This window comes from Lentzea sp. NBC_00516 (genome assembly GCF_036346835.1).
Taxonomy (GTDB): Bacteria; Actinomycetota; Actinomycetes; order Mycobacteriales; family Pseudonocardiaceae; genus Lentzea; species Lentzea sokolovensis.
The window spans coordinates 7365253-7420815 of record NZ_CP107840.1 but is presented as its reverse complement, the minus strand read 5'-3'; the positions used below and the strand labels follow the sequence as shown (position 1 = coordinate 7420815).

Annotated in this window: 61 protein-coding genes (1 of these 61 only partly in view); 26 read left to right on the top strand and 35 right to left on the bottom strand. The window is 68.5% G+C overall.

The window, feature by feature from the left end; all coding sequences use genetic code 11:
- The 4 genes from purD to OG205_RS33950 form a co-directional block, all read right to left on the bottom strand.
- On the bottom strand, positions 1-108 hold the 5' end (the start) of the coding sequence (purD, locus tag OG205_RS33965; RefSeq protein WP_330272007.1) for a phosphoribosylamine--glycine ligase. The gene continues 1149 nt to the left of window position 1, outside the view; only the first 108 of its 1257 coding nucleotides appear in the window; its start codon is at positions 106-108; its stop codon lies beyond the left edge, outside the window.
- Positions 109-124: 16 nt separating this feature from the next.
- Entirely contained in the window at positions 125-1102 is a 978-nt protein-coding gene (locus OG205_RS33960) for a TAXI family TRAP transporter solute-binding subunit (RefSeq protein ID WP_330272006.1), read from the bottom strand.
- Positions 1092-2981, bottom strand: a complete 1890-nt coding sequence (locus OG205_RS33955) for a TRAP transporter permease (protein ID WP_330278287.1) — start codon at positions 2979-2981, stop codon at positions 1092-1094. The genes OG205_RS33960 and OG205_RS33955 overlap by 11 nt, the downstream gene beginning before the upstream one ends.
- Before the next feature lie 124 nt (positions 2982-3105).
- Positions 3106-3366 carry a UBP-type zinc finger domain-containing protein gene (locus OG205_RS33950; RefSeq protein WP_330272005.1) on the bottom strand — a complete coding sequence of 87 codons (261 nt, stop codon included), beginning with the start codon at positions 3364-3366 and terminating at the stop codon, positions 3106-3108.
- 29 nt (positions 3367-3395) lie between these two features.
- On the opposite strand from OG205_RS33950, the gene OG205_RS33945 reads away from it, so the two are divergent.
- Both OG205_RS33945 and OG205_RS33940 read left to right on the top strand, forming a co-directional pair.
- The gene (locus tag OG205_RS33945; protein ID WP_330272004.1) at positions 3396-4958 is read left to right on the top strand and encodes a Na+/H+ antiporter; all 1563 of its coding nucleotides are present in this window, start codon (positions 3396-3398) and stop codon (positions 4956-4958) included.
- 67 nt (positions 4959-5025) lie between these two features.
- Positions 5026-6123, top strand: coding sequence for a glycerophosphodiester phosphodiesterase (locus OG205_RS33940; protein WP_330272003.1), 1098 nt, complete (start codon positions 5026-5028; stop codon positions 6121-6123).
- Here OG205_RS33940 and OG205_RS33935 read toward each other — a convergent pair.
- The 4 genes from OG205_RS33935 to OG205_RS33920 are packed head-to-tail and all read right to left on the bottom strand — an operon-like array spanning position 6113 to position 9699.
- On the bottom strand, positions 6113-7237 hold the full coding sequence (locus tag OG205_RS33935; protein WP_330272002.1) for an LLM class flavin-dependent oxidoreductase: 1125 nt from the start codon (positions 7235-7237) through the stop codon (positions 6113-6115). The genes OG205_RS33940 and OG205_RS33935 overlap by 11 nt on opposite strands.
- Entirely contained in the window at positions 7234-8208 is a 975-nt protein-coding gene (locus tag OG205_RS33930) for an ABC transporter substrate-binding protein (protein ID WP_442916615.1), read from the bottom strand. The genes OG205_RS33935 and OG205_RS33930 overlap by 4 nt, the downstream gene beginning before the upstream one ends.
- Positions 8192-8905 (bottom strand): ABC transporter ATP-binding protein, encoded by a 714-nt coding sequence (locus OG205_RS33925; RefSeq protein ID WP_330272001.1) that lies wholly within the window; start codon positions 8903-8905, stop codon positions 8192-8194. Before OG205_RS33925 ends, OG205_RS33930 begins: the two co-directional genes overlap by 17 nt.
- Positions 8890-9699, bottom strand: coding sequence for an ABC transporter permease (locus OG205_RS33920; protein WP_330272000.1), 810 nt, complete (start codon positions 9697-9699; stop codon positions 8890-8892). Before OG205_RS33920 ends, OG205_RS33925 begins: the two co-directional genes overlap by 16 nt.
- Positions 9700-9844: 145 nt before the next feature.
- Between OG205_RS33920 and OG205_RS33915 the strand changes: the two genes are divergently transcribed.
- Positions 9845-12265, top strand: coding sequence for a M48 family metalloprotease (locus tag OG205_RS33915; protein WP_330271999.1), 2421 nt, complete (start codon positions 9845-9847; stop codon positions 12263-12265).
- On the opposite strand, the gene OG205_RS33910 is transcribed toward OG205_RS33915, so the two are convergent.
- Positions 12258-13547 (bottom strand): adenylosuccinate synthase, encoded by a 1290-nt coding sequence (locus OG205_RS33910; protein WP_330271998.1) that lies wholly within the window; start codon positions 13545-13547, stop codon positions 12258-12260. The genes OG205_RS33915 and OG205_RS33910 overlap by 8 nt on opposite strands.
- A gap of 110 nt (positions 13548-13657) precedes the next feature.
- Here OG205_RS33910 and OG205_RS33905 point away from each other — a divergent pair, with 110 nt between their 5' ends.
- Together OG205_RS33905 and OG205_RS33900 are read left to right on the top strand one after the other, a co-directional pair.
- Positions 13658-14266: a hypothetical protein gene (locus OG205_RS33905; protein WP_330271997.1), complete on the top strand. Its 609-nt coding sequence runs from the start codon at positions 13658-13660 to the stop codon at positions 14264-14266.
- 105 nt (positions 14267-14371) lie between these two features.
- Complete coding sequence (locus OG205_RS33900) at positions 14372-15001, top strand: HNH endonuclease family protein (protein WP_330271996.1); 630 nt, start codon at positions 14372-14374, stop codon at positions 14999-15001.
- A 159-nt stretch (positions 15002-15160) separates the two neighbouring features.
- Here OG205_RS33900 and OG205_RS33895 read toward each other — a convergent pair whose 3' ends face one another.
- From OG205_RS33895 to OG205_RS33885, 3 genes are all read right to left on the bottom strand, one after another.
- On the bottom strand, positions 15161-16264 hold the full coding sequence (locus tag OG205_RS33895) for an FUSC family protein (protein WP_330271995.1): 1104 nt from the start codon (positions 16262-16264) through the stop codon (positions 15161-15163).
- Positions 16265-16724: 460 nt separating this feature from the next.
- The gene (locus tag OG205_RS33890) at positions 16725-17135 is read right to left on the bottom strand and encodes a DUF3151 domain-containing protein (RefSeq protein ID WP_330271994.1); all 411 of its coding nucleotides are present in this window, start codon (positions 17133-17135) and stop codon (positions 16725-16727) included.
- A gap of 32 nt (positions 17136-17167) precedes the next feature.
- On the bottom strand, positions 17168-17290 hold the full coding sequence (locus tag OG205_RS33885; protein ID WP_330271993.1) for a hypothetical protein: 123 nt from the start codon (positions 17288-17290) through the stop codon (positions 17168-17170).
- A 146-nt stretch (positions 17291-17436) separates the two neighbouring features.
- Between OG205_RS33885 and OG205_RS33880 the strand changes: the two genes are divergently transcribed.
- Positions 17437-18552 (top strand): hypothetical protein, encoded by a 1116-nt coding sequence (locus OG205_RS33880; protein WP_330271992.1) that lies wholly within the window; start codon positions 17437-17439, stop codon positions 18550-18552.
- Here OG205_RS33880 and OG205_RS33875 read toward each other — a convergent pair.
- The gene (locus tag OG205_RS33875) at positions 18545-18916 is read right to left on the bottom strand and encodes a winged helix-turn-helix transcriptional regulator (protein ID WP_330271991.1); all 372 of its coding nucleotides are present in this window, start codon (positions 18914-18916) and stop codon (positions 18545-18547) included. The two genes, OG205_RS33880 and OG205_RS33875, sit on opposite strands and share 8 nt — an antisense overlap.
- A gap of 85 nt (positions 18917-19001) precedes the next feature.
- Between OG205_RS33875 and OG205_RS33870 the strand changes: the two genes are divergently transcribed.
- A complete protein-coding gene (locus OG205_RS33870) occupies positions 19002-19841 on the top strand; it encodes an SDR family oxidoreductase (protein ID WP_330271990.1) in 840 nt (279 codons plus the stop codon).
- A 48-nt stretch (positions 19842-19889) separates the two neighbouring features.
- Here the strand turns inward: OG205_RS33870 and fbaA are convergent, their stop codons facing one another.
- Entirely contained in the window at positions 19890-20924 is a 1035-nt protein-coding gene (fbaA, locus tag OG205_RS33865; RefSeq protein ID WP_330271989.1) for a class II fructose-bisphosphate aldolase, read from the bottom strand.
- Between the two features lie 157 nt (positions 20925-21081).
- Between fbaA and OG205_RS33860 the strand changes: the two genes are divergently transcribed.
- Complete coding sequence (locus OG205_RS33860) at positions 21082-21366, top strand: DUF427 domain-containing protein (RefSeq protein WP_330271988.1); 285 nt, start codon at positions 21082-21084, stop codon at positions 21364-21366.
- Here the strand turns inward: OG205_RS33860 and OG205_RS33855 are convergent.
- Entirely contained in the window at positions 21356-22129 is a 774-nt protein-coding gene (locus OG205_RS33855; protein ID WP_330271987.1) for a TIGR03620 family F420-dependent LLM class oxidoreductase, read from the bottom strand. The genes OG205_RS33860 and OG205_RS33855 overlap by 11 nt on opposite strands.
- Positions 22130-22167: 38 nt before the next feature.
- Here OG205_RS33855 and OG205_RS33850 point away from each other — a divergent pair, with 38 nt between their 5' ends.
- Together OG205_RS33850 and OG205_RS33845 are read left to right on the top strand one after the other, a co-directional pair.
- A complete protein-coding gene (locus tag OG205_RS33850) occupies positions 22168-23094 on the top strand; it encodes an aldo/keto reductase (protein ID WP_330271986.1) in 927 nt (308 codons plus the stop codon).
- A 45-nt stretch (positions 23095-23139) separates the two neighbouring features.
- Positions 23140-23991, top strand: a complete 852-nt coding sequence (locus OG205_RS33845) for an SDR family oxidoreductase (protein ID WP_330271985.1) — start codon at positions 23140-23142, stop codon at positions 23989-23991.
- Here OG205_RS33845 and OG205_RS33840 read toward each other — a convergent pair.
- A complete protein-coding gene (locus OG205_RS33840; RefSeq protein WP_330271984.1) occupies positions 23981-24265 on the bottom strand; it encodes a YciI family protein in 285 nt (94 codons plus the stop codon). The genes OG205_RS33845 and OG205_RS33840 overlap by 11 nt on opposite strands.
- Before the next feature lie 40 nt (positions 24266-24305).
- On the opposite strand from OG205_RS33840, the gene OG205_RS33835 reads away from it, so the two are divergent.
- The 10 genes from OG205_RS33835 to OG205_RS33790 all read left to right on the top strand — a co-directional run bounded on the left by OG205_RS33835 (position 24306) and on the right by OG205_RS33790 (position 32746).
- Positions 24306-24869 (top strand): SigE family RNA polymerase sigma factor, encoded by a 564-nt coding sequence (locus OG205_RS33835; RefSeq protein ID WP_330271983.1) that lies wholly within the window; start codon positions 24306-24308, stop codon positions 24867-24869.
- A 150-nt stretch (positions 24870-25019) separates the two neighbouring features.
- A complete protein-coding gene (locus tag OG205_RS33830; RefSeq protein WP_330271982.1) occupies positions 25020-25928 on the top strand; it encodes an ROK family protein in 909 nt (302 codons plus the stop codon).
- Positions 25928-27079: an N-acetylglucosamine-6-phosphate deacetylase gene (nagA, locus tag OG205_RS33825; RefSeq protein WP_330271981.1), complete on the top strand. Its 1152-nt coding sequence runs from the start codon at positions 25928-25930 to the stop codon at positions 27077-27079. The genes OG205_RS33830 and nagA overlap by 1 nt, the downstream gene beginning before the upstream one ends.
- Before the next feature lie 4 nt (positions 27080-27083).
- Entirely contained in the window at positions 27084-27278 is a 195-nt protein-coding gene (locus OG205_RS33820) for a hypothetical protein (protein ID WP_319976567.1), read from the top strand.
- A 23-nt stretch (positions 27279-27301) separates the two neighbouring features.
- Positions 27302-28018, top strand: coding sequence for a DedA family protein (locus OG205_RS33815; protein WP_330278285.1), 717 nt, complete (start codon positions 27302-27304; stop codon positions 28016-28018).
- A gap of 79 nt (positions 28019-28097) precedes the next feature.
- Entirely contained in the window at positions 28098-29375 is a 1278-nt protein-coding gene (locus OG205_RS33810; RefSeq protein WP_330271980.1) for an FAD-dependent monooxygenase, read from the top strand.
- Positions 29318-29887: a TetR/AcrR family transcriptional regulator gene (locus OG205_RS33805; protein WP_330271979.1), complete on the top strand. Its 570-nt coding sequence runs from the start codon at positions 29318-29320 to the stop codon at positions 29885-29887. The genes OG205_RS33810 and OG205_RS33805 overlap by 58 nt, the downstream gene beginning before the upstream one ends.
- A gap of 38 nt (positions 29888-29925) precedes the next feature.
- A complete protein-coding gene (locus OG205_RS33800; RefSeq protein ID WP_330271978.1) occupies positions 29926-31071 on the top strand; it encodes a glycoside hydrolase family 18 protein in 1146 nt (381 codons plus the stop codon).
- Positions 31072-31074: 3 nt separating this feature from the next.
- Positions 31075-31275: a hypothetical protein gene (locus OG205_RS33795; protein WP_330271977.1), complete on the top strand. Its 201-nt coding sequence runs from the start codon at positions 31075-31077 to the stop codon at positions 31273-31275.
- A 34-nt stretch (positions 31276-31309) separates the two neighbouring features.
- Positions 31310-32746, top strand: a complete 1437-nt coding sequence (locus tag OG205_RS33790; RefSeq protein WP_330271976.1) for an amidohydrolase family protein — start codon at positions 31310-31312, stop codon at positions 32744-32746.
- Here the strand turns inward: OG205_RS33790 and OG205_RS33785 are convergent.
- Positions 32743-34119 carry an FAD-binding oxidoreductase gene (locus OG205_RS33785; protein ID WP_330271975.1) on the bottom strand — a complete coding sequence of 459 codons (1377 nt, stop codon included), beginning with the start codon at positions 34117-34119 and terminating at the stop codon, positions 32743-32745. The two genes, OG205_RS33790 and OG205_RS33785, sit on opposite strands and share 4 nt — an antisense overlap.
- 157 nt (positions 34120-34276) lie before the next feature.
- Here OG205_RS33785 and OG205_RS33780 point away from each other — a divergent pair, with 157 nt between their 5' ends.
- Positions 34277-34945, top strand: a complete 669-nt coding sequence (locus OG205_RS33780; RefSeq protein ID WP_330271974.1) for a DedA family protein — start codon at positions 34277-34279, stop codon at positions 34943-34945.
- 4 nt (positions 34946-34949) lie between these two features.
- On the opposite strand, the gene OG205_RS33775 is transcribed toward OG205_RS33780, so the two are convergent.
- The 4 genes from OG205_RS33775 to OG205_RS33760 are packed head-to-tail and all read right to left on the bottom strand — an operon-like array spanning position 34950 to position 39026.
- Positions 34950-35366, bottom strand: a complete 417-nt coding sequence (locus tag OG205_RS33775) for a peptidase inhibitor family I36 protein (protein WP_330271973.1) — start codon at positions 35364-35366, stop codon at positions 34950-34952.
- Between the two features lie 46 nt (positions 35367-35412).
- Positions 35413-37533: an ATP-binding protein gene (locus OG205_RS33770; RefSeq protein ID WP_330271972.1), complete on the bottom strand. Its 2121-nt coding sequence runs from the start codon at positions 37531-37533 to the stop codon at positions 35413-35415.
- Positions 37534-37581: 48 nt separating this feature from the next.
- On the bottom strand, positions 37582-38217 hold the full coding sequence (locus OG205_RS33765; protein ID WP_093595565.1) for a nucleoside/nucleotide kinase family protein: 636 nt from the start codon (positions 38215-38217) through the stop codon (positions 37582-37584).
- Positions 38181-39026 carry a PfkB family carbohydrate kinase gene (locus tag OG205_RS33760; protein ID WP_330271971.1) on the bottom strand — a complete coding sequence of 282 codons (846 nt, stop codon included), beginning with the start codon at positions 39024-39026 and terminating at the stop codon, positions 38181-38183. The genes OG205_RS33765 and OG205_RS33760 overlap by 37 nt, the downstream gene beginning before the upstream one ends.
- Positions 39027-39059: 33 nt before the next feature.
- Between OG205_RS33760 and OG205_RS33755 the strand changes: the two genes are divergently transcribed.
- Positions 39060-40037 (top strand): LacI family DNA-binding transcriptional regulator, encoded by a 978-nt coding sequence (locus tag OG205_RS33755; RefSeq protein WP_330271970.1) that lies wholly within the window; start codon positions 39060-39062, stop codon positions 40035-40037.
- Entirely contained in the window at positions 40031-40762 is a 732-nt protein-coding gene (locus OG205_RS33750) for a sugar phosphate isomerase/epimerase family protein (RefSeq protein WP_330271969.1), read from the top strand. The genes OG205_RS33755 and OG205_RS33750 overlap by 7 nt, the downstream gene beginning before the upstream one ends.
- Here OG205_RS33750 and OG205_RS33745 read toward each other — a convergent pair.
- Genes OG205_RS33745 through pyrE form a run of 4 tightly spaced genes read right to left on the bottom strand, consistent with a single transcriptional unit; the run spans position 40752 to position 43494 of the window.
- Positions 40752-41849 (bottom strand): glycoside hydrolase family 76 protein, encoded by a 1098-nt coding sequence (locus tag OG205_RS33745; protein ID WP_330271968.1) that lies wholly within the window; start codon positions 41847-41849, stop codon positions 40752-40754. The two genes, OG205_RS33750 and OG205_RS33745, sit on opposite strands and share 11 nt — an antisense overlap.
- A 25-nt stretch (positions 41850-41874) precedes the next feature.
- Positions 41875-42552 carry a TrmH family RNA methyltransferase gene (locus tag OG205_RS33740; protein WP_330271967.1) on the bottom strand — a complete coding sequence of 226 codons (678 nt, stop codon included), beginning with the start codon at positions 42550-42552 and terminating at the stop codon, positions 41875-41877.
- Positions 42512-42880, bottom strand: coding sequence for a DUF2784 domain-containing protein (locus tag OG205_RS33735; protein ID WP_330271966.1), 369 nt, complete (start codon positions 42878-42880; stop codon positions 42512-42514). The genes OG205_RS33740 and OG205_RS33735 overlap by 41 nt, the downstream gene beginning before the upstream one ends.
- A gap of 59 nt (positions 42881-42939) precedes the next feature.
- Positions 42940-43494 (bottom strand): orotate phosphoribosyltransferase, encoded by a 555-nt coding sequence (gene pyrE / locus OG205_RS33730; protein ID WP_442916847.1) that lies wholly within the window; start codon positions 43492-43494, stop codon positions 42940-42942.
- A gap of 65 nt (positions 43495-43559) precedes the next feature.
- On the opposite strand from pyrE, the gene OG205_RS33725 reads away from it, so the two are divergent.
- On the top strand, positions 43560-44111 hold the full coding sequence (locus OG205_RS33725) for a hypothetical protein (RefSeq protein WP_330271964.1): 552 nt from the start codon (positions 43560-43562) through the stop codon (positions 44109-44111).
- Here OG205_RS33725 and OG205_RS33720 read toward each other — a convergent pair whose 3' ends face one another.
- The 6 genes from OG205_RS33720 to OG205_RS33695 form a co-directional block, all read right to left on the bottom strand.
- Complete coding sequence (locus OG205_RS33720; RefSeq protein WP_330271963.1) at positions 44112-44564, bottom strand: hypothetical protein; 453 nt, start codon at positions 44562-44564, stop codon at positions 44112-44114.
- On the bottom strand, positions 44561-45454 hold the full coding sequence (locus OG205_RS33715; RefSeq protein WP_330271962.1) for a WXG100 family type VII secretion target: 894 nt from the start codon (positions 45452-45454) through the stop codon (positions 44561-44563). The genes OG205_RS33720 and OG205_RS33715 overlap by 4 nt, the downstream gene beginning before the upstream one ends.
- Positions 45451-45765: a hypothetical protein gene (locus OG205_RS33710; protein ID WP_330271961.1), complete on the bottom strand. Its 315-nt coding sequence runs from the start codon at positions 45763-45765 to the stop codon at positions 45451-45453. The genes OG205_RS33715 and OG205_RS33710 overlap by 4 nt, the downstream gene beginning before the upstream one ends.
- Before the next feature lie 37 nt (positions 45766-45802).
- Positions 45803-46576 carry an SDR family NAD(P)-dependent oxidoreductase gene (locus OG205_RS33705; RefSeq protein WP_330271960.1) on the bottom strand — a complete coding sequence of 258 codons (774 nt, stop codon included), beginning with the start codon at positions 46574-46576 and terminating at the stop codon, positions 45803-45805.
- Between the two features lie 55 nt (positions 46577-46631).
- A complete protein-coding gene (locus OG205_RS33700) occupies positions 46632-47363 on the bottom strand; it encodes a hypothetical protein (RefSeq protein WP_330271959.1) in 732 nt (243 codons plus the stop codon).
- An 82-nt stretch (positions 47364-47445) separates the two neighbouring features.
- A complete protein-coding gene (locus tag OG205_RS33695; RefSeq protein WP_330271958.1) occupies positions 47446-48264 on the bottom strand; it encodes a helix-turn-helix transcriptional regulator in 819 nt (272 codons plus the stop codon).
- 111 nt (positions 48265-48375) lie between these two features.
- Between OG205_RS33695 and OG205_RS33690 the strand changes: the two genes are divergently transcribed.
- Positions 48376-49410 (top strand): aldo/keto reductase, encoded by a 1035-nt coding sequence (locus tag OG205_RS33690; protein WP_330271957.1) that lies wholly within the window; start codon positions 48376-48378, stop codon positions 49408-49410.
- On the opposite strand, the gene OG205_RS33685 is transcribed toward OG205_RS33690, so the two are convergent.
- Positions 49381-49782: a hypothetical protein gene (locus tag OG205_RS33685; protein ID WP_330278284.1), complete on the bottom strand. Its 402-nt coding sequence runs from the start codon at positions 49780-49782 to the stop codon at positions 49381-49383. The genes OG205_RS33690 and OG205_RS33685 overlap by 30 nt on opposite strands.
- On the bottom strand, positions 49782-52364 hold the full coding sequence (clpB, locus tag OG205_RS33680; protein ID WP_330271956.1) for an ATP-dependent chaperone ClpB: 2583 nt from the start codon (positions 52362-52364) through the stop codon (positions 49782-49784). Before clpB ends, OG205_RS33685 begins: the two co-directional genes overlap by 1 nt.
- A gap of 125 nt (positions 52365-52489) precedes the next feature.
- Between clpB and OG205_RS33675 the strand changes: the two genes are divergently transcribed.
- Positions 52490-52873, top strand: a complete 384-nt coding sequence (locus OG205_RS33675) for a VOC family protein (protein WP_330271955.1) — start codon at positions 52490-52492, stop codon at positions 52871-52873.
- Here OG205_RS33675 and OG205_RS33670 read toward each other — a convergent pair.
- Together OG205_RS33670 and OG205_RS33665 are read right to left on the bottom strand one after the other, a co-directional pair.
- A complete protein-coding gene (locus OG205_RS33670) occupies positions 52771-54447 on the bottom strand; it encodes an MDR family MFS transporter (RefSeq protein ID WP_330271954.1) in 1677 nt (558 codons plus the stop codon). The two genes, OG205_RS33675 and OG205_RS33670, sit on opposite strands and share 103 nt — an antisense overlap.
- Positions 54448-54860: 413 nt before the next feature.
- On the bottom strand, positions 54861-55484 hold the full coding sequence (locus OG205_RS33665) for a pyridoxamine 5'-phosphate oxidase family protein (RefSeq protein ID WP_330271953.1): 624 nt from the start codon (positions 55482-55484) through the stop codon (positions 54861-54863).
- Between the last annotated feature and the right edge of the window lie 79 nt (positions 55485-55563).

The following is a 55563-nucleotide window of genomic DNA, read 5'->3' as shown; positions in this document are numbered from 1 at the left end:
GCCGGCGTTGCCCGGCGCGCACGCCAAGGCAGTCAGCTGCGGGTCGCGCGACAACGCGAGGACAAGGGCATGCTCACGGGCTCCAGACCCGATGACCAGGACGCGCACGAGGGCTCACAGTAGTTCAGCCGAGCGCCTGCTTCGCCCCAGGGTGCAGCGGGACCGGTTCGGACGCCGAGGCCTTGTCCTTCGAGATGTCCTTCACGGCCGGGTGGACCTTCTCCAGGTCAGCCTTCTTGTCGAAGATCAGCTTGGTGACGGCGCAGGCGTTGTTGGCCGCGAAGTCCTCGCGCACGAGCAGCAGGTTCGGCACCACGATCGTGGGAACCTCGGCCACCCCGTAGGTCGCCGCCGGGATCGGCGCCGTGTCGTACACCGGGCTGATCTTCTTCATCTCCGGCAGCAGCGGGGTGATGTCGATGAACTTCACCTTGTCCTTGAGGGACGTCGTGATGTCCGTGATCTGCGGCGTCGGCAACCCGCCCGACCAGATCAGGCCGTCGATGCTGCCGTCCTTCATGCCGTCCGCGGTCTTGGTGAGGTCGAGCCGCTGCGCCTGGACGTCGGAGTCGATGTTGAGCCCGGCCGTCTTGAGCAGGCGTCCGGCGATCACCTCGGTGCCGGACTTCGGCGAGCCGGTCGAGATCCGCTTGCCCTTCATGTCGGCCACGGAGTTGATCCCGGAGTCCGCCCGGACGAGCACCTGCGTGTAGTTCGGGTAGATCCGCGTCAGCGCCGCGATCTTCTCCTTCTTGCCGTTGAACGCCCCGGTGCCGTTGACGGCGTCCGCGGCGGTGTCGGCCAGTGAGAACGCGATGTCGTACGTGCCGGCGACGAGCTGCTGGATGTTCTGCACCGACGCGCCGGTCTCAGCGGACGAGGCCTTCAGCTTCGAGTTGTCGGAGATCAGCTTCGCCAGACCACCGCCGACCACGAAGTACACGCCACCGGAGTTGCCGGTCGCGATCGTGATCCGCCCGTCCGACGCCTCACAGGACGCGCCTCCACCCGACGCGTCCGGCGTCGTGGGTGTGCGCTTGCCGCCACACCCGGAAACCACGAGCGCCAATGCGATCGCACCGATCGCGTACCTACGCAGCATCACGAACCCTCCCACGGGAAACCAGGTGTACCGCCACGGCCACCACGAGGAACCCGGCCCCGATGGCGATCGTCAACGGCTGCAGATAGAGCAGGAACAACGCGGCCGGCACGCACAGCAGGCGTTCCGGCAGGCGGGCGGGACCGAACATCCAGCCGCCCGTCAGCACGGCGAGAGCGGCCACCCCCAGCGCGGACGCTCCGAACGCCCACACCGAGTCCAGCAACGGCCCGCGCAGCAGCAGAGCGGCACCGCCGTCGGTCAGCACGAACGCCAGCGGCACGAGGAACGCGGGCAGCGTGTACTTCCACGTCTGCCACATCGTCTTCATCACGTCGCCGCCGGTCAGCGCCGCGGCGGCGACGGCAGCGAGCGCTGTCGGCGGTGTCACCTCGGACAACACCGCGTAGTAGAAGATGAACATCGCGGTCTCGGCGGGCTCGACGCCCAGAGTGATCAACGCCGGCCCGATGACGACCCACGAGATGATGAACGACGCCGTCACCGGCACCGCCAGCCCGAGCACGGACACCGCCACGGCCGCGAGCACCGCCGTCAGCATCAGCACCACGACAGGTTCCGAACTGACAACGGACGCGAGATCCACCAAGGACCCCGCAAGCGCTTGCCCCAGCCCGGTCTTGGTGATCGTCGAGGTCACCACACCAGCGGCCGCGCACACCGCGATCACCGGGAACGCCGAGCGCACGCCCACCGAGAGCGCGTCGGCGATCAGCCGGAACCAGTCACGCCGGTGGTTGATCAACGCGAACAGCGCGGCCACGCCCGTCGCGTACACGACGGCCTTGTAGACCGGGATGTCCAGCGCCAGGAACACGATGATGATGAAGAGCGACAGGAAGTGGTACCAGCCGAGCTTCAGCACGTCCCAGAACCGCGGCGCGTCCACGTCGACCGGCCGCGCCCCGAACCGCCGCGCGTCCGCTTCCACGGCCAGCGCGATGCCCAGGTAGTAGAGCAGCGTCGGAATGATCGCCCAGATCAGCACCTCCAGGTACGAGACCTGCAGGTACTCGGCGATGATGAACGCCGCCGCGCCCAGCGTGGGCGGCGACAGGATCGCCCCGATGCCGGACGCCGCGAGCAGCCCGCCCGCGTTCTCCTTGGGATATCCGGCTTTCTGCAGCATCGGCCACGTCACGGCTCCTAGGGACACCGTCGTGGCGGTGCCGGAACCGGACACCGTGCCGAGCAGGAAGCCCGCGGTCGCCGCCGTACGTCCGGGAGCGGTCCTGGACTTCCTGAAAGCAGCGAAGCTGACGTCGACGAAGAACTTGCCCGCGCCGGAGGCGTTCAGCACGGCGCCGTAGATCGTGAACAGCACGATGTAGGTCGCCGCGACGTCCAGCGGCGTGCCGTAGAACCCGCTGGCGTCGTTGAAGAAACCGTTGATGATCTGCGGGAAGTCGACGCCGGAGTGCGAGATCGACCACGCCGGCGGCAGGAACCCGCCGTAGTAGGCGTAGGCGATGAACGCCAGGCACACCACCGGAAGCACCCAGCCGGTCGTGCGCCGGCAGGCCTCCAGGATCAGCACCAGCAGCACCGAGCCCGCGATCACGTCCAGGGTCGAGAGCTGGCCCTGCCGGTTCAGGAACTCGTCGAAGCCCCCGAACAGCGGGTACGCGCCCACCAGGAAGGCGAGCCCAGCCAAGATCCAGTCCCACCAGGGCGGTGTGTGCCCGCGGCCGTAGGCGAGGAACACCAGCGGCAGCGTCACCGCCAGGAAGATGATCAGGTAGTACTGGCTTCCCTTGGCGAACGGGAAGAACACCTGCTTGAGCACCAGAAGCGCGATCAGCAGGCCGGCGATCCACAGCGCCCGCTCCCACCGGGGTGAGAGCGAACGCGACGGCATCTCCTCGTCATGCTCCGCGACGATGCGGGCGAGGTCCGGGTTGGCCACGAACCGACCGTACTGTGGGGCCGATCACAGCCCCAGGGGATCAATCCAAAGGAACTGCAAAGACTTCAGAGCGAGATCACACGATGGCACTGTCCACATAGCACCAGCGCCAGTTCTCGCCCGGCTCGTACGAGCGCATGACCGGATGCTGGGACGAGCCGAAGTGCGCGGTCGCGTGCCTGTGGGGACTCGAGTCGCAGCACGCCACGTGCCCGCAGGAGAGGCACGTCCGCAGATGAGCCCAGTTGCGCTCGCCCAGGGCAAGGCAGTCGACGCAGTCCTCGGCCGACTCCGGTTCCACCAATTGAGGCAGAGCTGCCACGTGCGAACAGGTCATGGCGTCCAACATTACGCAGAATGAGCGGCATGCACGGGCCTGAGCTACTGCTGCTTCTCCTCGGGGCGTTGATCGTCACGTCCATCGCGCGCCGCCTGAACTGGTCGGCGCCACTGGTGCTGGTCGCCGTGGGCCTGGTGGTCTCGTTCATACCGGGCGTGCCGGAGTTCCAGCTCGATCCCCACCTGATCCTGGTGCTGGTGCTGCCGCCGCTGCTCTACAGCGCCGCGCTGGACAGCTCGTACCTCAACATCCGCGCGAACCTGCGGCCGATCGGGCTGCTCGCGGTCGGGCTGGTGCTGTTCACGACACTGCTGGTCGGGATCACGGCGAGCCTGGTCTTCCCGGACCTGCCGTTCGCCGCCGCGCTCGTGCTGGGCGCGGTCGTGGCGCCGCCGGACGCCGTCGCCGCGGTCGCGATCGGCCGCAAGCTGGGCCTGCAACGCCGCGCGATGACGCTGCTGGTCGGCGAGAGCCTGATCAACGACGCGACGGCGCTGACCGCGTTCAAGGTCGCGGTGGCGGCCGCGGCGGGCACGGCCATGCACCCGATCGCGAGCGTCTGGATGTTCATCTACATCACGGCCGGTGGCATCGCGGTCGGGCTGCTCGTCGGCGTGGTGGTGCGCTACCTGCGCAAACGGCTCTGCGAGGGCGTGCTGGAGAGCGCGCTCGGCCTGCTCGTGCCGTTCGGCGCCTACCTGCTCGCGGAAGAGGGCCTGCACGCGTTGGACATCCAGTTCTCCGGGGTGCTCGCGGTCGTCGTCGCCGGCCTCTACGTCGGCCACCACTCGCCGCGCGGCAAGTACTCGACGCGGCTGCAGGACGCGGCCGTGTGGCGGTCGGCGGACGTGCTGCTGGAGTCGTTCGTGTTCGCACTCATCGGCCTGCAGGTCTCGTCGATCATCAGCAACGTCGATCTGAACGTGAGCCTGCTCCTCGGTGCGGCCGCGGTGGTGTTCGCGGCGATCGCGGCGCGGTTCATCTGGATGTACCCGGCCTCCTACATCCCGATCTACACGTCCCAACGCAGGCGGGAACGCGAGGGCACGCCGCACCTGGGCCAGGTCACCGTGATCGCCTGGGCCGGCATGCGCGGTGTGGTCACGCTCGCGGCCGCGGCGGCGATCCCACCGGAGGTACCGGGGCGCGACATCATCGTGTTCTGCGCGTTCATCGTGACGATCAGCACGCTGCTGCTGCAGGGCATGACGTTGCCTTGGGTGATCAACAAGATCGGCTTCGAGGGCGACGACGCCCGCAAGGACGCGCTGGCGGAGGCTCAGGTGCAGCACCGGGCCGCGCAGGCGGCGGTGACGAGGCTCGACGAGGAGATCGAGGACGTCCCCGAGCACGTCCGCGACCAGCTGCGATCGCTCGCCGAGCACCGGGGCAACGCCGCGTGGGAACGGCTCGGGCGGCAGGAGGAGGAGAGCCCGGCGGCCGCCTACCGCAGGCTGCGCAGGGTGATGCTCAGCGCCGAGCGTGACGAGTTCGTCAAGGCCCGCGACGCCGGTGAGATCGACGACGAGGTGCTGTTCCGGGTCATGCGGGAACTGGACCTGGAGGAAGCGGCACTTTCTCGTGAGTAACCGTTCACCTGCTTTTCGTGTTGCGATGCTTGGGTTCCGCTCTCAACGCAAAACGGGAGGTCGAACGATGTTTCCCAAGAGGATTCGGACCCGCGGTCTAGCCACCGTTGTCCTCGTGTTCGCGGGCGCGGTGGTGGCGTCCCTGCCCTCCGCCTCCGCACACGACGACAAGGGTCCGATCGTCATCGGGCACCGCGGCGCGTCGGCGTACCGGCCTGAGCACACGCTCGCGGCGTACGAGCTCGCGGCCCGCATGGGTGCCGACTTCATCGAGCCGGACCTGGTGCCCACCAAGGACGGCAAGCTGGTCACCCGGCACGAGAACGAGATCGGCGGCACCACGAACGTCGGCACGTTGCCGGAGTTCGCCGACCGGAAGAAGACCAAGACCATCGACGGTGTCGCGATCACCGGCTGGTTCACCGAGGACTTCACGCTCGCCGAGCTGAAGACGTTGCGCGCCAAGGAACGCATCCCGGCGATCCGCCCGCGCAACACCCTCTACGACGGCCGGTTCGAGATTCCGACGCTGCAGGAGGTCATCGACCTCTCGAAGCGCCTGTCCCGCGAACTGCACCGCGAGATCGGCATCTACCCGGAGACCAAGCACCCGACGTACTTCAAGTCGATCGGTCTCGCGCTGGAGCCGAAGCTCGTCGACACGCTGAACCGCAACGGCCTGAACCGGAGCAGCGCCAAGGTCTACGTGCAGTCGTTCGAGGTCGCGAACCTCAAGGAGCTCAACAGGTCGCTGCGGGTGCCGATCGTGCAGCTGGTCAACGGTTCCGGCGCGCCGTACGACTTCATCGCGGCCGGTGACAAGCGCACCTACGCCGACCTGGTCACCCCGGCCGGGCTGCGCGAGGTGCGGAGCTACGCGGACGGCGTCGGCCTCACCAAGGACCTGATCATCCCGCGGGACGCCGGCGGGTTCCTCAAGGCGCCGACCACTGTCGTGAAGGACGCCCACAAGGCCGGTCTGATCGTGCACTCGTGGACGTTCCGCAACGAGAACTCGTTCCTGCCCGCGGACTTCCGGTCCTCGACCGACCCGGCCGCGTACGGCCGGGCCTTCGAGGAGTACGACCTGTTCTTCAAGCAGGGCATCGACGGCGTGTTCGCGGACAACCCCGACACGGCCGTAGAGGCCAAGGTCAAGCGCTAGCGAGTGCGAGCGTGCGGTCCCCGTCGAGCAACCCACGTTGCTTCAGCAGGGGCCGCACGCCTTCGCCGAACCAGTAGGCCTCTTCCAGGTGCGGGTAGCCGGACAGCACGAACTCGTCGATCCCGATGGAGTGGTACTCCTCGACGAGATCCGCGACCTCGGAATGCGACCCCACCAGCGCCGTTCCCGCGCCACCACGCACGAGTCCGACACCGGCCCACAGGTTCGGGTAGATCTCCAGCCCGCGAACACCACGGCTGAGATCTCCGCCGTGCAGCGCCAACATCCTTTGTTGGCCAACGGATTCCGACGCGCCCAGCTGTTCCTGCGCCTTCGCGACCACGGCCGGATCCAGCGCGTCGAGCAGCTTCGCGGCGGACGCCCAGGCTTCCGCCGAGGTGTCCCGGCTGATCGTGTGCAGCCGGATGCCGAACCGGATCGGGCGATCGGTCAGCGCCCGCACCCGTGCGATCTTCTCCGCCACGTCGGCAGGCGGTTCGCCCCAGGTCAGGTAGACGTCGGCGCGTGCGGCGGCGACCGGTAGGGCGGCATCGGACGAACCACCGAAGTAGATCGGCGGAACTGGGTCCGGCGCGGCCAGCAACGTGGCGTCCTGCACCTGGTAATGCCTGCCCTGGAACGTGTACGGCTTCCCGGTCCAGATCCCGCGCACGACCTGGAGGAACTCGTCGGTGCGCTCGTAGCGCTGGTCCTTGTCGAGCCAGTCGCCGAACCGCTGCTGCTCAACGGAATCGCCGCCGGTCACCACGTTCAGCAGCAACCGCCCGCGCGAGATCCGTTGGTACGTCGAGGCCATCTGCGCGGCCAGCGTCGGCGACAGCACGCCGGGCCGGAACGCCACCAGGAACTTCAGCGTCTTGGTCTGCGCGATCAACGCGGCCGTGGTCAGCCAGGCGTCCTCGCACCACGTGCCGGTCGGCGTGAGCACGCCGGTGAATCCGACCTGCTCGGCCGTGCGCGCGATCTGCGCCAGGTAGTCGATGTCCGGGTCACGACGTGCCCCGGCGGCCGGCGCGCGGTTGGCGTGGAAGTGCTCCACGACCGTGCGGCCGTCACCGGAGGTCGGCAGGAACCAGTGCAGCGTGATGCTCATGCGAGATCTCCCTGGAACCTCGCGTCGACGAACTTCGCGAAGTCGACCTTGCCCGGCAGCGTCTTGTCCTCGGTGAACGCGTCCGCGAGCTCCTGCTCGGACTTGATCACCGTGTCGTCCAGCTTCACGACCTGGTCGCCGTTGCGCTGCACCGCGGCGAGCGCCACCTCGTACTTGAGGCCCGTCTCGGCCGCCCACGCCTTCGCCCACTCCTCGCGGTGCGTGTCGGCCCACTTCTGCGCCTTGTAGTACCGGATCAGGTACTCCTTGAGCGCCGGGTTCTTCCCCTTGTCGTCCAACGCCTTCCTGCCGGCGACGTTGAAGCCGTAACCGTTCGACTTCCCCTCACCGGTGGTCAGCACGCGGGCCTTGGCCTCCTGCTGCGCCTGCGCGGTGTAGGGGTCCCAGATCGCCCACGCGTCGACCTTGCCCTGGGTGAACGCGCCGTACGCGTCGGCGGGCTGCAGGAAGTTCAGCGTGACGTCCTTGGTCGTGAGACCGGCCGAGCGCAACGTCAGCAGGATCTGGCCGTGCGCGGAACTTCCCTTGGCCACAGCGATGTTCTTGCCCTTGAGGTCGCTCACACTGCGAAGCGGCGAGTTCTCCGGAACGAGGATCGCGTCCGCCTCGACCTGGCCCTTGGACACGCCGACGGCGGCGATCTTGGCGTTCGCGGCGGCGGCGAAGATCGGCGGTGTGTTGCCGACCGCGCCGACGTCGATCGCGCCCGCCGAAGCGGCTTCGAGCAGGGGCGGGCCGGAGGTGAACGTCGCCCACTCGATCTTGTACGGGAAGTCGTTCAGCAGACCGGCCGCGGTCAGCACCGACTTGGCGCCGCCCTTCTGGTCGCCGACCTTGAGCACGACGTCGCCGGCCGGGGTGTCCTGGGACTGCGTGGCCGTCGAGCACCCGGTGGCGAAAAGGATCGCGGCGAGAAGGCCGAGCAGTTTTCTGTTAGGCAGCTTCTTCAACGTCCACTCCCAGATCGGCGAGCACGCGGGTGCGTTGCTCCACAACGGATGCCCGGCGACGCGGGCGGGGCAGGTCGACGTGGTGCGTGGCGACGATCCGGCCCTCGTCGAGCACGAGGATGCGGTCGGCCAGCAGCAACGCCTCGTCGACGTCGTGCGTCACGAGCAGCACGGCGGGCTTGTGCCTGGTCCACAGGTCTTCCACCAGGTGGTGCATGGCAAGCCGGGTCAACGCGTCCAGCGCGCCGAACGGTTCGTCCAGCAGCAGCACGTCCGGTTCGCGCACCAACGCCCGCGCGAGCGAGACCCGTTGCGCCTCACCGCCGGACAACGTCAGCGGCCACGCGTCGGCGTGGTCGGTCAGCCGCACTTCTTCCAGCGCCTTCAACGCGACCGCGCGGCCGTCCGGCTTGTGCAGGCCCAGCGAGATGTTCCGCCAGACCTTGCGCCACGGCAGCAGACGCGGCTGCTGGAAGGCGATCGACACGGTGCCGGGGACCTCTGCCTGGCCTTCGACCTCGCGGTCCAGGCCGGCGAGGATGCGCAGCAACGTCGACTTGCCGCAGCCACTGCGACCGAGCAACGCCACGAACTCGCCCGGCTGGACCTCCAGGTCGATGCCGTCCAGCACGGTTCGCGGACCGAAAGCCTTCCGCAGACCGCGAACGCTCACGGCCGACTTCACCGGGCTTGCCATCGCAGGATCCTCCTTTCCAGCAACCGCACCAGTGCGTCCGTCGTCAGGCCGAGCAGCGCGTAGACCACGAGGCCGACGACCACGACGTCGGTGCGGAGGAACTCACGGGCGTTGTTGATCAGGAAGCCGAGGCCGGCGTCGGCGTTGATCTGCTCGGCGACGATCAGCGACAGCCAGGCGGTGCCGAACGCGATCCGCAGCCCCACCAGGCTTTGCGGCACGGCGGACGGCAGCACGACGTGCACGATCCGTTCGATCCGGCTGTAGCCGAGCACGCGGGCGGCCTCGACCAGGCCGGGATCGGTCTGCCGGATCCCGGCGTGCAGGTTGAGGTACAGCGGGAACGCCACCCCGGCCGCGACCAGCGCGAGCTTGGGCTCCTCGCCGATGCCGAACCAGAGGATGAACAGCGGGATCAGGCCGAGGTGCGGCAGCGTCCGCAACATCTGCACCGGCGGGTCCAGCAATGTCTCGCCCCAGCGGGAAAGGCCCGAGGCGAGCCCCAGAACAACGCCGGCAAAGCCGCCTATCAGAAATCCGAAGAAAACGCGTCCGATCGACACCGCGAACGCTTCGCCCAATTGGCCGTCCGCGATCAGCTCACCGGCGGATTGGGCGACCGTGAGCGGAGAAGCGAGTTTGTCGGGCGACAGCACACCCGTTGAGCTGGCCAGTTGCCACAGCAGGACCAGCGAGACCGGGCTGATCCAGCGCAGCGGCAGCTTGAACTTCCGCGCCTGCGAAGGCGTCGCGGTTTTCGGCCGCGCGGCCACTCCCGCTATGGACAAGGTCATGGGCGGAAGTACAGGCGAGCCCACGAGATGAGTCAACGACGCCCAAATCGTGAAAATGCGTCGGACATGGAGATGTTCCCCGCACGGACATATTTCCCGCCAACGGCTTAGTGACAGCGCGGTCCGAGACGATCAACATGCAGGCATGGATTCGGTGGGGGACAGACCAGGGGTGCCTTCCGGCACCACGCTGAGGTTCGCGTCGTTGGTGCTGCTGGCGGTGGCGACCACGTTGCTGATCTTCGGCCAGTACGCGTCCGTGTGGCCGGCGCCGACCTCGCTCGATCACGCCCGTTGCCAGGTGAAGTCGGGCCTGTACCTCACCTCGACCTTGGAGGTGGATCCCGACGAGTCCAAATGGGACGGTTATCGGGCGTGCATGGCCGAATTCCTCGACGGCCGGGCGGCGTGGCTCGCCGGCGGACTGGTGTTGCTCTTCTCGTTGGCGCTGCTGATCTACGTGCTGCGCCCCGCGTGGGTGCGCTACCGGCGGAACCTGGTTCCCGTTCCGGAGGAACTGGTCGAGCCGCTCGCCGAACTGGTCGCGGAAGCGGGGCTGACCAGGGCGCCGACCTTCCTGCTGGACCGGGCGAAGTTGCGTGCGGGCGGTGTCGCGTTCGGCACGCACCGGCGCAAGTACGTCGCGCTCAACGTCGGCATGATGGCGTTGCGCCGCATCGAACCCGAGTCGTTTCGCACGATCGTGCTGCACGAACTCGCGCACGTCCGCAACGACGTCGGGATCACCTATGCGACGCTCGCGATCTGGCGCGCCTACGTCGTCGCGGTGCTGGCTCCGTACCTGCTCACGCTGGTCCAGCCGCTGTGGGCGGTCACCCCGTTCCGGGTGCCCCGGCTGCCGGACAGCTCGTACAAGTGGGCGGAGATGTGGCACCTGATCGTGCTGGTGGGCGTGGTGTTCGCAGCTCGTGTCGCCGTGCTGCGGGCGCGTGAGAAGCAGGCTGACGCACTGGTCGTGCACTGGACGGGTGATCCCGACCCGTATCAGCTGTTGCCGCACACCGGACGCCTGCGCCGCTGGCTCGGCCACCACCCTGCACCCGCGCGCCGCCGTGCCGTCATGCGGAACCCCAAGTCGTTGCTGCGGCCGGGTTTCTGGGAGACGCTCGGCAGCGCGGTGGCCGTGCAGGTCGCGTGGTGTCACACGGTGGCGGCGCTGCACGCGCTGACCTGGTATCACGAGGGCAACGGGTCACACCTGATCATGCGAATCGTCTGGGCGGTGCCGATGGCGGCGCTCATAGGTCTGATCGCCTGGCGCGGTGCGGCTTTCGGGCCACGCCGGGGCAGGTTCGCGGTGCCGGGGCTCGCCGTCGGTCTGGGCGTCGTGCTCGGCGACCGGCTGGACGCGCACAACTTCGTCCCGATCAGCCTCCACACCATCCTCGCCTCGCTCGCTCTGGCCGGCACCGCCACGCTCGTGACGGTCTGGGCCGGGTACTGCGCGACTCTCGGGCGAACCCGTTGGCACGGCTGGGTTCTCGGGCCGTCGATCGCTTTTGTCACTTTCACGCTGCTGTCGTGGTTCCCTGAGATCCGCGTGGCCGAAGCGGTCTGGCACAACAACGTCGTGCCGGTGATGGACCTGCTCGACGCCTCCGTGACGAAGGCCGTGACCCTTCCGTTCCTGCTGAACTTCAACCGGGTGCCGACGGTCGTCGCGCTGGCGTTGCTGTGGCTGGTGCCGCTGGTGCTGCGTCGCGAGTTCCCCCGGTTCGCCGCGCTGGCCGGTGTGCTCGGCGGGGTGCTCGCCGCCGCCGCGGTGGTGCTGCTCGGCTCGGCCGGAACGCCGCTGGACGCCACGGCCTGGCAGATCATCGCCGTCGTGGCCGTCCAACTGGTCGCGGTGGCGGTGGCGCGGGTGGACAGGGTGGGCGCGTTGCTCACGGCGTGGCTGATCGGGCTGGCGGGGACGGCGGCGATCTGGCTGACGCACCTGCACGGGTCCGAGGTCGACAGCGTCCTCGCGACGCGGCCGCACCAGGTCCTGCCGGTCCTGGGAACGCTCGCGGCGTTGATCGCGGGTGGTTACGGCCTCCAGCGCGGCTACGCCCGCTCAGGGCCGATCTGGGCGGCCGGAATCGCGGTCCTGGGTGTCGCGGTGGCGGCGTGGTGGCCCCACGCGGCACCGACGGCGACGCAGTTGCAACCGGCGCTTCCGGCCGAGACGAAGGTCGACACCGACGAGGCCGTGAACATCTGGATCTTCGGCGGCGGCTGGGACCGGATGATGGCCGTGGTGCAGGCCCAGGACAAGGTGTTCGCGGGCGTGCGGGCAGCGGACCCGGAGGCGATCGCGGCCGGGTGCGAGCAACTCGGGCCCGTGCTGCGCGAACCGTTCCCGCTGCCGCCGGACGCGAAGATCGCCACGACGTGGACGGAAGGGTTGCGGGCCATGGAGAACGGCACGCGGTCGTGCCTCGTCGTCTTCCGGGACGCCGGCAAGGACGACGGTTCGATGTCGAAGGAGTTCCTGAAGGGCCTCGACCAGCTGGAGGTCACGCAGACCGCGCTGATCGAGGCCCAGAAGCGAGCTCTCAGCTGAGCACGTCGTGGCGCACGATCGTCTGGTCGCGGCCGGGGCCGACGCCGATCGCCGAGACGCGGGCGCCGATGATGCTCTCCAGGTACTCGACGTACGCCTTGGCGTTGGCCGGCAGCTCGTCGAACGTGCGGCAGTGCGAGATGTCCTCGAACCAGCCCGGCAGCTCTTCGTAGACCGGGACGGCGTGGTGCACGTCGGTCTGCGTCATCGGCATCTCGTCGGTGCGGCGACCGTCCACTTCGTACGCGACGCAGACCGGCACCTTCTCGAGGCCCGACAGCACGTCGAGCTTGGTGAGGAAGTAGTCGGTGATGCCGTTGACGCGGGAGGCGTAGCGGGCGATCACGGCGTCGAACCAGCCGGTGCGGCGCGAGCGTCCGGTGGTGACACCGAACTCACCACCCTGCTTGCGCAGGTACTCGCCCTGGTCGTCGTTGAGCTCCGTCGGGAAAGGACCGGAGCCGACGCGGGTCGTGTACGCCTTCAGGATGCCGATCACGGTGCTGATGCGGGTCGGGCCGACACCGGAACCGACGGTCGCGCCGCCCGAGGTCGGGTTCGACGACGTGACGAACGGGTAGGTGCCGTGGTCGACGTCGAGCAGGGTGCCCTGCGAGCCCTCCAGCACCACGATCTCGTCACGGTCGAGCGCCTGGTTGAGCAGCAGGCGGGTGTCCGCGATGCGGTGCACGAAGTGCTGACCGTGCTCCAGCACCTGGTCGACGACCTGCTCGGGGTCGAGCGCCTTGCGGTTGTAGACCTTGACCAGCACCTGGTTCTTGAAGTCCAGGGCGGCCTCGACCTTCTGCCGGAGGATCTTCTCGTCCAGCAGGTCCTGCACGCGCACGCCGACGCGGGCGAGCTTGTCCTGGTAGGCGGGCCCGATGCCACGACCGGTCGTGCCGATCTTGGCCTTGCCCAGGTAGCGCTCGGTCACCTTGTCGATGGCCACGTGGTACGGCATGATCAAGTGCGCGTCCGACGAGATCAGCAGACCGCTGGTGTCGACGCCCTTCTCCTCCAGGCCCGCGAGCTCCGTGAGCAGCACGCCGGGGTCGACCACGACACCGTTGCCGATCACGTTCTTCACGCCGGGCGTGAGGATGCCGGACGGGATGAGGTGCAGGGCGAACTTCTGACCGTCCGGGAGGACGACGGTGTGACCCGCGTTGTTGCCGCCCTGGTAGCGAACGATCCACTGGACACGCTCACCGAGGATGTCGGTGGCCTTGCCCTTGCCCTCATCGCCCCACTGGGCACCGATCAGCACGACGGCCGGCATGTGAAACTCCAAGCACTTGGACTGGTTCAAGCGAATGCCGGTACGTGAGGGTAGACCAGGAGATGACCGTGCGCGGAATCGTGTTGGCCTGCGGAAACACGCAGTCGCCAATGATCGCTCAACGTGACGACGTGCGGGTCGTCCCCGCCCGCCCCGGCAAGGACCACGTCGACCAGCATCTGGACGCCGAACGGCTGGTCGTCGCAGGCACCGACGCCGACCTCGCCGCTGTCGCGTTGAGGTTGCTGCGCAAGGAGAAGCTCGGTTCGGTGGCACTGGGTTACGTGCCGATCGCCGATTCGTCCGTTGCCGCGCTTTGGGGGCTTTCGACCGATCCCGCACGTGCCCTCGACATCGCCCTGAATGGTGACGTAGATCCCGTCCCGCTCGTCCGCGACGACGTCGGCGGAGTGCTGATGGGTCTCGGCGTGTTGTCACCGGTTCGTGGCGTCGGTTACAGCGACGCGGACAACGTGCTGCGCGGCCAGGCCAGCCGGATCGAGTGCACGCCCGACCCGGAGGGTGGCCTCGGCCTGCAGATCCGAATCATCAACAAGCGCCTCTTCGGCTCCAAGGTCCGCGTGAGCCGCCCGCGCGCGTTCCAGCTCGCCTGCCTGCTCACGACCGCGGTCCTGGACGGCCACAAGCACCCGCGCCCGGTCGACAAGTGGACCTGGTACCGCCACACCGAGGACTTGAGGCTCGTGCGAGGCCTCTAGCCGTGCGGTTGTCATTCACTTGAGTGTCACCCGAAGGCATTGCCTAATTTCATAATGTGACTGAGGGTAGGTCCCGATCACTTTCCAACAAGGAAGGTCGGGACGATGTCAAAAGTTAACCGAACCATTGGTGTTTTAGTTGCCACCGCAGCTCTCACCATTGGTTTTGTTTCCCCTGCACTCGCGACACCGCCGAACATCCCCAGCGCCGCCACCGCGAAGTCCGAATTGGCCGGCCTCACAGTCGCCATCGAGGGCGACATGGCGGGCTATTCACGCGACCTGTTCCCGCACTGGATCACCCAGTCGGGCACCTGCAACACCCGAGAGGCCGTGCTGAAGCGCGACGGCACGAACGTGGTGACCAACTCGTCGTGCGCGGCCACCTCGGGCCGCTGGTTCTCGCCGTACGACGGCGCGACCTGGACCGCGGCCTCCGACGTGGACATCGACCACATCGTGCCGCTGGCGCAGGCCTGGAGGTCAGGAGCGAACGCCTGGACGACGCCGCAGCGCCAGGCGTTCGCCAACGACATGTCCGGCCCGCAGCTCATCGCGGTGACGGACAACGTCAACCAGTCCAAGGGCGACCAGGACCCCGGCAAGTGGAAGCCACCGCTGACGTCCTACTACTGCACTTACGCCAAAATGTGGGTACACACCAAGTACCGGTACAACTTGAAGACCGATTCGGCTGAGAAGGCGGCGTTGACGAGCATGCTGAGCACCTGCTGATGGCGACACTCTCCGCGCTTTTCGTAGCGGGCCCAGGCGGCGTGATGACCGACGAGGTCGGCGTCGTGACAGGCGACCTGGAACTGAGCACAGAACTCTCCGACGACGGAAAGTTCCGTGCGCTGGTCCGCTACGAGGGCGCGGAAGAGTGGTACGCGATCACGGGCGCTTCGTGCGTCCTGGCAGATCCCCGGGATCACGAACAGGTGCATTCTCTTCTGCTGGGCCTGTTGAACCGGCCGGAGGGCTGAGCGGCGGCAACGCCTCCATCGCCTCACTCCGGTTCAGCCCGGTCGCCTGCAGCAGGTCCACCGCGACACTGCGGATCTGCGCCAGCACGACCTTGGACGAGAACCCGTCCCCACCGAGACGCCGCGCGGTGAGATGCCGCGCGGCGTCCCGCACGGCCTCCCTGGTCAGCTTGGGCTCCGCACCCTTCTCAAGCTCACCTTTCAAACAGTCCACAGCGTCCGCATAGTCCTTGAGCACGTCCGGCACCCCGTCCGGAATGGGCTCATCGGCCTTCAACGCCGCCATCGCCCGCCGCGCCAGCACCCGAGTGTTCCGAATCGCGTAGTCCACGGGCCCAGCCGCCACCTGATACCGCTTGAGCTCGTCCTTGGACCGCCACCGAATGGGCGCGATCTTCGCGATCTCACTCCCGGTCTGCAACGCGGACTTGTAGTCGTCGATGGTCGTCTGACTGGTCCGCAACTCGGCAAGCACCCCAGCAGCCTTGACCGAGTCCTTCTCCTCCAGCGCCTCCGCAAGAGTCCGCAACGCCAAACTCAACGTGTTGGTGAGCGCCTTCAACTGCCGCTGAGCCACCGTGACCGGATTGGCCGGAATGAGCGCAGCCACAGCCAACCCGACCAGCCCACCGGTCAACGCGTCGATCATCCGATCGAACCCACCACCAGCGCTGGGCGGCAGCAACGTGGCCACAAGCACAGCACTACTACCAGCCTGCAACGCGATGACAGACCCGCCGTCCAACAACACAGCGGCCGACATCGCCAGCCCGACGACAAGCGCGATCTGCCAGGGCCCACTGCCAATCCAGCTGATCAGCGCGTCGCCAACCCCAACACCGACAGAAACACCGACAACGAGCTCACCAACCCGCCGAAGCCGCTGCCCCAGCGACACCCCAAGGGACACAACAGCGGCAATCGGCGCGAAGAACGGGTGCAGATGCCCGATGACAAGCGTCGCCACAAGCCAGGCAAGCCCAGCGGACAGGGCACTTTGGACGATCGGCAACGCGGCCCCACGCCACCGCGAAAACCCACGTCCGACCGCATCCCTGACCGCGCCCACAACTCACCCCGCCCGCTGTACCGCCACCATGCCGCCGCCAGTCTCATCGCCCGCGAAGCCGAAGGCGAGCCGTCCTACCGAGCGGGCCCGGCGGTGGGGTCCCGTCACGAGTCGCACCACAGCACTTGCTGCATGCGAGAAGGGGTGTCAAACGGACACGCTTTTCGTCCGTTTGACACCCCTTCTCGCATGTGGCCCGCTCTTGGTTCGGCTCGTGACGGGACCCCACCGCCAACGCACCCCTCAAAGCAACAGGCGGCCGCCCAACGCAACAGGCGTGCCATCTACCTACGCGTGGCGCCCTCCCCCGATCAGATTGCCGGGGGTCTGGGGGCAGAGCCCCCAGGGGAAGCAAGCAAGGTGACAGGCCGCAAGCAACCGGGGAACGCTACGCAAAGGAGCGTCAGACCAGCCCAAGCGCAGCCGGAGCCTCAGCATCGGAGTCAGCGAGGAACTTGGAGCACCTCTCCCACTCCTCGTCCTCCCCAATCTCCCGAGCAGCCAGCGCCAACGCCCCAAGCGCCCTCAAAAACCCCTGGTTGGGCCGGTGCGACCAAGGCACAGGCCCAAACCCCTTCCACCCGGACCGACGCAGCTGGTCAAGCCCACGGTGGTACCCGGTACGGGCATAGGCATAGGCAGCAACAGGGTCCCCAGCGTGCAACGAACGCTCAGCCAGCAACGCCCAAGCCTCGGAGAAATCCGGATAAGCCCGAACGATCTTGGCCGGGTCAGTGCCGCCATCTGCGGCAGCCTGCGCCTCAGGACGTTCGGGAAGACGAGTCGGCTCGGGCCCGAGGAGGTTCTCAACCATGCGCCCCATCGTGCCGCATCCCCGGAACCGGGCTAGATGAACATCCTCATGACGGCGGCCACAACGGCCAGCAGCAGCACGGTGACAAGCACCCCGGCGATGATCCGCTGCTTGGTGGTCGCCTTGTACCTGTCGTCGTAACTGTCAGAGCTCATGGCCGTGCACCTTGCCGATCCACCCCGTCGAAGTTCAACTTCGCGCACGCCCGTTCACTCCATCGTGCACACGAATTGGAAACATCAGGGTAAAACCAGGGCCGTTCGCCCTACCTGGACACCCGAGCTGCGCTCATGATGTTCGGATGATCCAGGGGGTTAGGCAGTTCCGGGAGCTGTACTGGGAGCGGGGCGCGCCCGGCAGGGAGACACCGGCGGCGCTCACGAAACAGCTCTACCAGCTGTGGCTCGTCGGTCTCCTGCTCAAGTTGATCGGGTCGTCGTGGGACGTCTCGTGGCACTTCAAGTGGTTGCGCGACGACCTCGCGCCGCCGCACCTGATCAACACGGTCGGCACGGTCATCGTGGTCGGGCTGACGTTGTTCCACACGTTCACCGGGTACGGCGGCGACAAGCTGACCATCCGGTTGATGCAGGTCGGAAGCGGGATCTTCCTCATCGCCCTGCCGATCGACATCATCAACCACCGGATCAACGGGCTCGACATCACGAGCTGGAGCGGGTCGCACGCGCTGCTCTACCTGGGCACGGCGGTGATGCTGGCCGGCGCGATCCGCGGGTGGATGAAGTACTTCCCCGAGGGCAACGCCCGGACGTTCGGGCTCGTCGCGCTGTGGTTCTTCTTCCTGGAGAACGTCTGGTTCCCCAACCAGCACCAGGAGTACGGCGTGCGCGCGTTGCAGGCCTGGGACAGCGGTAGGGCCGAGGCCGAGCCGATCCTGCTGCAGTTCGCCGCGGACCAGCTGGGCGTGCCGGTCGGACGTGAGGCGGTCGTGCACTTCGCACTGCCCATCGCGGACTGGGTCTACCCGGTGTGGGGGCTCGTCGCGGCGGCGATCGTGCTGGTCATCGCCCGGCGCACCATCAACACGCCCTGGGCGGCCACGGTGGTCGCCGGCGGTTACGTCGCGTACCGGTGCCTGATCTGGCCGTTGCTCGCCGGGATCGACTTCCCGAAGTCCGCGGTGCCGTTGTTCCTGATCCTGGTCGGGCTCGCCATCGACGCGGCGCACGCGATCAAGATGCCGACGCCGGCCGCGGCGGTGCTCGGGTCGGCGGCCGTCACGACGGTCGGGTACGTCGGCATCTGGTTCCAGCAGGAGTACCTGTGGGGGCCGCCGATCTCGTTCTCGTCGGCGGCGGTCACGGCCGTGCTGCTGGCGGTGCTGTGGACGGTCGGGGACATGGTGATCCATCGACCGGAGACACAGCTGATCGCCTCGAGACTGAAGCTCAGCTAGGAAGCTCGGCCGACAACCGGGTGGTGATCCGGCCGAACAGCTCGGCCAGAGGCTCGCCGACGTCCCGCCCGAACTCGGTCAACCCGTAGGTGACCTGGGGCGGGGTCGTCGGCTCGACCTTCCGCCAGATCAGGCCGTCCTCGACGAGCCCGCGCAGGGTCTGGGACAGCATCTTCTCGCTGATGCCCCGGATGCTCTCGCGCAGCTCGAAGAACCTCAGGTCGTTGGTCTGCAGGGAGATCAGCACCCAGATTCCCCACCTGCTGGTGACGTGGTCGACCATCTCGCGCGCGGGGCAGTCGGTGTGAAACACCTCATACCGCTCCGTCGACTCGGACCGCGTGAACTGAGTTCCGACCGCCATGTCCGGAGCTTACCTACAGGTACGTCCTTACAAAAAGTAAGCCCGGTTCCTAGCGTCGTCACCACAACGACGAAGGAGCTCCAAAATGATCGTGGTGACCGGCGCTACCGGCAACATCGGGCGACCGCTGACGAGGGCGCTGGCCGAGGCTGGCGAGCAGGTGACGGCGGTGTCGCGGCACGCGTCAGCCGTACCTGACGGCGTCCAGCACCTCGTAGCCGATCTGGCCGACCCGAAGACCCTCGAACCCGCCCTGGCCGGCGCGAAGGCGTTGTTCCTGCTGCTGTCCGGCGATCTGCACGCCGCCGGGGCCAACCCGGCCGACGTCATCGTCCAAGCCGCGGACAGCGGGGTCCGCCGAATCGTCCTGTTGTCCACGCTGGGTGTGGTGACCAGGCCGTTCGGGACGACGCGGATCGCCATGCTCGAACTGGAGGACGTGCTGCGGAACTCCGGCGTGGACTGGTCGATCCTGCGGCCGGGCGGCTTCGCGACCAACGCACTGTGGTGGGCCGAGTCCGTCCGCGCGCAGCGGACCGTCGCGGCACCGTTCGGCGACGTCGGCGTGCCGATCATCGACCCGGCGGACATCGCGGACGTCGCGGCCGCGTGCCTGCTGGACGACCGGCACGCGGGCGCTGCCTACGAGCTGACCGGCCCGGAGGTGATCACGCCGCGCGAACAGTCGGAGGCCATCGCCGCCGCGCTGGGCGAGCCGGTGCGGTTCCACGAGCTCACCCGCGCCGAGGCCAAGGCCGGCATGGAGCAGATGATGCCGGGCGAACTCGCCGACGACACCCTGGACATCCTCAGCTCGCCGACACAACACGAGCTGCGGGTCAGCCCGGACGTGCAAGAAGTCCTCGGCCGCGCGCCGCGCACGTTCGCCGAATGGGCCGAACGCAACGTCGAAGCCTTCCGCTGAAACAAGAAGGGCCCCGGCGCAAAGCCGGGGCCCTTCTCACAACCGGTGTCAGCCCGCGATCATGCGGCCCGACGACTTGAGGTGCTCGCACGCCTGCGCGATGCGCGCGCCCATGGCCGTCTCGGCGGCCTTGAGGTAGCTGCGCGGGTCGTAGACCTTCTTGTTGCCGACCTCGCCGTCGATCTTCAGCACACCGTCGTAGTTCGCGAACATGTGCGCCGCGATCGGACGGGTGAAGGCGTACTGCGTGTCCGTGTCGATGTTCATCTTGATGACGCCGTACGACACGGCCTCGTGGATCTCCTCCAGCAGCGAGCCGGAGCCGCCGTGGAAGACCAGGTCGAACGGCTTGGAGCCGGCCGGGAGACCCAGCTTCTCCGCCACGACGTCCTGGCCCTGCTTGAGGATCTCCGGACGCAGCTTCACGTTGCCCGGCTTGTAGACGCCGTGCACGTTGCCGAAGGTCGCGGCGAGCAGGTAGCGACCCTTCTCGCCGGCGCCGAGCGCCGCGAGGGTCTTCAGGTAGTCCTCGGCGGTCGTGTAGAGCTTGTCGTTGATCTCGTTGTCGACGCCGTCCTCCTCGCCACCGACGACACCGACCTCGATCTCGAGGACGATCTTCGCCTTGGCGGACAGGTCGAGCAGCTCGCTCGCGATCTGGAGGTTCTCGTCCAGCGCGACGGCCGAGCCGTCCCACATGTGCGACTGGAAGAGCGGGTTGCCGCCCTTGTCGACGCGCTCCTGGCTGATCGCGATCAGCGGACGCACGTACCCGTCGAGCTTGTCCTTCGGGCAGTGGTCGGTGTGCAGCGCGATGTTCACGGGGTACTTGGCCGCGACGACGTGCGCGAACTCCGCGAGCGCCACGGCGCCGGTCACCATGTCCTTGACCTTGGTGCCCGAGGCGAACTCGGCACCGCCGGTCGAGACCTGGATGATGCCGTCGCTCTCAGCCTCGGCGAAGCCGCGCAGAGCCGCGTTGAGCGTCTCCGACGACGTGACGTTGATGGCGGGGTAGGCGAACTCGTTCGCCTTGGCCCGGTCCAGCATCTCCGCGTAGACCTCGGGAGTTGCGATGGGCATCGGTGGTCCTCCTCAGGCGCCCTGAACGGGTGTCAGCTCGCATCCTACGAGGCCGAGTCACGGGGCCAACTCGGTGGCCGTCCTCACAGAGTGATCGATCAAGTACCAGTTGACCAGCCGGTCTGCGCTACCCGCCGGTAGGGGGATAGTGGATGACATGGCAACCGCTCAGTGGAACGGCAAGATCATCGCTTCGAGCGACGACACCGTCGTGGTCGAAGGCAACCACTACTTCCCGCTGGAGTCCGTCGATCCGGCCGTGTTGAAGGCGACCGAGTACACCACCCACTGCCCGTGGAAGGGCGACGCGAACTACTACTCGTTGCAGGTAGACGGCGCCGAGAACACCAACGCGGCCTGGTACTACGCCGAGCCGAAGGACGCGGCGAAGCAGATCAAGGGCCACGTGGCGTTCTGGAAGGGCGTCGAGATCAGCGCCTGAGTCCGAGGGCGTCGGCCAGTTCCGCGTGGTGGCCGTTCAGCGACTGGACGGCCACGTGGTCGGCACCCGCGTCGACGTGCGCACGCAGCTTCGCGGCCACCTGGTCCGCGCTGCCGTGCGCGACCAACGCGTCCACGAGGCGGTCCGACCCCTTGACGTCCTCTGCGGTGAATCCGTAGCGCTGCCAGTTGTTCGTGTAGTTGGTGAGCGAGAAGTAGAACGAGAGCTTCTCGCGCGCGATGGCCCGCGCGACTTCCGCGTCTTCTTCGACGACGACGGTCACCTCGGGCGCGAGGAGCTTGTCGCCGAGCACCTTGCGGGCCTCGGCGGTGTGCTCGACCGGCACGAGGTACGGGTGGGCGCCCGCGGTCCGGTCGGCGGCGAGCTTGAGGACCTTCGGACCGAGCGCGGCGAGCACCAGCCGGTCGGCGGGCACGTCGAGCCGGTCGAGGTAGGACACGAGCTTGTCGTAGGGCTTCTCGTAGGCCTGGTCGAGCTGTGGGTGACCCACGCCGACGCCGAGCAGGAACCTGTCGCTCGCGAGCCGGTGAAACTCGGCGGCGACCGCCTCCGGTTCGGACTGCCACACGTTGACGATGCCGGTCGCGATCGTGATCGACTCCGTGGTGTTCAGCGCGTCCTCGACCAGCGAGATGTCCGGCGAACCGCCGATCCAGAACGCCCCGTAGCCGAGCGCCTCGATCTCACCGATTCGTCCGGCCCACTCCTGGTGCGAGCCCCAGACTCCGAACGTTCCCAGCATGCGAACCCCAATCGTCGCGGCGTACTACCTTTCGCAGTATGCCGATCTTGAGCACCACAGACCTGGACGTGTCCCGCCTCTGCCTGGGCGGCAACGTGTTCGGCTGGACCGCTGACGAGGACCAGTCGTTCGCAGTGCTCGACGCCTACACCGAGGCGGGCGGGAACTTCGTCGACACCGCCGACGTGTACTCGGCCTGGGGCGAGGGCAACTCCGGCGGCGAGTCGGAGGCGATCATCGGCAGGTGGCTGGCCGGGCGAAGCGACCGCGACCAGATCGTGGTGGCGACGAAGGTCGGCATGCTCGCCGGTTTCAACAACCAGAAGCGCGACACCGTGCTGACGGCCGCCGAACGCTCGTTGAAGCGGCTCGGCGTCGACCACATCGACCTCTACTACAACCACCTGGACGACACCAGCACGCCGTTGGAAGAGACGCTGGCCGCCTACGACCAGCTCGTCCGCGACGGCAAGGTCCGGTACGTCGCCGCGTCCAACTTCTCCGCCGAGCGGCTGGCGAAGGCGCTGGAGATCCAGGAACGCGAGGGCTTCGCGAAGTTCGTGGCGCTGCAGCCCGAGTACAGCCTGGTCAGCCGCGACAAGTTCGAGGGAGAGCTCCAGGACACCGTGGCGAAACTAGGCCTCGCCACCCTGACGTACTCGTCGCTCGCCAAGGGCTTCCTGAGCGGCAAGTACCGGCCAGGCGTCGAGGTCCAGAGCGCACGGGCCGGCGCGGCCTCGAAGTACCTCGACGAGCACGGTCTGCAGATCCTCGAGGTGCTCGACGAGCTGGCCGAAACGCACGAGACCTCGGTCGCGGCGGTCGCGTTGGCATGGCTCGCCCAGCAGCCGACGGTGGCCGCGCCGATCGCCTCCGCCCGCACGTTGGAGCAGCTCGGCGACCTGCTCCCGGCGCTGACCCTGGAGCTCACCCAGGCCGAGGTGGATCGCCTCAGCGCAATTTAACTTGCCAGTAGCTTACCGGGAGTAGGTTGCGTTACCGTGGCGAGCATGGACGTCACGGGCAAGGTGGTACTGATCACCGGCGCGGCCAGGGGCATCGGCGCCGAGGTGGCGAGGCAACTGGCCGCGCGCGGGGCTCGTCTCGCGCTCGTAGGGCTGGAGAAGGCGCAGCTCGAAGAGGTCGCGCGGCAGACCGGCGGCAAGGCGTGGGAAGCCGATGTCACGGACTGGGACGTGCTCGACCGCGTCATGAACGAGGTCGCCGCCCACTTCGGCGGCATCGACGTCGTGGTGGCGAACGCGGGCATCGCGGCCACAGGGTTCGTGCGTTCGATGGACCCGAAGGCGTTCGAACGGGTCATCGAGGTCAATCTGCTCGGTGTGTGGCGCACGGTCCGCACGGCGCTGCCGCACCTGATCAAGAGCCGCGGCTACTGCCTGGTCGTGTCGTCGCTCGCGGCGATCGTCCACATCCCCGGCAACGCGGCCTACTCGGCGGCCAAGGCCGGTTGTGAAGCGTTTGCGGACAGCCTCCGCGCCGAGGTCAGGCACCTGGGCGTCGACGTCGGCACCGCGTACTTCTCGTGGATCTCCACGGACATGGTCAACAGCGCCGACGAGCACCCGGTCTTCGGCAAGCTGCGCCAGGGCATGCCGGGGGTGGCCGGCAAGAAGTACCCGGTCCGCAACGTCGGCAAAGCCGTGGTCAGGGGCATCGAGAAACGGGCGAAGGCGGTCCACGTCCCCGGCTGGGTCGGCGCTCTGAAGTACTTCCGCGCGTTCACGCCGATGGTCGTGGACCGCCAGGCGGTCGAGGAAGTGGCGGCGGCCGACGTCGAGATGGCCAAGTCGGACACCTCAGGACTGGTCGGGCCGGGCGGTCAAGCCGCTAGTCGGTGAGCCACGAACCGAGCAACGCGTTCCAGACGCGGATCTCCCACTTCGTGACGACGTTCGCCGGCGTGTAGGGATCGGCGGACAGGATCTCCTTCAGCGAGGCCTCGTCCGCCACCTCGTAAATGATCAACGCGCCGGTGTCGTCCGCGTACGGACCTGCGGCGAGGACCACGCCCTTCTCAGCGAGAGAGGCGATGTACTCGCGGTGCGCCGGGCGCACCGCGAGGCGCTTCTCGCTGTCGGGACCGAACACCAATTCGACTGCAAAGCGGGCCATGCGTCCACCGTAGCGACGGTGACCGGTACCGTCCTACCTTGTGGTTGGCGACGAAACACCGCGCACCGTGCAGGACACCCTGACCAACCTGCGAATCAAGGACGGCGTCGCAGGACCTCCCACAGGGCCCCTCACGCTCGAAGACCTGTACAAGCAGCACCGCATGCGCCTCGTGAGGCTCGCGCTGCTGCTCGTGGACGAGCCGTCCACGGCCGAGGACGTGGTGCAGGAGGCGTTCGCCGGTCTGCACCGCAACTGGAAGGGCCTTCGGGACGCCCAGGCGGCGGTCGGCTACCTCCGCACGGCCGTGGTCAACGGCTCGCGCAGCGTGCTGCGCCGGCGCAAGACGGCCCGCGACTACATCCCGCCGCACGTGGCGAACGCACGTTCGGCCGAGTCGCTGGCGATGCTGACCGCGGAGCACCAGGCCGTGGTCAAGGCGTTGCAGCAGCTGCCGCCACGCCAGCGCGAGGTGCTCGTGCTGCGCTACTACGGCGACCTGTCCGAGGCGGAGATCGCCGAGGCCACGGGCATCTCGAAGGGCACCGTGAAGTCGACGGCGTCCCGTGCGCTCGACGCCCTGCAGAAGATCATGGCGGGCTGACCGGCCCGTCCGGGACAGTAAGCAAACTTCACCGTATCCCCAGTTGAGACCGTTTTGCCCGTTGCGGGCGGTTTCAGCTCGTAAGACCACGCGCCCAAATCGGTACTTGGTATAGACCAATAGGCCTCCCATGCCGCAGGATCAGTTCCCGTGGCACGCAGACACGTGGTCGCCGTTGACATCGGTGGCACCGAAACCAAGGCGGCGCTGGTCTCCGGGACCCGGGAGTCGGTGGCGGCGCAGAAGCACGCGCGCCGGGCGACTCCCGGCGAGCTGGCGCCCCTCCTCGACGTCATCGCCGAGCTCGTAGCCGAGCTGGGCAACGCCTCGGAGCACGAGATCGACGCCGTGGGGATCGTGGCGCCGGGCATCGTGGACGAGGCCAACGGCGTCGGCGTGTACACGACGAACCTGCCGTGGAGCCAGTTCCCGTTCAGCGCCGTCCTCACCGAACGGCTGGGCCTGCCCGTCGCATTCGGCCACGACGTGCGTGCCGCGGGCCTGGCCGAATGCCGCATGGGGGCCGCCAGGGACCTGCGCAACGCGGTGATCATGCCCATCGGCACCGGTATCGCCGGCGCGCTGCTGCTGGACGGGAAGATCTACAGCGGCGAGGGCTTCGCGGGTGAGATCGGACATGTGAACGTCGGCCACGGCGTGCCCTGCGCCTGTGGCCAGATCGGCTGCGTGGAGACAGTGGCGTCCTCCGCGGCGATCGCCCGCCGGTACACCGCACGTACCGGCACCCCCGTCAAAGGCGCCGCTGAGGTCGCACTCAGGGTCCGGGACGGGGAGCAGGACGCAGTCGCCGTGTGGCACGAGGCCGTGGACGCGCTCGCCAGGGGGATCCTGGTGCTGGCGACGCTGCTCGGTCCGGAGGCCGTCGTGCTCGGCGGTGGGCTCGCACTCGCAGGAGACCTGCTGGTGGAGCCCCTGAGGGAACGGCTGGACGGCCTGATCGCCTTCCAGCGCCGACCGGAGCTTCGGCTCGCGGCGCTCGGCGACGAGGCGGGCTTCCTCGGCGCGGCGCTGCTGGCCATCGACACGCTGGAGGCGTGATGAGCACGTGGGGTGGACCTGTCGACGTGATCCTGACCGGGGGTCGGGTCGTCACGCCGGGCGGAGTGCTCGAGAACGGGTGGGTCAGCGTCAGGGACGGCCGGATCGCCGCGGTCGGAGAGGGCACGGCTCCTGAGGGCCCGACCCACGACGTGGGTGGCGGCACGATCGTGCCGGGGTTCGTCGACATCCACTGCCACGGCGGTGGCGGTGCCGCGTTCACCAGCGGCGACCCGGAGAAGATCCGCAAGGCCGCGGCGGCGCACCGCAAGCACGGCACCACGACGATGCTGGCCTCACTGGTCACGCGCCCCGTGCCGGAACTGGCCGACCAGGTGTCCGCGCTGGCAGAGCTCGTGCAGGAGGGCGTCGTCGCGGGCGTTCACCTCGAGGGCCCGTTCCTGTCCGCCGCCCGCTGCGGCGCGCACGACCCGGCGATCCTGTGCCCGCCGGAGCGGACCTCGGTGACGAAGCTGCTCGACGCGGGCAAGGGCACCATCCGCATGGTCACCATCGCGCCCGAGCTGGAGGGCGCCGTCAACGCCGTGCGTCAGCTCGTGGACACCAACGTCATCGCCGCGATCGGTCACACCGACGCGACCGAGGCGCAGGTCAGGCCCGCCGTCGACGCCGGCGCGTCGGTGGCGACGCACCTGTTCAACGGCATGCGCCCGCTGCACCACCGCGAACCGGGTCCGATCGGCGCGCTGCTGGACGACGAACGCGTGACCGTCGAGCTCATCTGCGACCTGGTGCACCTGCACCCGACCGCCGTCCGTCTCGCCGCACGCCACGCGGGTCTCAAGCGCACCGTCCTCATCACCGACGCCATCGCGGCGGCGAGCGTGGGCGACGGCGTGTACGACATCGGCGGCCTGGAAGTGCGCGTCGTCGACGGAGTGCCAACGTTGGCAGGAGGCGCTTCTCTGGCCGGCAGCACGCTCACGATGGACATGGCGTTCCGCAACGCCGTCAACTCGTGTGGGCTGTCGCTCGTGGAGGCCACGCACGCCGCCTCGACCCGTGGCGCCGAGCTGCTCGGCCTCGACACGGGCAAGCTCGAAGCCGGACTCGCTGCGGACATCGTCGTCCTAGATGCAGAATTGAAGCCGCAGGACGTGATGGTCAGGGGCGAGTGGGTCAAGGAATAGGTGGATGGCGGACGATCCGGAACGACTGGTGACCGACGCGTTGCGAGCGCAGGCGACCAGCACGAATGCCGGATTTGCCGTACCTGTCCCAATTGACGACGACCGTCCCGCACCCATGTCGGTGTGGTGGGTGCTGGGCCTCGCGCTCCTGTTGGGCCTGGCAGCGGGCACGGTGGCCGCAGTGATCACCCTGAGCTGACCTGTACCGTTGTCGCCGTGACGATTGCATTGGGCCCTGACTGGCTGGATCCCACCGCTCTGCTGAACAACCTCGGCCCGTACATGCTCATCGGGCTGTGCCTCATCATCTTCGCGGAGTGCGGGCTCCTCGTCGGCTTCTTCCTGCCCGGCGACTCGCTGCTGTTCACGGCAGGTCTCTTCGTCGCGGCGGGCACCATCGACACCCCGCTCTGGCTCGTCTGCGTGCTGCTGACCGTGTGCGCGTTCGCCGGCAACGTCGTCGGTTACTACATCGGCGTGAAGGCCGGCCCGGCGCTGTTCAGCAAGCCGGAGTCGAAGATCTTCAAGAAGGAATACGTCGACAAGACGCAGGAGTTCTTCGACAAGTACGGCGCGCGCGCCATCGTCCTCGCCCGGTTCGTGCCGATCGTCCGCACGTTCATCACGGCGATGGCCGGTGTCGGCAAGATGGACCCGAAGAAGTACTTCACGTACTCCGCGATCGGCGGCGTGGCGTGGGCCGCGGGTCTGACGATCCTGGGCTACTTCCTCGGCCAGGTCGCGTTCATCAAGAACAACCTCGAGATCACGCTGATCGCCATCGTGCTCCTGTCGGTCGTGCCGATCATCATCGAGGTGATCAAGGCGCGCAAGGAGAAGAAGTCGCTCCTGCAGGAAGAGGCGGACGACATCACCCAGGTCATGCAGGCTCAGCTCCAGGACGACTCGACGCAGATCATCCCCCGCGTCGAACGCTGACCAGCAGCTTGAGCCCGTCTGTTCCGGCAGGCGGGCTTTTCGCTGGCGCCGTTTGAATACAGGGCTGTACTGTATTCATATGGTCATCATTGCGGGGGCGGGTCCGACCGGCTTGGCGCTGGCGTGCGGACTCCGGAAGCACGGGGTGGAAGTGCGGGTCGTGGACGCGGCGGACGGGCCGGCCACGACGTCGCGAGCACTGGGGGTGCAGCCGCGCGGGGCGGAGGTGCTGGCGAGGCTGGGGGCGCTGGGCGACCTGCCGGCGAAGGCGATCCGGATGGAAGCGTTGCGGATCAACGGGCGCAAGCGGCTCGACCTGACGCCGATGCGCGACGCGGGGGCGTTGATCGCGTCACAGACGTGGGTGGAGCAACGGCTGCGGGACCGGCTGGCCGAACTGGGCGTGGCCGTCGAGTGGGGCACGCCGATCGCGTCGGTCCCGGTGCGCGGCGACGACTGGCTGGTCGGCTGCGACGGCGCGCACTCGGCGGTGCGCAAGATCGCGGGGATCTCGTTCGACGGCGAGGCGGTGATGGAGAACTTCCTGCTGCGCGACCTGCACGCCGACTGGGACCTGGACCGGTCCTCGCTGCACGTCTACGTCGAGGACGGGCACCTGACGGCTATCTTCCCGCTGCCCGGCAACGATCTCTGGCGGGTCATGTCGCCGGAGGGCGGGCGGTGGACGCCGGGGCCGATCGGCGCCGTGGACTGGGAGTCGACGTTCCGCATCCACCGGCGACTGGCCTCGGCCTACCGGCGCGGCAACGTGCTGCTGGCGGGCGACGCCGCGCACATCCACAGTCCGTTGGGCGGGCAGGGCATGAACACCGGTCTCGGTGACGCGGAGAACCTCGCCTGGAAGCTCGCGCTGGTGGTGCGGGGCAGGGCCGCCGCGTCGTTGCTCGACACCTACGAGGCCGAACGGCGGCCGGTCGCCGCGAAGGTGCTCGGGTCGACCACGCCGGCGACGCGGATCTCGATGGGCTCCGGACGCGCGACGCGGCTGGTGCGCGGCCTGCTGTTCCCGCTGCTGGGCCTTCCGCCGGTGCAGCGCGGTCTCCTCCGGTTCGCCTCGCAACTCGGCGTCCGCTACTCGGGGCCGGTGGGCGGGCCGCGGGTGCCGGCGTTCGCGCGGGTCGGCCGGTGGGTGCTGGCGGGGCCCTCGACGTGCCTGGAGGTGGCGCGGGAACGGCTCGGGGACGTCGTGCACCATGAACGCGCCGGCGACACGCTGCTGGTGCGTCCCGACGGACACCTGGCGTGGCGCGGTCCGTCTTCCCCGGAGAGGCTTTCTGCGTGGCTGAACGAAGTGCTGGGCGTCCCCGCGACCCCGAGGCTGACAACGCGATCCTGACGGCCGCCTTCGAGCTGTTCCTGGAACGCGGCCTCGACGGCACGTCGATCGAGCAGGTGGCCAAGCGCGCGGGCGTCACCCGCGCGACGGTCTACCGCCGGTTCGCCACCAAAGAGGAACTGCTGTTCAGCGTGATCGAGCTGCCGCGCGACGTCGTGGCGCTCGATCCCGCGCGCATGGCCGTCTCCTCGGAGGAGGAGATCATCAAGGGCTGGGCCGCACTGATGTCGACGGGCGAGGCGGTCCAACTGCTGCGCCGGATCATCGGCGCGTCCGCGGACAACTTCGGGTTGATGCAGCGGTACTGGGAGCTCTTCATCGCGCCGCGCCGGGCGGTGCTCAAAGACCTGGTGCGTCCCGGTTTTCCGCCCGGAACCGACATGGACGTCGTCGTGGACATGGCCGGAGGTGCGCTTTTCTACCGCGCACTGACCCGCCCGGAACACAACACACCGGACGAACTGGAGACCTATCTCCACAAGGTGTTGCACCAGGTCGGCTATCGGCCCTAGGTTGCTAGTGGTCTGGACCACCTGGGTGGAGGCCACCGATGTCGTTGTTCCGCAAGGGAGTGGCGGTCACACTGGCCGCGCTTTCCGTCTCAGTTGGCATCGGTGTCGCCGACGCCTCGCCCAAGAAGATCGTGGGCGCCTACTACGGAAACTGGTACAGCGACTCGAAGCCGATCTCGTCGATCCCCACGACCACGCCGATCACGCACCTGTTCTACGCGTTCTCCCTCATCGAGAACGGCAAGTGCGTGATGCCGGCGGAGACCGCGCCCAAGGACTTCGCGGACATCCGGGACCTGAAGAAGCGCAAGCCTTCGCTCAAAGCGCTGATCTCGCTGGGCGGCTGGGGTGCGGGCGGGTTCTCCGACGCCGCACTGACTCCCGCCTCGCGCAGGACGCTCGTTCAGTCCTGTGTGGACTTGTTCTTCCGCGACGGCACGTTCGACGGCATCGACATCGACTGGGAATTCCCGGTCTACGGCGGCCCGGTGGAGATCACGGACCGTCCCGCGGACAGGCGCAACATGACGCTGCTGACCCGCGACTTCCGCAAGGCGCTGGGCTCGCGCAAGCTCGTCACCGCAGCGCTACCCGCCGGCCGTCTGCAGACCGACGGGCCGTACGACGTGGCGAAGTCGTTCGAGCTGCGCGAACTGTCGCGGATCATGGACTTCATCAACGTCATGACCTACGACCTGGGCACCGGTTTCTCGCCCGTGTCCACGTTCAACGCCGGTTTCCGCGAGGTCGCCAACGACCCGATGCCCGCCGCCGACCGCAGGTGGAACAACGTCGTCGGCGCCATCGACTACTACCAGCGGCACGGCGTCTCGCCGCGCAAGATGGTGCTCGGCACCCCGTTCTACGGCCGTGGCTTCAACGTGAAGACCGAAGGCCCGCAGCACGGCCTCTACCAGGCCTATGACAGCGCGTTCTGGGTCGACGGCTACGACGAGGCGTTGAAGCTGAAGGCGACTCCTGGCTGGAAGGAGTACTGGCACCCGGTCGCGCAGTCGCCGTGGCTGTACAACGCGGCCGAGAAGAAGTTCGTGTCGTACGAGAACCCGCGGTCGATAGGGATCCGCGCGGACTTCGCTCGCGCACGTGGTCTGCTCGGCACGTTCATGTGGGAACTCGGGCACGACGACGCCCAGTACTCACTTCTGAAGGCCATGTCCCGCTAGGTGATGCGTCAGGAAGAGGACCGCGTCGCGTTGCTGCGCCAGGCTTTGCGGAGCCGGGACGCGTGGCAGGTGTCGGCCGCGCTGGACTACGTCGCCGAGAGGCTGGATCCCGAGCAGCGCGCGGCGCTGGTGCCCGAACTCGACGAACTGAGCACCACTCCGCTCTGGGCGTCGGCGGCACGGGAAGTGCTCGAAAGGATTTGAGCCTCCCGTAACGTCAAGGTGTTGGTTGAACGGCATGACCGACACCACTCGACGTGAAGTGCTGGGATGGCTGGCCGGACTCGGTGCGGCAGCGGGCGCGGGCCTGCTCCTGCCCGGTCAGGCCGGTGCGTCCACGAACGTCACCGCGTTGCGCGACGTCACCCTCATCGACTCGTCCGGCGTTCGACCCAAAGCGACGATCGTGCTGGCGGACAACAAGATTCTCGCCGTCGGCTCGTGCGACCTGCCGTTGCCGCGCGGCTCCACGGTGCTGAACCTCGCCGGCAAGTTCGTCATCCCCGGCCTGTGGGACATGCACGTGCACGGCGCGTACCTGGACCGGATCACGTTGCCGCTGTGCCTGGCGAACGGCGTGACGGGCATCCGCGAGATGTTCGGTTTTCCGCAGATCTACGAGCTGCGAGAACGGATCGAGCGAGGCGAGGTGTTCGGGCCGCGGCTGATCGTCGGCAGCACGATCATCGACGGACCGCACTCGCCGGTGACCGGCGCGTTGATCGTCACCACGCCCGACGAGGGCCGCCAGGCCGTGCGGGACGCGAAGAGGCAGGGCGCCGACCTCGTGAAGGTCTACTCGAACCTCGACCGTTCGTCGCTCGCCGCCATCGCGGACGAGTGCTCGAAACAGGCCATCACGTTCGCCGGACACTGCCCCACCCTGGTACCGCTGGGCGACGCGAGTGACCTGGGCCAGCGCACGTTCGAGCACATGTACGGCCTTCCGCTCGCCACCAGTGCGCGGGAAACCCAGCTGCGCCAGGCAATCGCGGACCTGCCGATCGATCCGGCGAACCCGTTCGGGCGGTTCATGAAGGTGCTGGAGTTCGAACGGCAGGCAACGCTGTCGCACAGCCGAAGCAAGGCCGCACAGCTGGCGAAACGCTTGCAGCGCAACAACTCCGCGCTGGTTCCGACGATGGTCACGATGCGAGTGTTCTCCAGCCCGGCCGACCGGTTCGCGAACGACCCGAGGATGAAGTACGCGCCGGTGTTCTACCGGGACTTCTGGCGTGAGGCGGTGAAGGGCTGGGCTCCGGTGACCGACCAGGAGATCAGGCAGCAGGCCGAGTTCCTGCGGCGCCGCATGGACCAGGTCGCCGAGATGCACGCCCACGGCGTCGAGGTCCTGGCCGGCACGGACGCGGGCAACCCGTACACGTTCCCCGGCTTCTCGCTGCACGACGAGCTGGAACTGCTGGTCGACGCGGGCCTGTCCCCGAAGGCGGCGCTCAGGGCCGGCACGCGAGGCGGCACGGTGAAGCCCGGCGAGGCCGCGAACCTCGTCGTGCTCGACGGCGACCCGCTCAAGGACATCCGCAACACGCAACGGATCCACACCGTGCTGACCCGAGGCAAGGTCCTCGGGCCTGCCGAACGGCGGCAGATGCTCGCGGACGTGGAGAAGGCCGCTCAGGAGCCGATCGCCACGGCCGCGCGCACCTGTTGCTAGAGACTGAACATCGAACCGGGGTTGAACAGGTTCTCCGGGTCCAGCGCGCGTTTGATCTCGCGGTGGACCCGGAGGCCGACCGGTCCGATCTCCTTCGCCAGCCACTCGCGCTTGATCTTGCCGATGCCGTGCTCGCCGGTCACCGTGCCGCCGAGCGAGAGCCCGACCGCGAGGATGTCGTCGAACGCCTTCTGGGCTCGCGCGAACTGGTCGGCGTCCGTGGGGTCGTAGACGATCGTCGGGTGCATGTTGCCGTCGCCCGCGTGGCCTACGACGGCGATCTTGAGGCCGACCTCCTTGGAGATGTCCTCGCAGCCCTGGATGAGCTCGGCGATGCGGGTGCGGGGCACGCACACGTCGTCGGTCAGCCACGAGCCGTAGATCTCCAGCGCGGTGAGCACGGCCCGGCGCGCGGTCAGCAGGTCGCGGCCCTCGTTGACGTCGTGGGTCGCGTAGACGAGGTCGGCCTCCAGGCAGATCTCCTCGATCTTCTGGAGCTCGTGCCTGGCCTGCTCGCCGCCCGCGTCGGACTGGCAGATCAGCAACGCCGCGCAGCCGGGGCCGGCGCCGATCTCGGTCTTCAGGTACTGCTCGACGGCCTCGATCGAGGTGCGGTCCATGATCTCCATCAGGGACGGCACCAGGCCCTCGCGGACGATCCGGCTGACCGCGGCGCCGGCCGTGGTGGTGCTGCTGAACGCGGCGACCAGCGTGGCGGGAGCCTGCGGCAGGGGCCTCAGGGCGAGCGTGGCCTTGGTGATCACGCCCAAGGTGCCTTCCGAACCGATGAAGAGCTTGGTGAGGTCGTAGCCCGCGACGCCCTTGACCGTGCGGCGGCCGGTCCGCAGCACCTCGCCGTCGGCCAGCACGACCTCCAGTCCGAGCACCGAGTCGGTGGTCACGCCGTACTTCACGCAGCACAGGCCGCCGGCGTTGGTGGAGAGGTTGCCGCCGATCGTGCACCAGTCGTAGCTGCTCGGATCCGGCGGATAGAACAGGCCGTCCTTCTCGACGGCGCCGCGCAGGTCGAGGTTGACCACGCCGGGCTCGACGACGGCCAAGCGGTTGTCGGTGTCGATCTCCACGATCGCGTTCATCTTGGTCGTGACCAGCACGACGCAGCCCTCGATGGCGTTCGCGGCCCCGGACAACCCGCTGCCCGCACCACGCGGAACGATCGGGACGCGATGGCTCGCACAGGCTCTCACCACGGCCTGGACCTGCTCCGTGTTCAGCGGGAACACCACCGCCAACGGGCTGCCGTGCGGCGCCAACGGCATCATGTCGCGCTGGTAGCTCGCGGTGACATCGGCATCGGTCAGGACACCCGAGTCACCCACGGCGGTGCGGAGTTCAGCGAGCAGGCTCTCCATAACCTCCCACGCTAGCCCGATTCGACTGGTTCACTCGATGGTGATCTCAATCGAAGGGAGTTCACGCAGTGACTCAGCGTGCTCAATCCAGATTTCGCCCACCCGTTAACCCGATGTCGCCGTGCCGCTCGCACAGCACGACGTAGGCTGGCTCACCGTGGCGCATGCTTTCGCCTCGCTGGAGACCGCGGGTCCGTTGGCCGTTTGGGTCATCGTGCTGAGCTTCATCTTCGTCGAGTGCGCTTTCATCTTCGGGCTCTTCCTGCCCGGTGACTCGCTGCTGTTCGCGGCCGGTGTGGTGCTGGCTACGCACAACAGCGAGTTGTCGGCATGGCTGCTGTCCCTCGCGGCTCTGATCGTGGCCGTCGTCGGCAACCAGGTCGGCTACTTCATCGGCCGGAGCACCGGCACGCGCGTGCTCGCCCGCAAGGGCGGCAAGGTGCTGAACCGGCAGAACCTGAAACGCGCGGGCGACTTCCTCGACCGGCGCGGTTTCTGGGCCGTCGTGCTCGCCCGCTGGATCCCGTGGATCCGCACGCTGGCACCGATGATCGCGGGCGCGGCCCGGATGGACCTCCGTCGATTCACGCTGGCCACGACCATCGGTGCGATCGCGTGGGTGCCGACGCTGGTGCTGGCCGGCTACTACGGTGCTGGCGTCCTGCAGACGTTCCCGTGGCTCGAGACGGCGGCGATCGTCGTCAGCATCGCGTTCTTCCTGGGCGGCACAGGCTGGGGCATCTGGCGCTACCGCCAGGAGATGGCGAAGCCGATCGACGAGACCAGCGAAGACCTGGAGCACGTCAGCCACCCGCAGGCGCGCTGATCCGTCAGAGGAACAGGTGCGACGCGTTGTCGAACAACGTCTTGCTCAGGTCCCGGCAGCTCTCCGCGGGAATGGTGTCGTACGGGCCCTCGTGGTAGCTGTTGAAGTACACGCGCACGGCCTTGGATCGCTTGTTGCACGCTGAAGCCGCGTTGTTCTTGACGCATTCGCCGTAGCCGGCCTGGCCTGACGTCCTGAACTCGTAGCACGTCGGCTGCGAGGTGCCGTAGTTCTCGATCGACGTCGTGAAGTCCGACAGCGATCCGAGGCTTTCCTGGGCCCAGTACAGGCAGAACTCGTTGTTGTCGCACTTGCCGTCGCGCGCCGCGGCCGAGGCGGCGGGCGCGGCCACGGCGACGGCCACGGCGGCGAGTGCACCGGCGACGGCCGTCCTGGCGAGGCTCCTCGAGAAGTTGTTCATGCCGTTGATGGTTGCGAGAACGCAAGGACCTCGACAGCGACAACCTCTACGAAGAACCTCCACATTTCGCGAGGTGCTGCCGCAGGCTCGCCTGCCGTCTCAGGTCGCCGTGCCGCTCGGCGATGCCCAGGCCGCGGCGCAGCGTCTCGGCCGCCGCCGCACGATCCCGGCGCAGCAGGTGCACCAGCCCCAGCTCCTCCAGGCACGCCACCTCGCCGGTCGCGTCTCCTCCCTCGCGGAACAGGTGCAGGCTTCTGGCCAGCGCCGTCGCGGCGTCCTCCGTCCGGCCTGACCGGCGGTGCAGCGCGCCGATCCGGTGCAACACGCCCGCACAGACGCGTTCGTCGCTCTCCTCGGAGCTCAGCCGCAGGCTGTCCAGGTAGCAACGGAGCTCGCGCTCGTGGTCGCCGCGCTTGCCGTAGGCGCTGCCCAGCTGTTCCAGGACCGCGGCCTCGACGCACTTCAGCCCCAGTTCGCGCGCCACGACGAGGCTCTCCTCACCGGTCTCGACGGTGTCCATCACCTCGCTGAGGTTGGTGAGGCAGACCGCCACCCCGTTGGCGTCGCCCAGCTCCCGGAACGAGGCCAGGGCGCGGCGCAGGTGGCCGGCGTCGCCCAGCGCGACGCCCAGGTCCATCTCGACGATCGCGTGCGCCAGCGGGTCGCTGGTCGCGGGCAACGCCAGCCCGCACAGCTCGGCCCAGTCCGCGCGATGGCCGCGGCTCAGGTAGTACGGGAACAGTCCGGTCGCGAGCCGGACCAGCGCCTGCGCCGGCACACCGGGCGTCCGGCAGAGGTCGGCCAGGTGCGAGCGGTGCTCGTCGAGCCACGCGAAGGCCGCCGCGGCCGTGGTGAAGTCCGGTGCGCCCGCCGTCCACGCCGGGTCGGCCCAGGTCCCGCGGAAGCTGTGCGGCACGGCCAGCGCCACCGACCGCCACGCCACCGCGACGAACAGGCCGGCGACCCGGCCCAGCGCCTCGGGATCCGCGGGCCGTTCCCGCGCGTAGGTCCGGACGAGGTCGTGCATCCGGTAGCGGCCGGGCGTGGTGGCCTGCATCAGGTGCAGGTCGGCCAGCCGTTCCAGCACCAGTTCGGCGGCGAGCCCGTCCACGTCGAGCAGACGGGCGGCGACCGGCAGCGAGATGTCCTCGAAGACGCCGAACCGCGTGAACGCGCTCTGGTCGGAAGGGTCCAGCTGGTCGACGGACACGGCGAAGCTCGCCCGGATTCCGGCGTCGTCGCGGTCCAGCTCGTCGAGCCTGCGCACGGCCAGGCGGCGCGCGAGGTGGGCGACCGGCCAGGCAGGGCGGGACGCGAGCCGGGCACCGGCGAGGTGGACGGCGAGCGGCAGCCGTCCGCACTGCTCCACCACCTGCACCGCCGACGACGGGTCGGCGCCGATCCGTTCCGGTCCCGCGTAGGCCGCGAGCAGGTCGAGCGCCTCGCGTTCGGGCAGCACGTCCAGCCTCAGGTGATGGGCCTGCGGCAGGGTGTCCATGGCCCGGCGGCTGGTCACGACCGCCGCGCAGCCGACGGTGCCGGGCAGCAGCGGCTGGATCTGGCCGGCCGTCGCCGCGTCGTCGAACACGAGCAGCACCCGCCGCCCGGCCAGCGCGGACCGGAACCGCGCGGCCGTCTCGGCCAGCGTTCCGCCGTGGTCGGGCCGGCCGAGCGCGCGCAATAGCTGCCCCAGCGCGTCCTCCGGCTGCAGGCTCGCGCGCAGGTCCAGGTAGAGCTGGCCGTCGGGGAACAGGTCACCGACCTGATGGGCCACGTGCAGCGCGAGCGACGTCTTGCCGACGCCCGCCATGCCCGAGACGACCACCACGCCCGACCGTTGCACCAGGCCGGTCAGCTCGGCGACCTCGGCCTCCCGCCCGGAGAACCGCACCGGCGCGGCGGGCAGTTGCCGGACCGGTGCGCACGACGCGCGACGCGGTCTGGGTGTGCGGGCGGCGGCCGCGGCGAACTCGGCCCGTTCGTCCGCGCCCAGGCCCAGCGCGTCGGCGAGCCGGAGCACCGTGGCGCGATGGGGATGGCGCCGGTCGCCCCGTTCCAGGGAACCGATGGCCTGACCGCTCAGGCCCGCCTTCTCGGCCAGCGCCTCCTGGGTGAGCCCGACGGCGATCCGGTGGTGGCGTAACAGGATTCCTAGCGCAGAGTCCACGGTTCATCCCCCCGCGGCAGAGCACGCACGGACCGGCGATCCGGTTGCCTACAGGACTTCGGTGATCAGCAGGTCCGCCGATCCCTTGGACGAGTTCACCATCAACGCGTTGACGTGGTCTGTGCCGTGCAGCACGCGTTCCTCCGCCTCCGACAGGGTGCGCCCGTACCGCAGATGGCGGTCGATCAGCCGTTGCACGCGCACGTCCTCGTCGATGAACAGGAACCACGCCTCGTCCAGGATGATCCGGACGCGTTTCCACTTGTCGTAGTTGAGCAGCAGGTAGTTGCCCTCGGTGACGACGAGCGGGACGTCCGGGTGCACCGGCACGGCGCAGGCGACCGGTTCCTCGATCTCGCGGCGGAACTCCGGCGCGTAGATCATGTCCGGCCCGCACGCCTTGATCCGGCCGAGCAGGTCCACGTAGCCGGGGATGTCGAACGTGTCGGGCGCGCCCTTGCGTTCCACCAGCCGCAGCCGTTCGAGCTCGCTCTGCGCGAGGTGGAAACCGTCCATCTCGACCAGCACGGCCTGGCCGTCGAGTGCCTCGACGAGCCGCCGCGCGAGTGTCGACTTGCCCGAACCGGGTGCGCCGCCGATGCCGAGAATCTTGCGCTCACCCTGATCGGTGAGAACTCGAGCCCGTTCTAGCAGCTCGTCGAACCTGACCTGCTGTCCTGCCACCGCGCCAGCTCCTCAACCCAGTCCCCGACCGCACCGACGCGAACGGCGGCCGCCTCCGAGGCGAACCCGATGGCGGCCACCGGGTCCGTCCCTGACGCGAGCGCGTAGGCGTACGCGCCGTGCCAGACGTCGCCGGCACCGTTCGTGTCCTTCACCTCCGCCGCGGGCACGGGCAGCTCTCCCGACGAGCCGTTCCGCGACCAGGTGACCGGCCTCGCACCTTGCGTGCGAATGACCAGCGGCACCCCGTAGGAGTGCACCTCGGCCTCGGACCGCTCGAACCCGTGAGAGCAGGCGGCCACGTCCACCAGCGGCAACAGGTGATCGAGGACAGGTTTCCAGCTCCCGGCGTCGAGCACCACAGGCAATCCCAACGCTTTCGCCTGCCGGGCGACGGGGATCACGAGGCCCTCATGGTGTCCGTCCAAGAGCACCACGTCCGCGGCGGCCAGAAGATCGGTCAAATCCGGCGCCTCCACCGGCACCGACGCGTTGCGCGAGACGACCGTGCGCTCCCCATCAGCGTCTCTGACGACGACCATGCTCACGGGCGTCGTGCCCGGCACCGCGGTCACTTGAACCGGTTCCAAGGAAGCCCTGACGAATTCACCCAGTGCGTCGGCACCCAACGCGGTGAGCAACGTCGCCCGTCCGCCCAGTGCCGCGACCGCGCGGGCCGCGTTGGCCGCCGGACCGCCGGGCGACAGCACCGCGCCGAGCGAGCGGATCTTCTGGCCCGGTTCCGGGAAGGCGTCCACCCGTTGGGTCACGTCGAGAGTTGTGAGCCCGACACACAGCACGGCTGCCATCTGGGCTTCCTCCAAACGGGTAAGGTCCGAGCCATGGTCACCATGCGGGATGTAGCGGCTCTCGCGGGAGTCTCCATCACCACGGTGTCACACGTGATCAACGAGACGAGGCCGGTCGCAGGGGACACGCGTGAGCGCGTCCAGAAGGCGATCGACGAGACCGGGTACACGGGGGACGCGATCGCGCGTTCGCTGGTCATGGGCGGCACCAAGTCGCTGGGCCTGGCCGTGTCACTGGTCTCCCACCCGTACTTCGCCGAGCTGATCGCCGCCATCGAGTCCGAGGCGACTCGCAACGGCTATTCGCTCGTGCTGATCGACACGAGAGACACCCCCGAGTCCGAGCAGACGGCGGTCAGAACGCTGCGCTCGCGAAGAGTCGACGGGTTGCTGCTCACACCGTCCGCCGGCACCGGGGGAAGCCTCGTGCTGCCGGAGCTCAAGCGGCTGAACATCCCCACCGTGCTGGTGGACCGGCTGACCGTGGCCAAGGACATCGACCAGGTCGGGCCGGAGAACGTGCAGGCCACCTCGGGTCTGGTGAAGCACCTCGCGGAACTGGGTCACCGGCGGATCGGCATCGTCTGCGGCCAGGTGGGCGTGGCGACGACCGAGGAACGCATCCTCGGCTACCGCCTCGGCCTCGGCCGCGCGGGCCTGAAGTGGGACGAGGCCCTGGTCTCGCAGAGCGGCTGGCTCGCGCCGCTGCTCGACCAGGAGGACCCGGCCACGGCCGTCGTCGCGGCGGACCACCTCGTCACGGTCGGCATGCTGCACGAGGCCCGCGCCCGCGGCCTGAAGCTCGGCACCGACCTGGCCGTCGTCGCCTACGACGAGGTCGAGTGGGCCACGTTGATCGAACCGCCGCTCACCACGCTGGCCCAGCCGGTCGAGGAGATCGGGCGGACCGCGGTGAAGCTGCTGCTCTCGCGCATCGCGAACCCGGAAAGGCCGCCGGAGACCATCCGGCTCGCGCCCTCGCTGCGGCACAGGCAGTCCTGCGGATGCTGATCCCCGGACTCGTCTCGGTGACGTTCCGGCAGCTCACGGTCTCCGAGATCGGTGAGCTGGCGACGGAGTGCGGGCTGCGGGCCGTCGAGTGGGGCGGCGACGTGCACGTGCCGCCCGGCGATGTCGCGGCGGCACGGCGGGCTTTGGACACCGGCTTGAAGGTGGCCGCGTACGGGTCGTACTACCGCGCCGGTGTCTCCGATCGTGCCGACCTGGCGCCGATCCTGGAGACCGCGGCCGAACTGGACGCGCCGTTCGTGCGGGTCTGGGCCGGCACCGCGGGATCGGCCGAGTGCCCCGACCGCGGTCCGGTGATCGAGGCGCTGCAGCACGCCGTGGAGCACGCGGACGCGCTCGGCACGAAGATCGCGCTGGAGTACCACCCGAACACGCTCACGGACACGCTCGACTCGGCGGTGCAACTGCTCGACGAGGTCGACGGCGTGGTGTCGTACTGGCAGCCGCGCGGGGGCCAGGACGTGTTCTCCGCCGTGCACGAGGTGCGGACGCTGGAACCGGTGACGGCGCACGTCTTCTCGTGGGGCCCTGGCGGTTTCAAGGAGCGGTTCCCGCTCGCCGAGCGCCGCGACCTGTGGAAGCCGGTGCTGACCGAACTGGCGCGTGATGGCGTCGAACGCAACGCGCTGCTGGAGTTCGTGCTCGACGACTCGCCGGAGCGGTTCCGCGAGGACGCCAGGACGTTGCTGAGCTGGCTCAGGCAGTAGCGACGTTCAGGCCGTGCCGTTCGAGCAGGGCGGCCGCCTCCAGGCACATCCAGCCACCGAGCTGGACGGACAGGTCGCGGCCCTCCTTCTCGTCCGCCGGGACCGTCCACTCCGGACCGAACAACGGGCCGCTCACCGCCATCACGCGGTTGTTCCACGCCGCTTCCGCCGACTGGACAACGAGTTCCCTGGCCAGATCGGCGGTCTCGTGCCGCTCGGGGTCGAGGTCGGGGATCGTCAGCGCGGCCTCGGCGAGGTAGCGCGTCAGAATCCCCGCGAACAGGCCGCCGTCCCCACCGCCCTGGCCCCGGATCACGCCGTTGGTGGCGAGGTCGTCGTGCACGGCGGTGATCGTGCGGGCGGCCTTGTCGAGCCACTTGTCCTGCTGGCCGTGCTTGGCCAGTTCGACGCACGCGCCGATCAGAACCCCTTGGCAGTACGTGTAGATGTTCTTCTCGTACTCGCGGATCTCGCCGTTGGGGTGGACGTGCAGGCCGTCCCACGCGAGACCGTTGCCAGGATCGACGAGGTGCTCCTCGACCCAGTCCACGATGGACCGTGCGCGGGCGAGATCGGTGCGTTCGTTCTGGCGCGCCAGGAAGATCGCGGCCGGGCCGTTCGCCGGGACGTTCTTGAAGTCGTCGTTGCGCTTCCACCAGATGCCGCCACCGGCGTGGTCGGTCCAGCCGTCCCGCAGCCGCACGGCGATCGCGTCGAGCGCCTTGGGCTTCGCGACGCCGACCTCGTTCTGGGCGCGCTGCAGGGCGAGGCCGAGCCACGCGATGTCGTCGTAGAAGTCGTTGGTCCAGCCCAGGACGTTGCGCACCCTGATGCCCCGCACGACCTTCGCGACGGCCGCCTTGCGCAGCTCGTTGGGCGAGCGCAGGTAGCCGTCGACCATGCAGTCGAGCAGGTGCGCCTGCCACCAGTAGTTGAAGCTGGTGTGGATCTTGTCCCTGAAGAGCGGGGGCCACGCCCGCGCCCCGAGAAGCGTGCCCGGCACACCCCAGACCCGCCGAAGGTGCCTGGAGTACACCGCGCGCTCCGCGACACCCGCGCGTGCCGCCAGCAGTTTCGCGATCACCACCAGATCATCGTGCGCGCTTGACCGATCAAGAAGCTCGGTGAATCACCCAGTGGTAGAGGCCCATGGCCACAGAAGTTGTGAGGTTGTAACTGCTGACCTTCTCGCGCATGGGCAGCCGGACGATCCTGGACGCCTTCTCGCGGACCTCGGCGGACAGGCCGTGGCGTTCCGAGCCGAACGCCAGCACGGCGTCGTCCGGGATCGGGCCTTTCAGCAGGTCACCGTCCGCGTCGAACGCGATGAGCTCACCCGCGAAGTCGAGGCTGTCGACCTTGGCGACCGGCAGCGCGAAGTGCAGCCCTGCCGATCCCCGCAGCACGTTGGGGTGCCACGGGTCGACGTCACCGGTGGAGATCACGCCACCCGCGTCGAGGCCGGCGGCCACCCGGATCGCGGCACCGAAGTTGCCGAGGTTGCGCGGGTTGTCGAGCAGGACGATCGGAGCGTCGCGGTCGAACGCCAGTTCAGGCTTCTCCGCGAACCCCGCCACACCCGTCGGGTGCGTGCGGCCGACACGGAGCTTGAAGTGGTTCTGGTCGACCTCCGTGGCAGCCGCGAACCGCTCGCGCAGATCAGGTGCGTGCGTCTCGGCGAGGCTGATCGCGCCGGCGAGGTCCGTCGTGATCAGCGGGTGCACATCGGCGCCGAAGCGCAACGCGTGCTTAACAGCGTGAAAGCCTTCGAGCAGCACGGTGACCAGCATAGAAGCCGACCCACGAGATGATCACGATCGACCCCAGCACCAGCTGGACCAGCGTCGACGCGCTCTCCGGGTACCAGACGCCGTCGATGTAGTGGTCGATGAAACCCGTACCCAGCGGCGGCATGCCTGCCTCGGCGCGGAAGTACTCCTCCGCGGTCGTCAGCGGGCACGTCACCGGCACCAGCAGACTGAGGATCGCCCACGCACCGATCGCCAGGTGCGGGTAGATCACGCCGCGCCACCGCCATGCCGCGTACCCGCCCACGAGCAGAAACGCCAGCACCGCGAAGTGCAACGTCATGACCGCCTCAGCGAACAATCTGGCCATTCGCACCACCCCGTCCTCCAGCCTAGGACGGGGTGGCTCAATGCGCTCTCGATAAAACCTCAGGCGAGCCCGAGATCGTTCAGGTCGAGCAGGTAGCGGTACGGCAGACCCTCGGCCTCGATGGCCTCCTTGGCGCCCGTGCCGCGGTCGACGACGGTGGCGACGCCGATGACGTCAGCACCGTGTTCGCGCAGCGCAGCAACGGCCGTGAGCACCGAACCGCCGGTGGTGGAGGTGTCCTCGACCGCGAGCACACGCTGCCCACGCACGTCGATGCCCTCGATCTGCCGCTGCAGGCCGTGCGCCTTGTTCGCCTTGCGCACGACGAACGCGTCGAGCACGTCACCGTCGGCTCCGGCGGAATGCATCATCGCGTAGGCGACGGGGTCCGCGCCGAGCGTCAAACCGCCGACCGCGACGAAGTCCCAGTCGGACGTGAGCTGCCGCAGCAGCCTGCCGATCAACGGGGCCGCCGCGTGGTGCAGCGTCGCCCGCCGCAGGTCGACGTAGTAGTCGGCTTCCTTGCCGCTGGAGAGGGTCACCTTGCCGTGCACCACGGCCAATTCGCTCACAAGACGAGCGAGTTCTGACTTCGCGTTCGCGTCCAAGACCACTTCAGTTCGCACGGGTCGTCAGCTTCGCACACCCTCGCCGTCGCTGCCTCGTACCCTGCATCACTGTGAGCACCCTCTACGTCGAACAGCCGTGGACCTCCATGAGCCTGTTGTTCCGGCCGCACTACCGGGTGGAGGTGTTCGACGAGCACGACACGCCGGTCATGGTGGTCAGGGAGCGCGGCGGACCGGGCCTGCAGCGGCCGTTGCGGCACACCGGGTTCTCCGGCTGGACGACGTTCGACCTCGACGTGGTCGCGCCGCACGGCCAGCCGATCATGCACATCGCCAAGCAGTTCGGACGACGCCCGCACGTGCGGGTCAGCACCCCGGCCGGCCAGTTGATCGGGACCATCAAGACGCACGGCGCGTGGAAGCAGTCGCTGCACGACCCGAACGGTCAGCAGCTCTGCTTCTTCGGCGACATCGGACGGATCGACACCGGCGCACGGGCCAAGCGCCACGGCAAGCGCGTCCGCCGGGACCGCGTCCAGATCAACCCTCAGGTCACCGAGCCGCTGCGCTCGCTGGCGACCGCCTGCGCGGTCGCCTTCGACGTCGTTCGCGGCACCGGGACCCGCCACACCAGCAGTGGCGGCGTGGACTGGCCCGTCTGACTACCAGGCGTCCTTGCGGAAGTGGCTCGGGCCGTCGTCCTCTTCGTCGTCGTCACGACGCGGCCTGGGCGGCGGCTGCGGGGTGGGGTTGCCCGACTCGATGATGTCGTCGATGTCCTGGCCCTCCTCGATCGCGCGGTAGGCGCGCTGGAGGTCGGGAACGCCGACCGCGAGCGCCTGCTGCACGCCGGGGTCGTTCACCGCGCGGCCCGCCGCCACGTCGGCCCAGGACATCTCGCCGGCGTCGACGCGCCGCTGGAGGTCCTTGAGCTCCTTCGGCGCGCCGGGCGACTTCGCGAACCGTTCGATCGCGGCGAGGTCCTGTTCGGAGAGTCCCCGCGACCGGCGCTGCACCTGCGAGGCGGCCGTCGCGACCTTGCCCAGGTCGTCGATCCGGGAGTCGACCTCGGAGAACAGCGCCTGCAGCCGCGCCTGGTCGTAGGGGAACGTCACTGCTGACCCCCGCCAGTGGGTGCGGGTGCCGGAGCGGGCGCGGGAGCCGGGGCGGAACTGGAACGGCCCGACGCGGCGGAACCGGCCTTGCCGAGGCTGTAGGCGCCGAGGCCGACACCGATCGCGCCGGACTTCGCGGCGGACACACCGTTGTCGAACTTCTGCTTGCCGTCCTGCACGCCGTCGACGACGTCCAGCGCGTCGTTCACGTCCCTGACGTCCTTGAGCTTCATCAGCGCCGTGCCCATCGCGACGATGCCGTCGACCATGCCCTTGACGCCCTCGATCAGCGTCATGATCGACTGGATGATCTTGCGGATCGCGTCGACGATCTGGATGGCGTCGTAGACCATCCACACCGCGCGGCCCCAGCCGACGACCGGGATCACCGCGGTCATGGCGGCTTCGAGCAGCATCGTGCAGAGCTTGTCGAGCAGGAACAGGGCGATCTTCGTGGCCGACCGGCACGCCGAGGCCATCGACTGGAACTTGTTGCCGATGATCCGGGCGACCTGGGAGTCCGCCTCGATCGCGATGACCCACATGGTGTCCATGCGGCGCTCGAACGCCTGCGCGGCACCACCGTTCCAGTGCGGGTTGAGCTGACCGACACCGTCACCGACGTTGTGTCGCACGGAGTCCAGCGCCTTGGCGACCTGGTCCCACGCGTTGGCGTTGGCGTCGATCTTCTCGAAGTCGCCGACCAGCGGGCTGATCAGCGACTCGATCAGGTTCTCGCCGGTGACCTTCTCGTAGATCCAGTTGACGCCCTGGAGCTTCCAGCCGGCGGCCTCGATCAGCTCCTTGGTGGTCTGCCGGCCAGGGCGGTTCTCCGCGGCGGCGCTGAGCGCGACCGACGGGTCCTGGACGTCCGCGTACGCCGTGGTCATCGGCCACCTCCCGCACCCTGGATCAGCTTGAGGCCGTACTGGTCGACCTTCTCGTAGGAGTCCGCCGTCTTCCTCAGGGCGTCGGCGTCCTTGAGCATCGTCTTGTTGGCGAAGTCCAACGTCTCCCCGTAGAGACTCGCGACACCGGTCACGACGGGGTGCAGCAACGTCAGCAGGCCGGTGAACCCGCTGGTGTCACCGCCCTTGGAGATCGCGTGGTCCTTGATGGTCAGGAAGTGCCGGGCGTTGCGGTCCAGCAGTTCGCTGTACCCGCGCAGCTCGTCCGGTTCGACATGGAACTGTTCGCTCACGACGGCTCCGACGCGCCGTTAGGCCGAACGGTTCCGCTCAGGTGCGACCGCGACCGCCGGCGAACCGCGACGCCATCCTGCGCACGAACGGCCGCGGCAGCAGCCTCGTGATGGTCACGATCGCCTTGTACTGGAGGCCGGGGATCGACAGCGGCTTGCCCCGCCGCAGGTCGCGCAGGGCCTCGTGGACCAGTTTGTCGGCGTCGACGTAGAGCCAGGCCGGCGTCTTCGACATGTCGATCTTCGCGCGCTGGTGGAACTCGGTCTTCACGAAACCGGGGGCCAGCGCCATGATCCGCACGCCGGTGCCCTCGGCCGCGAGCGACATGCCCTCGGAGAACGTCGTCACCCACGCCTTGTCGGCGCTGTAGCTGGTGCCGCGGCCGGGCAGGAAGCTGGCGACGCTGGACACGTTGATCACGTCACCCTTGCCGCGCGCGATCATCGCCGGAATGGCGGCCCTGCTCAGGCGCAGCACCGTGGCGACGTTGACGTCCAGCTGGGCCTGGAGCTTCTCCATGTCGGCGGCGAAGAACTCGCCGGTGTTCGCGAAGCCCGCGTTGTTGACCAGCAGGTCGACGGCGGACTCGGCCAGCCGCTTCTCGACCCTGAGCCGGTCCTCGTGGTCGCTGAGGTCGGCGGGCAGGACGTCGACGTGGACGCCGTGCCGGTCGTGCAGCTGCTTCGCGAGTTCCTCGAGCGCGGACGCGGTGCGCGCGACCAGTACGAGGTCATATCCCTCGGCCGCGAGCCTGCGGGCGAAGGCGGCCCCGATCCCGACGGTCGATCCGGTCACCAGTGCGGTTGGCATGCCACCGAACGGTAGTCGGAAAGCCGGTGATCACCCAACGTCCGGCGGGCTCCGGTCAGGGCTTGCGGCCGAACGACGGCCGGTAGACCTCGCCACCCTCGTCGTCCTCCGACACCGGTTCCTCCCGCTCGGAGGGGTCCGGGTCGAACGGGTCGATGACGTCCGCCAGCTCGCCGACGTCGCGCAGCAGCCGTTCGAGGCGCGCGGGCGACGAGTTCGGCGGGGCCGCGGCCAGCACCCAGTCGTTCTCCATCCAGACGACCGTGACGTCGCCACCGATCTCCTCGGCGGCGTCGATCAGGTCGGGCGTGATGATCTTGCGAGCCGCCGGGACGTCCGTGACGAACGCGTACCGCGAGCCCACCGGCCCGAGCAGGTCGGGCATCGGCATCTTGTCGTTGTCGCGCTGGAACGGGACCGTCGACAGCCACAGTTCGATCACCACCGACAGCGCTTTGCGGCAGCGCACGCCGACCAGCACGGAGTTGACCTTGCCGCCTGTCTCGTGATCGAGCACGTAGACCTGCCTGCGGCCGTCCGCGGTGAAGGTGGAGCCCGCGACGACGTCACGGGCGAGACCCGTGCCGTAGTACGCGATGGCTCCCGCTTCCCAGCGGGTCGGCAGCACGTGGTCTGTCTCCTCGAACTGCCAGCCACGCAGGGCAGCCCAACGGCGCCGTTCACGATTACGCGCGGTTCGTTGCGCCCGGTCGGTCGCGAGCAGGGCAAACCCCGCCACGCCCGCCACCGCGGCGACGGTGAACCAGACCCACGCCGGTATGCCCACAGCCAGAGCCTAGTGGGTCGGGGGCGAGGAACGAAGATCACTTCCGCGCGTCGTGACCGGGACGTGCCTTTCCTCAGGTCAGTTACTGACGCAGGCCGTCCATCGCCGCCTGGCTCGCGTCGTCCGCCGCGCGGAAGATCACCAGCAGCTGACCGGGGTCCTGAAGGGACGTGAGCGTCTCGAACCGCAGGGCGATCCGACCTGCGCTCGGATGCCGCATCACCTTGTCCCCGCGGCCGTTGAGCCGGACGTCTCCCGCGGCCCACAGCCGCGCGAACTCCTCGTCGCCGGTGACGCACTCGGCGATGAGGTCGGCCAGCACCTGGTCCTCGGGATGCGCGGCCCAAGCGGCGCGCAGGTGGGCAACGCCGTCGCGCACGGTCCGGTCGCGGTCGACGTAGCGCTCCCGGATCTCCGGATGCAGCAGGCACAACCAGATCGCGTTGCGCCGCGAGGGCGGCAGGGTGTCGAAGTCCACGAGCACCTTCGCCATCTCGCTGTTCCACGCGAGGAGGTCGAAGCGGTGGTTCATCACCATGGCGGGCCGCGGCGCCAGGTCGGCGACCAGTCCGGCCAGCGACGGGTCCGCCTCGGTGGCGGCCTCGTCCTCGCCACGGGGCCGTTGCCGGGCAAGGCCGAAGAGGTAGGCGCGTTCGTCGCCGGTCAGGCGCAACGCACCGGCCAGCGCCTCGACCACGTCCGCGGAAGGCCTCAGCCCCCGCGCCTGCTCCAGCCGCACGACGTAGTCGACGCTCACGCCGGCCAGCTCGGCCACTTCTTCGCGACGCAGCCCAGGAGTCCGCCGCTGCCGGCGTGAGGGAAGGCCGAGATCCCGCGGGTCCAGCCGTTCGCGCCTGCTCCGCAGGAACGCGGCCAGCTCGTGCGTCACGTCGGTGACCATGGCCGGTGCAACAGTCCGGGTAGGACTCGTGTTCCCAGGAAGTTCCTTCCCTTACCCCCGGCTCCCGGTGATCACAGGCTGGTGCCACACCACGAACACGGGAGAAACACCATGTCGCTCGACACCTACCGGCTGATGGGCCGCTCCGGGCTGCGGGTCTCACCGCTGGCACTGGGCACCGCGACCTTCGGCAACGAGTGGGGCTGGGGCTCCTCGCCGGAAGACGCGCGGAGGCTGTTCGAGATCTACGTGGAGCGCGGCGGCAACTTCATCGACACCGCGGCCTCCTACGGCGGTTCCGAGGAGCTGCTGGGCGAACTCACCCAGGACCGGCGCGAGAGCCTGGTGCTGGCGACGAAGTACTCGACGCTGCGCACGCCCGGCGACCCGAACTCCGGTGGCTCGCACCGCAAGAACCTGTTCGCGTCCGTCGAGAACAGCCTGCGCCGGCTGCGCACGGACCACGTCGACCTGCTGTACGTGCACGTGTGGGACGTGCTGACGCCGTTCGAGGAGGTTCTGCGCGGCCTGGACGACCTGGTCAGGCAGGGCAAGGTCCTGTACGTCGGGATGTCCAACACCCCGGCCTGGGAGATCTCCCGCATGCAGGCGGTCGCGGACCTGCGCGGCTGGTCGCCGCTGGTCGCGCTGCAGATCGAGCACAGCCTCATCAACCGCGGCGGCGAACGCGACCTCATCCCGATGGCGCGGGCGCTGGGGCTGGGCGTGTCCCCCTACTCACCGCTGGGCGGCGGCGTGCTGTCCGGCAAGTACTCCAGCCCCGACCCCGGCTCCGGTGAGAGCAACCGCAGGAGCTTCAACGCCGGCCTGGGCATGGTCACCGAACGCACGCTCGCCATCGCCGACGTCGTGCGCGAAGTGGCTGTGGAGGTGGAACGCACGCCCGCCCAGGTCGCGCTGGCGTGGAGCGTGTGGCGGCCGGGCGTGACGGCACCCGTCATCGGCGCCCGCACGCCCGAGCAGTTGCTGGGGAACCTGGATGCGTTGGAGGTCGAGCTGACCGGCGAGCAGGTCGCACGTCTCGACGAGGTCAGCGCGATCGACCTCGGCTATCCGCACGACCTGCTCGGCGGCGACCACATCCGCACGGTGATGTCAGGCGAGCTGACGATCGAAAGCCGCTGAAGAGTGGGGCACCACGACGACCTGGTCCGCGTCCTCGTACACGACGCGGCCGGGATCGTCGCTGGTCAGTCGCTCCCACCGCACCCCGTGCGCATCGAGGAGGGCGAGATAACCCGGCAGACGTTCCTCCAGGTGTGTCGCCTCCACCTTGAACCACGCGCGGGCACCGGGGTTGACCTCCCGGTCGTAGACCGTCGGATCGACCGTCGACGGATCGGTGTAGGCGGCGTTGTACCAGGCGTTGTTGACGCGCACGAACTCTTCTTGCTCCGCGGTGAGCTCACCGCGCCGGCGCAGGCCGTTCACCAGTCCGAAGACTCCGGAGAAGTTCCCGTTGGCGTTGGCCTGCGCCGCCTGATACCTCACGTACATCACGCGGTGCGGCCCACGATCAGTCCGCTGTTGTCGTCCAGCACGTCGACCCGCACGGTGTCGCCGTCCCGCACCTCACCGGCGAGCAACTCCTTGGCCAGCTGGTCACCGATCGCCGACTGCACCAGCCGGCGCAACGGCCGGGCGCCGTAGATCGCGTCGAAACCGTTCAACGCCAACCAGTCCCGGGCCGACGGCGTGACCTCCAGCGTCAGGCGACGGGCCGCGAGCCGGTCCGCCAGCCGGGTGATCTGGATGTCCACAATGGACGTCAGCTCCTCGGTGGCGAGCGCGTGGAACACCACGACGTCGTCCAGCCGGTTCAGGAACTCCGGCTTGAAGTGCCGTTGCACCACGGCCATCACGGCGTCCTTGCGTTCCCGCTCGGTCAGCGACGGGTTCACGATGGTCTGCGAACCCAGGTTCGAGGTGAGCACCAGGATCGTGTTGCGGAAGTCGACGGTGCGGCCCTGGCCGTCGGTCAGGCGGCCGTCGTCGAGCACCTGCAGCAGCACGTCGAAGACGTCCGGGTGGGCCTTCTCCACCTCGTCCAGCAGCACGACCGAGTACGGGCGGCGGCGGACCGACTCGGTGAGCTGGCCGCCCTGGTCGTAGCCGACGTAGCCGGGAGGCGCGCCGACCAGGCGGGCCACCGAGTGCTTCTCGGAGTACTCGCTCATGTCGATGCGGATCATCGCCCGCTCGTCGTCGAACAGGAACCCCGCCAGCGCCTTCGCGAGCTCGGTCTTGCCGACGCCGGTGGGGCCGAGGAACAGGAACGAGCCCGTCGGGCGGTCCGGGTCCGCGACTCCGGCGCGCGTGCGGCGCACCGCGTCCGACACGACCCGCACCGCTTCGGCCTGGCCGACGACCCGGCGCGCGAGTTCGTCCTCCATCCGCAGCAGCTTGGCGGTCTCACCCTCCAGCAGGCGGCCGGCCGGGATGCCGGTCCACGCCGCCACGACGTCCGCGACGTCGTCAGGGCCGACCTCCTCCTTGAGCATCGCATCGTCCTGTGTGGACTCCGCGGCGACGGAGAGTTCCTTCTCCAGCTCGGGAATCCGGCCGTAGCGCAGTTCGGCGGCGCGTCCGAGGTCGCCATCGCGCTCGGCCCGTTCGGACTCGCCGCGCAACGACTCCAGCTGCTCCTTCAGGCCGCGCACGCGGTCGATGGAGCCCTTCTCGTTCTGCCACCGAGCCGTCAACGCGGACAGCTCCTCGCGCTTCTCCGCGAGTTCGGCGCGCAGGGCGTGCAGCCGTTCGACCGACGCCAGGTCGGACTCCTTGGCCAGCGCCATCTCCTCGATCTCGAGGCGGCGCACGGCACGTTCGACGGTGTCGATCTCGACGGGCCGGGAGTCGATCTCCATGCGCAGCCGGGACGCGGCCTCGTCGACGAGGTCGATGGCCTTGTCCGGAAGGAAGCGCGCGGTGATGTAGCGGTCGGACAGCGTGGCGGCGGCGACGAGGGCGGCGTCCGTGATGCGCACGCCGTGGTGCACCTCGTAGCGCTCCTTGAGCCCGCGCAGGATGCCGACCGTGTCCTCCACCGACGGCTCGCCGACCAGCACCTGCTGGAAGCGGCGTTCCAGGGCGGCGTCCTTCTCGATGTGCTGGCGGTACTCGTCCAGGGTCGTGGCACCGACCATGCGCAGCTCACCGCGGGCCAGCATCGGCTTGATCATGTTGCCGGCGTCCATCGCCGACTCACCGGTCGCGCCGGCACCGACGATCGTGTGCAGCTCGTCGATGAACGTGATGACCTGCCCCGCCGAGTCGGTGATCTCCTTGAGCACGGCCTTGAGCCGCTCCTCGAACTCACCGCGGTACTTGGCGCCCGCGACCATCGAGCCGAGGTCCAGGGACACGACCTTCTTGCCGCGCAACGACTCTGGCACGTCACCAGCCACGACGCGCTGGGCCAGGCCCTCGACGATCGCCGTCTTGCCGACGCCGGGCTCGCCGATCAGCACGGGGTTGTTCTTGGTGCGCCGCGACAGCACCTGCACGACCCGGCGGATCTCGGCGTCACGGCCGATCACCGGGTCGAGCTCGCCCTTGCGCGCGCGTTCGGTCAGGTCGACGCCGTACTTCTCCAGCGCCTTGTAGGTGCCCTCGGGATCGGCCGACGTCACCCGCGCCGAGCCGCGCACCTTCGCGAAGGCCTCGGTCAGCGCGTCGGGCGTCGCACCGTGCCGCCGCAGCAGGTCGGCCACCTGGCCACCGTGCTGCGCGAGCCCCACGAGCAAGTGCTCGGTGGACACGTACTCGTCACCCATCTCGGTGGCGAGCTCCTGGGCCTTGCCGATCACCCGCACGGCGTCGCGCGAGAACTGCGGAGCGGACACGGTCGAGCCGGACGCGCTCGGCAACGAGCGGGAGAGCTGCTCCAGCTCCTTGCGCACCTGGGCGGGGTCGGCACCCACGGCCGACAGCAACGGGGCGGTCAACCCGTCCGTCTGCGCCAGCAGTGCACTGAGCAGGTGCACGGAACCCACGTCCGGGTTCCCGTTCAGCGTCGCGGCCTGCACCGCCGCGGACACGGCCTGCTGCGTCTTGGTCGTCGGGTTGAAAGCGTCCATTCCTCCACCTCGTGGTCAGCCTCCAGCATGGACCATCATCCCGCACAACGTCAGAAAAGTTGAGCGTGTTCCGCTCAACCTTGAAATCGGTCCAGATCACACGCCGGCTAGGCGAAGATCAGCTCATGACCTCAATCATCCACAGCATCACGATCGACGCGCGCGACTCCTACGAGATCGCCTCCTGGTGGAGCAAGGTGCTGGGCCTGCCGCTGCACCCCGACGACAACCCCGGCGACCCCGAGTCCATGATCGAACTGCCGAACGGCGTCCGCTACCTGTTCATCAACGTTCCCGAAGGCAAGGAACTCAAGAACCGGCTGCACCTCGACCTGCAGCCGGCCGACGGCACCCGCGACGAGGAGGTGGAACGCCTCGTCGGCATCGGCGCGACGGTCTTCGACGATCAGCGCAGGCCCGACGGCACCGGCTGGGTCACCCTGCGCGACCCCGAGGGCAACGAGTTCTGCGTGGAACGCAGCGCAGCCGAACGCGCCGCGACCTCCTGATCGCCGTCACTCGAAAGCACCAACAGCTTGTCCACAGCGGGTACCGAGTTGTCCACAATCCGCTGGTCAGTATCCACAGGTGAATCAAGCTCAGTGGCGACCGTCTGTGCACCAGAACCCGTTGGGGTGACAATTTCGTCTTCCACCGAGTCCCGCAGCGGCTGCTCCTTGATCAGCAGGACCGCGATCACCGTGAACACCGCGAGACCGGCGGCGATGAGGAACAGCTCACCCATCGCGTCGCCGTAGGAGTCCCGCACGACTGGGGAGAGGGAACCGCGGTCGAGCGTCTTCGTGCTCACCGAGGCGGCCAGCACCGCCCCGAGCACCGAGACGCCGGCCGTCCCGCCCAGCGACCGCAGGAACGTGGCCGTGGAGCTCGCGGCCCCGAGGTCGGCCGTCCCCACGCCGTTCTGCACGGCCAGCACGAGGTTCTGCATGGTCAGCCCCACCCCGACGCCGACCAGCGCGAGGTAGCCGCCCATCAGCACGAGGTTGGTGCTGTGATCGATGGTCCCGAGCAGCGCCAGCCCGGCGACCAGCGAGAACGAGCCCCAGACCAGGTAACTCTTCCACCGGCCGCTCTTGGCGATCAGCTGCCCGCTCACCGTGGACGAGATGCTCAGCCCGAGCACCAGCGGCACCGTCAGCAACCCTGCCTTGGTCGGCGAGAACCCGCGCGCGATCTGGAAGTACTGCCCCATGAACACCGAGGCCCCGAACATCGCCGTGCCCACCGCGACGCCGCCCAGCATCGCCAGCACCACGGTCCGGTTCTTGAACAGGTGCAGCGGGATGACCGGCGAGGACGCCCGCCGTTCCACGAAGTAGGCACCCACGATCGCCAGCACCGAACCGCCGACGAACAGCGCGCTCTCCACGCTGATCCAGGCGAAGTCCTTGCCCGCGAACGACACCCACATCAGCACCAGGCTCACACCACCGGTGATCAGCGTGGCGCCGAGGTAGTCGATCTTCACGTGCTGCTTCTTGACCGGCAGGTGCAGCGTCTTGTGCAACACGGCCAGCGCCACCAGCGCCAGCGGCACGCAGACGAAGAAGCACCAGCGCCAGCCGGGCCAGTCGACGAGGAACCCGCCGACCAACGGCCCGCCCACGGTCCCGGCGGAGATCACCATGCCGGTGTAGCCGCTGTAGCGGCCGCGTTCGCGCGGGCTGAGCAGCGCGCCGACGACGACCTGCCCCAGTGCCTGCACACCACCCATCCCCAGCCCCTGAAGGACCCGGAACGAGATGAGCTGCTCCATGTTCTGACTGAACCCGGACAGCACCGAGCCGACGACGAAGATCACGATCGCCGCCTGCAACAGCTTCTTCTTGTCGAACAGGTCCGCGAGCTTGCCCCACAGGGGCGTGCTGGCGGTGGACGCGAGGAGCATCGAGGTGATGACCCAGGTGTACTGGGTCTGCGTGCCTTTGAGCTCGGCCAGGATCGTCGGGAGAGCGTTCGAGACGATGGTGGAGCTGAGGATCGCGACGAGCAGCGCCACCCAGATGCCGGACAGTGCTTCGAGGATCTCCCGATGCGACGAGGGCCGAGTCAAAACCGGCACACCTCCAGTAAATTAGTTGATGTCATACAACTATATCTGGAGATAGTTAGCTAGGCCAACTAATTCGGTGGCTGATGGGTCACACCCCAGCGTCACGCCGCCCGCTCAAGCCCCAGTCGCAAGCAGCACCGGATCACCCGCGAGGCCGAAGGCGAGCAGTCCCAACGGCGAAGCCGAGGCGCTTGGCTTTTCGCTTTGAGCCAAGACCGAGGGGTGGTGTGTCCCATCACGAGTCGCCACCCGGCTACGCAACAGGCAGCCGCCCAAAGCCACAGGCGTGCCATCTACCTGCGCACGGCGTGGACCCCTGATCAGATTGCCGGGGTCTGGGGCAGAGCCCCAGGGGAAGCACGCAACTCAAGGTCGCCGCCCGCAAGGTGACCGCAGCACAAAGCCGCGGTCACGAGCACGGATCAGCTGTCGGCGTTGCTCATCCGGTCCGCCTTGACCCCGAAGAAGTCGCCGCCCTTGCTCTTGACGTCATCGGTGCCCCAGTTCCGGACGCGGTCGACCGGGACCATCCGCGGGATGTGCTTGCGGCAGTGCACGTAGGCCTCCTGCACCTCGACCACCACCCAGCGCTCCACCTTCTTGTCCTCGGTCTCGAACTCCTCACGAGGCACGATGCGGGCGCGGCCGTTCACGTGCAGCCCGATCAGGTCGTCGGCGAAGTCCACCATCAGCATCCCGACGTGCGGGTTCTCCATGATGTTGCCGAGCGAGGCCATCACGCCGTTGCCCCGGTACTCGGGGTAGGCGACGGTCTGCGAGTCGATCACGCGCAGGAACCCCGCGGGGCCCGCCCGCAGTGTCGAGTCGCACTCCCCGTCGGCATCAGCGGTCGAGATGAAGGCCATCTCCATCCGGCCGACGAACTCGGCCATCGCGGGGTTGAGGTGGTCCAGCACCTGGTCCGTGTAGAAGCGCGTAGCGCGATCGGACGTCTCCAGGGCACATTGGAGGAAGTGCTCACCGCGTGAGCCGGGAAGCTCGTCACGGTCAGGTGAGGTGGTATCAGTCAACTCAGGCAGGGACACGCGCCCAACCCAAGCACGCAAGCACGCAACCCGGTACAGACGGACCCTCACATTCACACTGTTGCGGTAACAACTACTC

Bases quoted from the DNA above. Each gene is read 5' to 3' on its own strand.
- OG205_RS33960 (WP_330272006.1), bottom strand. From the start codon at position 1,102: ATGCTGCGTAGGTACGCGATCGGTGCGATCGCATTGGCGCTCGTGGTT.
- OG205_RS33955 (WP_330278287.1), bottom strand. From the start codon at position 2,981: ATGCCGTCGCGTTCGCTCTCACCCCGGTGGGAGCGGGCGCTGTGGATC.
- OG205_RS33950 (WP_330272005.1), bottom strand. From the start codon at position 3,366: ATGACCTGTTCGCACGTGGCAGCTCTGCCTCAATTGGTGGAACCGGAG.
- OG205_RS33945 (WP_330272004.1), top strand. From the start codon at position 3,396: ATGCACGGGCCTGAGCTACTGCTGCTTCTCCTCGGGGCGTTGATCGTC.
- OG205_RS33940 (WP_330272003.1), top strand. From the start codon at position 5,026: ATGTTTCCCAAGAGGATTCGGACCCGCGGTCTAGCCACCGTTGTCCTC.
- OG205_RS33935 (WP_330272002.1), bottom strand. From the start codon at position 7,237: ATGAGCATCACGCTGCACTGGTTCCTGCCGACCTCCGGTGACGGCCGC.
- OG205_RS33925 (WP_330272001.1), bottom strand. From the start codon at position 8,905: ATGGCAAGCCCGGTGAAGTCGGCCGTGAGCGTTCGCGGTCTGCGGAAG.
- OG205_RS33920 (WP_330272000.1), bottom strand. From the start codon at position 9,699: ATGACCTTGTCCATAGCGGGAGTGGCCGCGCGGCCGAAAACCGCGACG.
- OG205_RS33915 (WP_330271999.1), top strand. From the start codon at position 9,845: ATGGATTCGGTGGGGGACAGACCAGGGGTGCCTTCCGGCACCACGCTG.
- OG205_RS33910 (WP_330271998.1), bottom strand. From the start codon at position 13,547: ATGCCGGCCGTCGTGCTGATCGGTGCCCAGTGGGGCGATGAGGGCAAG.
- OG205_RS33905 (WP_330271997.1), top strand. From the start codon at position 13,658: ATGATCGCTCAACGTGACGACGTGCGGGTCGTCCCCGCCCGCCCCGGC.
- OG205_RS33900 (WP_330271996.1), top strand. From the start codon at position 14,372: ATGTCAAAAGTTAACCGAACCATTGGTGTTTTAGTTGCCACCGCAGCT.
- OG205_RS33890 (WP_330271994.1), bottom strand. From the start codon at position 17,135: ATGGTTGAGAACCTCCTCGGGCCCGAGCCGACTCGTCTTCCCGAACGT.
- OG205_RS33885 (WP_330271993.1), bottom strand. From the start codon at position 17,290: ATGAGCTCTGACAGTTACGACGACAGGTACAAGGCGACCACCAAGCAG.
- OG205_RS33880 (WP_330271992.1), top strand. From the start codon at position 17,437: ATGATCCAGGGGGTTAGGCAGTTCCGGGAGCTGTACTGGGAGCGGGGC.
- OG205_RS33875 (WP_330271991.1), bottom strand. From the start codon at position 18,916: ATGGCGGTCGGAACTCAGTTCACGCGGTCCGAGTCGACGGAGCGGTAT.
- OG205_RS33870 (WP_330271990.1), top strand. From the start codon at position 19,002: ATGATCGTGGTGACCGGCGCTACCGGCAACATCGGGCGACCGCTGACG.
- fbaA (WP_330271989.1), bottom strand. From the start codon at position 20,924: ATGCCCATCGCAACTCCCGAGGTCTACGCGGAGATGCTGGACCGGGCC.
- OG205_RS33860 (WP_330271988.1), top strand. From the start codon at position 21,082: ATGGCAACCGCTCAGTGGAACGGCAAGATCATCGCTTCGAGCGACGAC.
- OG205_RS33855 (WP_330271987.1), bottom strand. From the start codon at position 22,129: ATGCTGGGAACGTTCGGAGTCTGGGGCTCGCACCAGGAGTGGGCCGGA.
- OG205_RS33850 (WP_330271986.1), top strand. From the start codon at position 22,168: ATGCCGATCTTGAGCACCACAGACCTGGACGTGTCCCGCCTCTGCCTG.
- OG205_RS33845 (WP_330271985.1), top strand. From the start codon at position 23,140: ATGGACGTCACGGGCAAGGTGGTACTGATCACCGGCGCGGCCAGGGGC.
- OG205_RS33840 (WP_330271984.1), bottom strand. From the start codon at position 24,265: ATGGCCCGCTTTGCAGTCGAATTGGTGTTCGGTCCCGACAGCGAGAAG.
- nagA (WP_330271981.1), top strand. From the start codon at position 25,928: ATGAGCACGTGGGGTGGACCTGTCGACGTGATCCTGACCGGGGGTCGG.
- OG205_RS33820 (WP_319976567.1), top strand. From the start codon at position 27,084: ATGGCGGACGATCCGGAACGACTGGTGACCGACGCGTTGCGAGCGCAG.
- OG205_RS33810 (WP_330271980.1), top strand. From the start codon at position 28,098: ATGGTCATCATTGCGGGGGCGGGTCCGACCGGCTTGGCGCTGGCGTGC.
- OG205_RS33800 (WP_330271978.1), top strand. From the start codon at position 29,926: ATGTCGTTGTTCCGCAAGGGAGTGGCGGTCACACTGGCCGCGCTTTCC.
- OG205_RS33795 (WP_330271977.1), top strand. From the start codon at position 31,075: ATGCGTCAGGAAGAGGACCGCGTCGCGTTGCTGCGCCAGGCTTTGCGG.
- OG205_RS33790 (WP_330271976.1), top strand. From the start codon at position 31,310: ATGACCGACACCACTCGACGTGAAGTGCTGGGATGGCTGGCCGGACTC.
- OG205_RS33785 (WP_330271975.1), bottom strand. From the start codon at position 34,119: ATGGAGAGCCTGCTCGCTGAACTCCGCACCGCCGTGGGTGACTCGGGT.
- OG205_RS33775 (WP_330271973.1), bottom strand. From the start codon at position 35,366: ATGAACAACTTCTCGAGGAGCCTCGCCAGGACGGCCGTCGCCGGTGCA.
- OG205_RS33760 (WP_330271971.1), bottom strand. From the start codon at position 39,026: ATGGCAGCCGTGCTGTGTGTCGGGCTCACAACTCTCGACGTGACCCAA.
- OG205_RS33755 (WP_330271970.1), top strand. From the start codon at position 39,060: ATGGTCACCATGCGGGATGTAGCGGCTCTCGCGGGAGTCTCCATCACC.
- OG205_RS33750 (WP_330271969.1), top strand. From the start codon at position 40,031: ATGCTGATCCCCGGACTCGTCTCGGTGACGTTCCGGCAGCTCACGGTC.
- OG205_RS33740 (WP_330271967.1), bottom strand. From the start codon at position 42,552: ATGCTGGTCACCGTGCTGCTCGAAGGCTTTCACGCTGTTAAGCACGCG.
- OG205_RS33735 (WP_330271966.1), bottom strand. From the start codon at position 42,880: ATGGCCAGATTGTTCGCTGAGGCGGTCATGACGTTGCACTTCGCGGTG.
- OG205_RS33715 (WP_330271962.1), bottom strand. From the start codon at position 45,454: ATGACCACGGCGTACGCGGACGTCCAGGACCCGTCGGTCGCGCTCAGC.
- OG205_RS33705 (WP_330271960.1), bottom strand. From the start codon at position 46,576: ATGCCAACCGCACTGGTGACCGGATCGACCGTCGGGATCGGGGCCGCC.
- OG205_RS33695 (WP_330271958.1), bottom strand. From the start codon at position 48,264: ATGGTCACCGACGTGACGCACGAGCTGGCCGCGTTCCTGCGGAGCAGG.
- OG205_RS33690 (WP_330271957.1), top strand. From the start codon at position 48,376: ATGTCGCTCGACACCTACCGGCTGATGGGCCGCTCCGGGCTGCGGGTC.
- OG205_RS33685 (WP_330278284.1), bottom strand. From the start codon at position 49,782: ATGTACGTGAGGTATCAGGCGGCGCAGGCCAACGCCAACGGGAACTTC.
- clpB (WP_330271956.1), bottom strand. From the start codon at position 52,364: ATGGACGCTTTCAACCCGACGACCAAGACGCAGCAGGCCGTGTCCGCG.
- OG205_RS33675 (WP_330271955.1), top strand. From the start codon at position 52,490: ATGACCTCAATCATCCACAGCATCACGATCGACGCGCGCGACTCCTAC.